At 67.6% G+C, this 56,805-nt stretch carries 51 protein-coding genes and 1 other RNA gene (1 of these 52 only partly in view); 18 read left to right on the top strand and 34 right to left on the bottom strand.

Annotated features, from left to right (window positions below; translation table 11 throughout):
• The 11 genes in view from murC to mraZ are tightly spaced (at most 13 nt apart) and all read right to left on the bottom strand, a layout consistent with a single transcriptional unit that may run on beyond the window.
• A protein-coding gene (murC, locus tag U9J41_RS13170; RefSeq protein WP_322402651.1) for a UDP-N-acetylmuramate--L-alanine ligase crosses the window boundary here: on the bottom strand, window positions 1–1,151 show its 5' portion. 247 nt of this gene lie to the left of the window's left edge; the window shows 1,151 of its 1,398 coding nt (coding positions 1–1,151); its start codon is at window positions 1,149–1,151; its stop codon lies beyond the left edge, outside the window.
• Window positions 1,148–2,248 carry an undecaprenyldiphospho-muramoylpentapeptide beta-N-acetylglucosaminyltransferase gene (gene murG / locus U9J41_RS13165; protein WP_322402650.1) on the bottom strand — a complete coding sequence of 367 codons (1,101 nt, stop codon included), beginning with the start codon at window positions 2,246–2,248 and terminating at the stop codon, window positions 1,148–1,150. Before murG ends, murC begins: the two co-directional genes overlap by 4 nt.
• Complete coding sequence (ftsW, locus tag U9J41_RS13160) at window positions 2,245–3,462, bottom strand: putative lipid II flippase FtsW (RefSeq protein WP_322402649.1); 1,218 nt, start codon at window positions 3,460–3,462, stop codon at window positions 2,245–2,247. The genes murG and ftsW overlap by 4 nt, the downstream gene beginning before the upstream one ends.
• Complete coding sequence (murD, locus tag U9J41_RS13155) at window positions 3,462–4,958, bottom strand: UDP-N-acetylmuramoyl-L-alanine--D-glutamate ligase (RefSeq protein ID WP_322402766.1); 1,497 nt, start codon at window positions 4,956–4,958, stop codon at window positions 3,462–3,464. The genes ftsW and murD overlap by 1 nt, the downstream gene beginning before the upstream one ends.
• Window positions 4,959–4,971: 13 nt before the next feature.
• Window positions 4,972–6,141 (bottom strand): phospho-N-acetylmuramoyl-pentapeptide-transferase, encoded by a 1,170-nt coding sequence (gene mraY / locus U9J41_RS13150; protein WP_322402648.1) that lies wholly within the window; start codon window positions 6,139–6,141, stop codon window positions 4,972–4,974.
• 4 nt (window positions 6,142–6,145) lie between these two features.
• Window positions 6,146–7,618, bottom strand: a complete 1,473-nt coding sequence (locus U9J41_RS13145; RefSeq protein WP_322402765.1) for a UDP-N-acetylmuramoyl-tripeptide--D-alanyl-D-alanine ligase — start codon at window positions 7,616–7,618, stop codon at window positions 6,146–6,148.
• Window positions 7,619–7,620: 2 nt separating this feature from the next.
• On the bottom strand, window positions 7,621–9,153 hold the full coding sequence (locus U9J41_RS13140; RefSeq protein WP_322402647.1) for a UDP-N-acetylmuramoyl-L-alanyl-D-glutamate--2,6-diaminopimelate ligase: 1,533 nt from the start codon (window positions 9,151–9,153) through the stop codon (window positions 7,621–7,623).
• The gene (locus tag U9J41_RS13135) at window positions 9,153–10,922 is read right to left on the bottom strand and encodes a peptidoglycan D,D-transpeptidase FtsI family protein (RefSeq protein ID WP_322402646.1); all 1,770 of its coding nucleotides are present in this window, start codon (window positions 10,920–10,922) and stop codon (window positions 9,153–9,155) included. Before U9J41_RS13135 ends, U9J41_RS13140 begins: the two co-directional genes overlap by 1 nt.
• Window positions 10,919–11,191: a cell division protein FtsL gene (gene ftsL, locus U9J41_RS13130; protein WP_322402645.1), complete on the bottom strand. Its 273-nt coding sequence runs from the start codon at window positions 11,189–11,191 to the stop codon at window positions 10,919–10,921. Before ftsL ends, U9J41_RS13135 begins: the two co-directional genes overlap by 4 nt.
• Window positions 11,188–12,147, bottom strand: coding sequence for a 16S rRNA (cytosine(1402)-N(4))-methyltransferase RsmH (gene rsmH, locus U9J41_RS13125; RefSeq protein WP_322402644.1), 960 nt, complete (start codon window positions 12,145–12,147; stop codon window positions 11,188–11,190). Before rsmH ends, ftsL begins: the two co-directional genes overlap by 4 nt.
• Window positions 12,148–12,155: 8 nt before the next feature.
• Window positions 12,156–12,584, bottom strand: coding sequence for a division/cell wall cluster transcriptional repressor MraZ (gene mraZ / locus U9J41_RS13120; RefSeq protein WP_322402643.1), 429 nt, complete (start codon window positions 12,582–12,584; stop codon window positions 12,156–12,158).
• Window positions 12,585–13,055: 471 nt separating this feature from the next.
• Between mraZ and U9J41_RS13115 the strand changes: the two genes are divergently transcribed.
• On the top strand, window positions 13,056–14,006 hold the full coding sequence (locus tag U9J41_RS13115) for an AAA family ATPase (protein WP_322402642.1): 951 nt from the start codon (window positions 13,056–13,058) through the stop codon (window positions 14,004–14,006).
• Window positions 14,007–14,024: 18 nt separating this feature from the next.
• On the opposite strand, the gene U9J41_RS13110 is transcribed toward U9J41_RS13115, so the two are convergent.
• The 5 genes from U9J41_RS13110 to rnpB form a co-directional block, all read right to left on the bottom strand.
• Entirely contained in the window at window positions 14,025–15,722 is a 1,698-nt protein-coding gene (locus tag U9J41_RS13110) for a methyl-accepting chemotaxis protein (protein WP_322402641.1), read from the bottom strand.
• Between the two features lie 204 nt (window positions 15,723–15,926).
• Window positions 15,927–16,397: a hypothetical protein gene (locus U9J41_RS13105; RefSeq protein WP_322402640.1), complete on the bottom strand. Its 471-nt coding sequence runs from the start codon at window positions 16,395–16,397 to the stop codon at window positions 15,927–15,929.
• 126 nt (window positions 16,398–16,523) lie between these two features.
• Window positions 16,524–17,027: a hypothetical protein gene (locus tag U9J41_RS13100; RefSeq protein ID WP_322402639.1), complete on the bottom strand. Its 504-nt coding sequence runs from the start codon at window positions 17,025–17,027 to the stop codon at window positions 16,524–16,526.
• A gap of 79 nt (window positions 17,028–17,106) precedes the next feature.
• Window positions 17,107–18,600, bottom strand: coding sequence for a glycerol kinase GlpK (glpK, locus tag U9J41_RS13095; RefSeq protein WP_322402638.1), 1,494 nt, complete (start codon window positions 18,598–18,600; stop codon window positions 17,107–17,109).
• 30 nt (window positions 18,601–18,630) lie between these two features.
• Window positions 18,631–18,970: RNase P RNA component class A (gene rnpB, locus U9J41_RS13090), an RNA gene on the bottom strand.
• A gap of 124 nt (window positions 18,971–19,094) precedes the next feature.
• Here rnpB and U9J41_RS13085 point away from each other — a divergent pair.
• Window positions 19,095–20,792, top strand: coding sequence for a thiamine pyrophosphate-binding protein (locus U9J41_RS13085; protein ID WP_322402637.1), 1,698 nt, complete (start codon window positions 19,095–19,097; stop codon window positions 20,790–20,792).
• Window positions 20,793–20,798: 6 nt separating this feature from the next.
• Here the strand turns inward: U9J41_RS13085 and U9J41_RS13080 are convergent, their stop codons facing one another.
• Complete coding sequence (locus tag U9J41_RS13080) at window positions 20,799–21,500, bottom strand: YjjG family noncanonical pyrimidine nucleotidase (RefSeq protein ID WP_322402636.1); 702 nt, start codon at window positions 21,498–21,500, stop codon at window positions 20,799–20,801.
• 68 nt (window positions 21,501–21,568) lie between these two features.
• On the bottom strand, window positions 21,569–21,775 hold the full coding sequence (locus U9J41_RS13075; protein ID WP_322402635.1) for a hypothetical protein: 207 nt from the start codon (window positions 21,773–21,775) through the stop codon (window positions 21,569–21,571).
• A gap of 256 nt (window positions 21,776–22,031) precedes the next feature.
• Between U9J41_RS13075 and ftsY the strand changes: the two genes are divergently transcribed.
• From ftsY to rpoH, 5 genes are all read left to right on the top strand, one after another.
• A complete protein-coding gene (gene ftsY / locus U9J41_RS13070; RefSeq protein ID WP_322402634.1) occupies window positions 22,032–23,207 on the top strand; it encodes a signal recognition particle-docking protein FtsY in 1,176 nt (391 codons plus the stop codon).
• Window positions 23,208–23,214: 7 nt separating this feature from the next.
• Window positions 23,215–23,880, top strand: coding sequence for a cell division ATP-binding protein FtsE (locus U9J41_RS13065; RefSeq protein WP_322402633.1), 666 nt, complete (start codon window positions 23,215–23,217; stop codon window positions 23,878–23,880).
• A complete protein-coding gene (gene ftsX, locus U9J41_RS13060; protein ID WP_056449578.1) occupies window positions 23,877–24,797 on the top strand; it encodes a permease-like cell division protein FtsX in 921 nt (306 codons plus the stop codon). Before U9J41_RS13065 ends, ftsX begins: the two co-directional genes overlap by 4 nt.
• A gap of 191 nt (window positions 24,798–24,988) precedes the next feature.
• Window positions 24,989–25,633, top strand: a complete 645-nt coding sequence (locus tag U9J41_RS13055) for a hypothetical protein (RefSeq protein WP_322402632.1) — start codon at window positions 24,989–24,991, stop codon at window positions 25,631–25,633.
• Between the two features lie 446 nt (window positions 25,634–26,079).
• Window positions 26,080–26,970, top strand: coding sequence for an RNA polymerase sigma factor RpoH (gene rpoH, locus U9J41_RS13050; RefSeq protein ID WP_322402631.1), 891 nt, complete (start codon window positions 26,080–26,082; stop codon window positions 26,968–26,970).
• Window positions 26,971–26,977: 7 nt separating this feature from the next.
• Here the strand turns inward: rpoH and U9J41_RS13045 are convergent, their stop codons facing one another.
• Window positions 26,978–27,892 (bottom strand): LysR family transcriptional regulator, encoded by a 915-nt coding sequence (locus U9J41_RS13045; RefSeq protein WP_322402630.1) that lies wholly within the window; start codon window positions 27,890–27,892, stop codon window positions 26,978–26,980.
• 132 nt (window positions 27,893–28,024) lie between these two features.
• Between U9J41_RS13045 and U9J41_RS13040 the strand changes: the two genes are divergently transcribed.
• Complete coding sequence (locus tag U9J41_RS13040; RefSeq protein WP_322402629.1) at window positions 28,025–29,227, top strand: YbfB/YjiJ family MFS transporter; 1,203 nt, start codon at window positions 28,025–28,027, stop codon at window positions 29,225–29,227.
• Here the strand turns inward: U9J41_RS13040 and U9J41_RS13035 are convergent.
• Genes U9J41_RS13035 through U9J41_RS13025 form a run of 3 tightly spaced genes read right to left on the bottom strand, consistent with a single transcriptional unit; the run spans window position 29,140 to window position 31,909 of the window.
• Entirely contained in the window at window positions 29,140–29,751 is a 612-nt protein-coding gene (locus U9J41_RS13035) for a nucleotidyltransferase family protein (protein ID WP_322402628.1), read from the bottom strand. The genes U9J41_RS13040 and U9J41_RS13035 overlap by 88 nt on opposite strands.
• Window positions 29,751–30,635: a dienelactone hydrolase family protein gene (locus tag U9J41_RS13030; protein WP_322402627.1), complete on the bottom strand. Its 885-nt coding sequence runs from the start codon at window positions 30,633–30,635 to the stop codon at window positions 29,751–29,753. Before U9J41_RS13030 ends, U9J41_RS13035 begins: the two co-directional genes overlap by 1 nt.
• A 47-nt stretch (window positions 30,636–30,682) precedes the next feature.
• Window positions 30,683–31,909 (bottom strand): acyltransferase family protein, encoded by a 1,227-nt coding sequence (locus tag U9J41_RS13025; protein WP_322402626.1) that lies wholly within the window; start codon window positions 31,907–31,909, stop codon window positions 30,683–30,685.
• A gap of 148 nt (window positions 31,910–32,057) precedes the next feature.
• Here U9J41_RS13025 and U9J41_RS13020 point away from each other — a divergent pair, with 148 nt between their 5' ends.
• From U9J41_RS13020 to ggt, 3 genes are all read left to right on the top strand, one after another.
• On the top strand, window positions 32,058–32,654 hold the full coding sequence (locus U9J41_RS13020; protein ID WP_322402624.1) for a glutathione S-transferase: 597 nt from the start codon (window positions 32,058–32,060) through the stop codon (window positions 32,652–32,654).
• Window positions 32,655–32,752: 98 nt separating this feature from the next.
• Entirely contained in the window at window positions 32,753–33,148 is a 396-nt protein-coding gene (locus U9J41_RS13015) for a hypothetical protein (protein ID WP_322402622.1), read from the top strand.
• 34 nt (window positions 33,149–33,182) lie between these two features.
• On the top strand, window positions 33,183–34,937 hold the full coding sequence (gene ggt / locus U9J41_RS13010; protein WP_322402620.1) for a gamma-glutamyltransferase: 1,755 nt from the start codon (window positions 33,183–33,185) through the stop codon (window positions 34,935–34,937).
• Here the strand turns inward: ggt and U9J41_RS13005 are convergent, their stop codons facing one another.
• From U9J41_RS13005 to U9J41_RS12970, 8 genes are all read right to left on the bottom strand, one after another.
• Window positions 34,938–36,365 carry a hypothetical protein gene (locus U9J41_RS13005; RefSeq protein ID WP_322402618.1) on the bottom strand — a complete coding sequence of 476 codons (1,428 nt, stop codon included), beginning with the start codon at window positions 36,363–36,365 and terminating at the stop codon, window positions 34,938–34,940.
• Window positions 36,362–37,234, bottom strand: a complete 873-nt coding sequence (locus U9J41_RS13000) for an ABC transporter ATP-binding protein (RefSeq protein ID WP_322402617.1) — start codon at window positions 37,232–37,234, stop codon at window positions 36,362–36,364. The genes U9J41_RS13005 and U9J41_RS13000 overlap by 4 nt, the downstream gene beginning before the upstream one ends.
• Window positions 37,231–37,626 carry a GntR family transcriptional regulator gene (locus U9J41_RS12995; RefSeq protein WP_322402615.1) on the bottom strand — a complete coding sequence of 132 codons (396 nt, stop codon included), beginning with the start codon at window positions 37,624–37,626 and terminating at the stop codon, window positions 37,231–37,233. The genes U9J41_RS13000 and U9J41_RS12995 overlap by 4 nt, the downstream gene beginning before the upstream one ends.
• Before the next feature lie 62 nt (window positions 37,627–37,688).
• Window positions 37,689–37,991, bottom strand: coding sequence for a PAAR domain-containing protein (locus U9J41_RS12990; RefSeq protein WP_322402613.1), 303 nt, complete (start codon window positions 37,989–37,991; stop codon window positions 37,689–37,691).
• 184 nt (window positions 37,992–38,175) lie between these two features.
• Complete coding sequence (locus U9J41_RS12985; RefSeq protein ID WP_322402610.1) at window positions 38,176–38,757, bottom strand: TerD family protein; 582 nt, start codon at window positions 38,755–38,757, stop codon at window positions 38,176–38,178.
• Between the two features lie 21 nt (window positions 38,758–38,778).
• Complete coding sequence (locus tag U9J41_RS12980; protein ID WP_322402608.1) at window positions 38,779–39,474, bottom strand: TIGR00266 family protein; 696 nt, start codon at window positions 39,472–39,474, stop codon at window positions 38,779–38,781.
• Between the two features lie 69 nt (window positions 39,475–39,543).
• Window positions 39,544–40,119 (bottom strand): TerD family protein, encoded by a 576-nt coding sequence (locus U9J41_RS12975; protein ID WP_322402606.1) that lies wholly within the window; start codon window positions 40,117–40,119, stop codon window positions 39,544–39,546.
• Between the two features lie 181 nt (window positions 40,120–40,300).
• A complete protein-coding gene (locus U9J41_RS12970; RefSeq protein ID WP_322402604.1) occupies window positions 40,301–41,371 on the bottom strand; it encodes a DUF475 domain-containing protein in 1,071 nt (356 codons plus the stop codon).
• Between the two features lie 121 nt (window positions 41,372–41,492).
• Here U9J41_RS12970 and U9J41_RS12965 point away from each other — a divergent pair, with 121 nt between their 5' ends.
• The 3 genes from U9J41_RS12965 (at window position 41,493) to U9J41_RS12955 (ending at window position 46,309) form a co-directional block, all read left to right on the top strand.
• Entirely contained in the window at window positions 41,493–42,404 is a 912-nt protein-coding gene (locus tag U9J41_RS12965; RefSeq protein ID WP_322402603.1) for a LysR family transcriptional regulator, read from the top strand.
• Between the two features lie 48 nt (window positions 42,405–42,452).
• Window positions 42,453–43,799, top strand: a complete 1,347-nt coding sequence (locus tag U9J41_RS12960; protein WP_322402601.1) for a hemolysin family protein — start codon at window positions 42,453–42,455, stop codon at window positions 43,797–43,799.
• A 158-nt stretch (window positions 43,800–43,957) separates the two neighbouring features.
• Window positions 43,958–46,309: an NHL domain-containing protein gene (locus U9J41_RS12955; RefSeq protein WP_322402600.1), complete on the top strand. Its 2,352-nt coding sequence runs from the start codon at window positions 43,958–43,960 to the stop codon at window positions 46,307–46,309.
• 80 nt (window positions 46,310–46,389) lie between these two features.
• Here the strand turns inward: U9J41_RS12955 and U9J41_RS12950 are convergent, their stop codons facing one another.
• Window positions 46,390–47,214 (bottom strand): helix-turn-helix domain-containing protein, encoded by an 825-nt coding sequence (locus U9J41_RS12950; RefSeq protein WP_322402599.1) that lies wholly within the window; start codon window positions 47,212–47,214, stop codon window positions 46,390–46,392.
• Window positions 47,215–47,297: 83 nt separating this feature from the next.
• Between U9J41_RS12950 and U9J41_RS12945 the strand changes: the two genes are divergently transcribed.
• A complete protein-coding gene (locus tag U9J41_RS12945) occupies window positions 47,298–47,915 on the top strand; it encodes a glutathione S-transferase family protein (protein ID WP_322402598.1) in 618 nt (205 codons plus the stop codon).
• Here the strand turns inward: U9J41_RS12945 and U9J41_RS12940 are convergent.
• Genes U9J41_RS12940 through U9J41_RS12930 form a run of 3 tightly spaced genes read right to left on the bottom strand, consistent with a single transcriptional unit; the run spans window position 47,848 to window position 51,499 of the window.
• Window positions 47,848–48,774 (bottom strand): DMT family transporter, encoded by a 927-nt coding sequence (locus U9J41_RS12940; protein WP_322402597.1) that lies wholly within the window; start codon window positions 48,772–48,774, stop codon window positions 47,848–47,850. The genes U9J41_RS12945 and U9J41_RS12940 overlap by 68 nt on opposite strands.
• Complete coding sequence (gene dsbD / locus U9J41_RS12935) at window positions 48,771–50,471, bottom strand: protein-disulfide reductase DsbD (RefSeq protein WP_322402596.1); 1,701 nt, start codon at window positions 50,469–50,471, stop codon at window positions 48,771–48,773. Before dsbD ends, U9J41_RS12940 begins: the two co-directional genes overlap by 4 nt.
• Entirely contained in the window at window positions 50,468–51,499 is a 1,032-nt protein-coding gene (locus U9J41_RS12930) for a TlpA family protein disulfide reductase (protein WP_322402595.1), read from the bottom strand. The genes dsbD and U9J41_RS12930 overlap by 4 nt, the downstream gene beginning before the upstream one ends.
• Window positions 51,500–51,600: 101 nt before the next feature.
• On the opposite strand from U9J41_RS12930, the gene pdxR reads away from it, so the two are divergent.
• The 3 genes from pdxR to U9J41_RS12915 form a co-directional block, all read left to right on the top strand.
• Window positions 51,601–53,022: a MocR-like pyridoxine biosynthesis transcription factor PdxR gene (gene pdxR, locus U9J41_RS12925; RefSeq protein WP_322402594.1), complete on the top strand. Its 1,422-nt coding sequence runs from the start codon at window positions 51,601–51,603 to the stop codon at window positions 53,020–53,022.
• 42 nt (window positions 53,023–53,064) lie between these two features.
• A complete protein-coding gene (locus U9J41_RS12920) occupies window positions 53,065–54,195 on the top strand; it encodes an acyltransferase family protein (RefSeq protein ID WP_322402593.1) in 1,131 nt (376 codons plus the stop codon).
• Window positions 54,196–54,465: 270 nt separating this feature from the next.
• Window positions 54,466–56,805 (top strand): DUF4347 domain-containing protein (locus U9J41_RS12915; RefSeq protein WP_322402592.1); only part of this gene is annotated, 2,340 nt, incomplete at its 3' end.

Below are 56,805 nucleotides of genomic sequence, written 5' to 3'. Positions count from 1 at the left end.
TCCGGCGCGGCCAGCACCTTCACGAAGTCCTCGAACAGGTCGCGGGTACGCGAATAGCGGTGCGGCTGGAACGCCAGCACGAGGCGGCGGCCCGGGTAGGCGGCGCGCGCGGCGGCGAGCGTCACCTGGGCTTCCACCGGGTGGTGGCCGTAGTCGTCGACGAGCGTGAAGCTGCCGCCCTGCGGCAGTTCCACTTCGCCCCAGCGCGTGAAGCGCCGGCCGACGCCGTTGAATTCGCGCAGGCCCTGCGCCGTCGCTTCGTCGGGCACGCCGATCTCGCGCGCGATGGCGATCGCCGAGCACGCGTTCAGCACGTTGTGCATGCCCGGCTGGTTCAGCACGAATTCCGTGTCCGGATAACCCTGCTGGCGCACGGTGAAATGCATCTGGATGCCCTCGGCGCGCGCGTCCAGGGCACGCACTTCGGCGTCTTCCGCAAAGCCGTACGTCGTCACCGGCTTGGTCACCTGCGGCAGGATGGCGCGCACGTTCGCATCGTCGATGCACATCATGGCGCGGCCGTAGAACGGCAGGCGGTGCGTGAAGTTGACGAACGCGCCCTTCAGCTTTTCGAAGTCGTGCTCGTACGTGTCCATGTGGTCGGCGTCGATGTTGGTGATCACCTCGATCATCGGCGACAGGTTCAGGAACGACGCGTCCGACTCGTCCGCCTCGGCCACGATGTATTCGCCGGTGCCCAGCTTGGCGTTGGCGCCGGCGCTGTTCAGGCGTCCGCCGATGACGAACGTCGGATCGAGGCCGCCCTGCGCGAGCACGGACGCGACGATGCTCGTCGTCGTCGTCTTGCCGTGCGTGCCGGCGATGGCGATGCCGCGCTTCAGGCGCATCAGCTCACCGAGCATGATGGCGCGCGGGACGATCGGCACTTTCGCGGCGCGCGCGGCGACGACTTCCGGATTCGCTTCGTTGACGGCGGTGGACGTCACGACGGCGTCGGCGCCGAGGATGTTCGACGCGGCGTGGCCGATGCGCACGTTCGCGCCCAGTTCCTCCAGGCGCTGGCTGGCCGCGTTCGACGCGAGGTCCGAGCCCGACACCTTGTAGCCGAGGTTCAGCAGCACCTCCGCGATGCCGCTCATGCCGCTGCCGCCGATGCCGACGAAGTGAATGTGTTTGATCTTGTGTTTCATTGTCCGCCGTTCGCCAGTGTTTCAAGTACTTGCGCGATCGCCGCGTTGGCGTCGCGCCGCCCCACCGCCTGCGCCGCCTCGGCCATCGCCAGGCAGTCGTCGCGGGTGGTCGTTTGCAGCAGCTTCGCCAGCTGCTGCGGATTCAGTTCGCCCTGCGGCAGGTGCACCGCCGCCTTCTGCCCCGCCATCCACGTCGCGTTGTCGCGCTGGTGGCTCGTCGTGCTGGCGACGAACGGCACGAGCACGCTCGCGACGCCGGCCGCCGTCAGTTCCGAGACGGTGATGGCGCCCGCGCGGCAGATCACGAGGTCGGCGTTCGCGTATTCCGCCGCCATGTCGTCGATGAAGTCGACCACGTTGGCCTTCACGCCCGCCTGCGCGTACGCGGCGCGCAGCGCGTCGATGTTCTTCTTGCCCGACTGGTGCGTGACCACCGGACGCAATCCCTCTGGAATCAGCGCCAGCGCGGCCGGCACGCTGTCGTTGAGGACCTTCGCCCCGAGGCTGCCGCCGACGACGAGCAGGTTGAGGGGACCGCCGCGGCCGGCGAAGCGGTGGCCCGGCGCCGGCATGTCGAGGATCTCCTTGCGCACCGGATTGCCCGTGACGACGGCCTTGCCCGCGAATTTGCCATTGAGTTTGCCGAAATCGGCCGACAGGCCGAACAGCACGCGTTGCGCGATCGGCATCAGCGTCTTGTTCGACAGGAGCAGCGCGGCGTCCGCGTTCACCAGCGCCAGCGGAATGCCGCGCGCGCGCGCCATCATCCCGCCCGGCACCGTCACGTAGCCGCCCATGCCCAGCACGACGTCGGGCTTGCGCAATGCCAGGTACTTGCGGCACGACGCGAAGCTGGCCAGCAGCTTGAACGCGCCGGACACCGTGTGCGCGATGCCCTTGCCGCGCATGCCGGCGAAGTCGATGCTGTCCATGGCGATGCCGTGCTTCGGCACGATGTCGCGCTCCATGCCGTGCATCGTGCCGAGCCACGAGACTTCCCAGCCGCGCTCGCGCATCGACTGCGCGATGGCGATGCCGGGGAAGATGTGGCCGCCGGTGCCGGCCGCCATGATCATCAGTCTTTTCGGCGTGCTCATTGACGGCCTCCCCGCATCTTGACGCGGTTTTCGTAATCGATACGCAGCAGGATCGCGAGGCCCACGCAGTTGAACAGGATGCCCGAGCCGCCGTAACTCATCAGCGGCAGGGTCAGGCCCTTGGTGGGCAGCAGGCCCAGGTTCACGCCCATATTGATGAAGACCTGCACGCCGAGCCAAATGCCGATGCCTTTCGCGGTGAGACCGGCGAAGTGCTGTTCCAGTGCGATGGCCTGGCGGCCGATGTCGAAGGCGCGCTTGACGAGCCAGTAGAACAGGCCGATCACGACGAGCACGCCGACCAGGCCGAGCTCCTCGCCGATGACGGCCATGATGAAGTCGGTGTGCGCTTCCGGCAGGTAGTGCAGCTTTTCCACGCTGCCGCCCAGGCCCACGCCGAAGATCTCGCCACGGCCGAACGCGATCAGCGAGTGCGTCAGCTGGTACGCCTTGTCCAGCGCATTGCCCTCTTCCCACGGGTTCATGTACGCGAACATGCGCGCGCGCCGGAACGGCGACAGCGCGATGATGGTCGAGAACACGAGCACGAGGACGGCGCCGATGCCGCCGAACCAGATCATGTTGAAGCCGCCCAGGAACAGGATGCCCATCGAAATGCAGACGACGACGCCGAACGCGCCGAGGTCGGGCTCCAGCATCAGCAGCGCACCGACCAGCGCCATCGCGGCGGCCATCGGCATGAAACCCTTCGTCAGCTTGTGCATGTACTGCTGCTTGCGCACCGTGAAATCCGCCGCGTACAGCACGGCGACGACCTTCATGATCTCGGACGGCTGCAGCTGCATGATCTTGAGGGGCAGCCAGCGGCGCGCGCCGTTGACCGAGTGGCCCAGGCCCGGCACCAGCACGAGCGCCAGCAGCACGAGCGTGCCGACGAACATCAGCGGCGCGAACCGCTGCCAGGCCGCGACCGGGATGCGGAACACGAACAGGCCGACCACCACCGACACGACGATGAACGCGGCCTGGCGCATCAGGAAGTAGTTGTTCTTGCCCTGCAGGTAGGCGAACTTGGGTGAATCCGGCAACGCGATCGACGCCGAATACACCATCACCATCCCGAACAGCATCATGAGCAGCACGACCCAGACGAGCGGCTGGTCGTACTCCATCATGCGCGACGGCCGTGCGCGCGTCGCGATCGTCACGTCGCTCGCCGAACCGCCGAACTTGAATGGCATCTGGAACGGCATCAGATCTCCTGCCCGTTTTCGAGTGCGATGTCGCGCACGGCGTCGATGAAGACCTGGGCGCGGTGCGCGTAGTTCGCGAACATGTCCAGGCTCGCGCAGGCGGGCGACAGCAGCACGACGTCGCCGGACTTCGCCAGGCCGCTCGCGCGGCGCACGGCTTCCGGCAGGCCCGGGAGGTCGAAGCACGGCACGCCAGAGGGTTCCAGCGCGGCGCGGATGGCGGGCGCGTCGCGGCCGATCAGGAGCACGGCGCGCACGTAGCGCGAGCACGGGCCCGCGAGCGGGCTGAAATCCTGGCCCTTGCCGTCGCCGCCGGCGATCAGGAGGATCTGGCGTCCGGTCTCGCCGAACGTCTTGCCCAGGCCTTCCAGCGCGGCGACGGTGGCGCCGACGTTGGTGCCCTTGGAGTCGTCGTAGTACTCGACGTTGGCGATGCTCGTGATGAGTTCCACGCGGTGCGGCTCGCCCTGGTATTCGCGCAGGCCGTGCAGCAGCGGCGCGAGGGGCAGGCCGACGGACCGGCACAGCGCCAGCGCGGCCAGCGCGTTGGCGGCGTTGTGCAGGCCGCGGATGTGCAGCGCGTCGGCGGGCATCAGGCGGTTGAGCGTGATCTCGGCCGGCTCGACCGGCTCGTTCTTCTTGCGCTTCCTGTCGGGCTCCTCGCCCGGATTCGCATTCGCCAGCCACAGCACGCCGCGTTCGTTCACGAGGCCGAAGCTGTCCGGCGCATCCGGCTCGCCGGTGCCGAACGTCGTCACCGCCGCACCCGGCGCCGTCATGCCCATCACCACGGCGTCGTCGCGGTTCAGCACGCGGATCGTGTCGGCGCCGAAGATGCGGGCCTTGTCCCCGGCATACGCGGCCATGCCGCCGTGCCAGTCGAGGTGGTCCTGGGTGATGTTCAGGACGGTGGCGGCGTCGGGATTCAGGCTGTACGTCGTGTGCAGCTGGAAGCTGGAGAGTTCCAGCACCCAGGCCTGCGGCAGGTCGCCGGCGTCGATGACTTCGCGCAGCACGTCCAGCGCGGCCGGGCTGATGTTGCCCGCGACCTTCGCCGTGAGGCCGGCGCGGCGGCACAGCAAACCGGTCAGGCTCGTGACCGTCGTCTTGCCGTTCGTGCCGGTGATGGCGATGACCTTCGGGGCATACCCCTGCTGCGCCTTCAGCGCGGCGAGCGCCTGCGCGAACAGCTCGATCTCTCCCCACAACGGCACGTGGCGCGCGGCGGCCGCCGGCGCGATCGCGGCCAGTTCGCGGTCCGGCGCGAGGCCGGGGCTGACGGCGACGAAGTCGACGCCGTCCAGCAGGCCCGCCGCGAACGGTCCGGCAACGAAGTCCGCATCCGGCACGGCCGCGCGCAATGCGCGCAGGCGCGCAGGCTCGGCGCGCGTGTCGGCCACGCGCACGCGGGCGCCCGAGCGCGCGAGCCACAGCGCGATCGCCAGGCCCGATTCGCCGAGTCCCAGTACCAGTGCGGTTTTGCCTTCGTAGTTCATCATGGGTTCGTCGTCAACGCAGCTTGAGGGTGGAGAAGCCGACCAGCACCAGGATCATCGTCACGATCCAGAACCGCACGACGACCTTGGTCTCTTTCCAGCCCTTCTGTTCGAAATGGTGGTGCAACGGCGCCATCAGGAACACGCGGCGTCCCGTGCCATATCGCTTCTTCGTGTACTTGAACCAGCTGACCTGGATGATGACGGACAGCGTCTCGGCCACGAACACGCCGCCCATGATGAACAGGACGATTTCCTGGCGCACGATGACGGCGATGGTGCCGAGCGCGCCGCCCAGCGCCAGCGCGCCGACGTCGCCCATGAACATCTGCGCGGGGTGCGCGTTATACCAGAGGAAGGCCAGGCCCGCGCCCGCCATCGCGCCGCAGAAGATCAGCAGCTCGCCGGCGCCCGGGATGTGCGGGATGAACAGGTATTTCGAATAGGTCGCGTTGCCGGTGAGGTAGGCGAACAGGCCCAGCGCGCCGCCCACCATCACGGTCGGCATGATGGCGAGGCCGTCGAGGCCATCGGTGAAGTTGACCGCGTTGGACGCGCCCACGATCACGCAATAGGTCAGCGCGATGAAGCCCCACACGCCGAGCGGATAGCTGATGGTCTTGAAGAACGGGACGATCAGGTCGGCCTTGGGCGGCAGGTCCATCGAGAAGCCGGACTGCACCCAGGCGAAGAACAGCTGCCACACTTCCCACGGCGTCGCGGCCGAGACGGAGAACGCCAGGTACAGCGACGACGTGATGCCGATCAGCGACATCCAGAAATACTTCTCGCCCGAGCGCATGCCTTCCGGGTCCTTGTAGACGACCTTGCGGTAGTCGTCGACCCAGCCGACGGCGCCGAAGCCGAGCGTCACGACGAGCACCGGCCAGATCAGGCGGTTCGACAGGTCGCACCACAACAGCGTGGACACGCCGATGGCGATCAGCACGAGGACGCCGCCCATGGTCGGGGTGCCGTGCTTGGACAGGTGGGTCTGCGGACCGTACGTGCGCACGGCCTGGCCGACCTTCATCTCCGTGAGCTTGCGGATCACGGCCGGGCCGCACAGCATGCCGATGCTGATCGCGGTAATGGTCGCGAACACGGCCCGGAACGTGATGTAGTTAAAAACGCGCAGCGGACCGAGATAGTCCTGGAAATATTGTGCGAGCCAAAGCAGCATAAGTCTAGTGGGCTTCCTTGCCGGTGTTGGTTGATGCGATCAGGTGTTGGACCACGCGTTCCATCTTCATGAAGCGCGAGCCCTTCACCAACACAGTTGCGTCAGATTTGCTGCCCAGTTTTTGATCCAGTGCTGCCAATAATTCGTCGAACTGCTCGTAGTGTTGCGCTCCCGATCCGACCAGATGGCGCGCCAGGTCGCCGGTCGCGAGCACGGTGTCGATGCCGCGACTTGCGGCGTAGGCACCGATTTCCTGGTGAAACTCAGGTCCTTGCGTGCCAACCTCGCCCATGTCGCCCAGCACGAGGATGCGCGGGGAGGCATATTGCGCGAGCACGTCGATGGCCGCGCGCACGGAGTCGGGGTTGGCGTTGTAGCTGTCGTCGATGACGGTGGCGCCGCTCACGGCCTGCTTGCGCTGCAGGCGGCCGCTGACGGGCACGAACGCTTCCAGACCGCGCACGATGGCGTCGACGGGGATGCCGGCCGCGCGCGCGCAGGCGATGGCGGCGAGCGCGTTGCGGACGTTGTGGACGCCGGCGGCGGCAAGATTGATCGTGAACCGCAATGGCTCGGTTGCGCCCTGCGCCTCCAGAACGTCGTCCCCGCGAAGGCGGGGATCCAATGTTACGTGAGCGGCCGCGCCGGCAATCTTGGGTTCCCGCCTGCGCGGGAACGACGTAACACTGAGTTCGCTGCCGAACTCAGTCACCGTGTACGTCGCCCGCACGTCGCATGCATCCGTCAGGCCAAACGTCAGCACGTCGCGATCTCCGGCCAGTTCGCGCCACAGCGCCGTGTACTCATCATCGCCCGGAAACACGGCCACGCCGTCCGCCGCCAGCGCCTGCAGCACGGCGCCGTTCTCGCGCGCCACCGCTTCCACGGTGTGCATGAATTCCTGGTGCTCGCGCTGCGCGTTGTTGACCAGGGCGACGGTGGGCTCGGCGATGGCGGCCAGGCGCGCGATCTCGCCCGGGTGGTTCATGCCCAGTTCGACGACGGCGGCCTTGTGCGCGTCCGTCAGGCGCGTCACGGTCAGCGGCACGCCGATCTCGTTGTTCAAATTGCCCTGCGTGGCCAGGCGGCCATCGGCACCAAAGGCGGCCAGCAGGATCGATGCGATCATTTCCTTGACCGTCGTCTTGCCGTTGCTGCCGGTGACGCCGATGACGGGAATCGCGAAGCGCCGGCGCCAGAACAAACCGATACGGCCCAGCGCGGCCAAGGTGTCCGGCACGACGATGGCCGGCAACGGATAGTGTTCGGGCAGCTTCTCCACGACGACGGCCGCCAGCGGCTTATCGATCAACTGGCCGAGGAAGTCGTGGGCATCGAAGCGTTCGCCGCGCAGGGCGACGAACAGCGACCCCGGCACCGGTTGCCGGCTGTCGGTCGAGATGCCCTGGAAATAAGCATCGCGCGTGACGTGCGCGCCCTCGATCGACGCCGCGATTTGTTCAAGCGAACCACGAATCATCAAACAGTCCTCATCATCGTGAGCCGCGCTGTCAGCGCCAGCGCGGCGTGGTCGGCATCGGAAAACGGAATCTTCCGGCCCTTGATTTCCTGGTAAGGCTCGTGGCCCTTCCCCGCCAGCAGGATCACGTCCGGCTTGGCGGCATGCTTCACGGCCGACAGGATCGCGGCCGCGCGGTCCTCGATGGCCTGGTACGTCGACGCCGGGTGCTGCGGGTCCATGCCGGCCACGATCTGGTCGATGATGGCGCGCGGGTCCTCGCTGCGCGGGTTGTCGCTCGTGACGAGCACGTGTCCGGCCATCTGCGCGATGCGGCCCATCTGCGGGCGCTTGCCCGGATCGCGGTCGCCGCCGCAGCCGAACACGCACCAGAGCGCCCCGCCGCGCTCCTGCGCGACCTGGCGCAGCGCTTCCAGTGTCTTTTCCAGCGCGTCCGGCGTGTGTGCGTAGTCGATCACGACCATCGGCACGTCCTGGCCGCCGATCTGCTGCATGCGGCCCGGGGCCGGCACGAGCGCCTCGATGGCGTCGAGCGCGGCGCGGAGCTCCACGCCCTTCGCCAGCAGCGCGCCCAGCACGGCCAGCGCATTGCTCGCGTTGAAGTGCCCGACCATGTGCGTGCGTGCGACGGCGCTGCCATACGGCGACTCGATATGGAATTCGCTGCCGTTCGGGCGGCTGCGCAGGTTCGATGCGCGCAGCACGGCGAGGCCGTCCAACGCCGGCTGTTCGTGGACGGCACGCAGCGTGTAGCCGATCACGGCCACCTCCGGCCGGGTGGCGCGCAGGTGCCGCACGATGCGCACGCCGGCGTCGTCGTCCAGGTTGACGACGGCGGTCTTCAGGCCGGGCCAGTCGAACAGGCGGCGCTTGGCGGTCTCGTAGGCGTCCATGTCGCCGTGATAGTCGAGATGGTCGCGCGTGAGGTTCGTGAACACGGCCACGTCGAAGTGCATGCCGGCCGTGCGGTTTTCGACGAGGCCGATCGACGACACTTCGATCGCGAGCGCCGTCGCGCCGGCGTCGCGCAGGCGCGCCAGTTCCGTCGCCAGCAGCACGGCGTCCGGCGTCGTGTAGCCGGTCGCGTCGAATTCAGGCTCGGCGCGGCCGCGCACGAGGCCCACGCCGAGCGTGCCGATGACGGCGCCCGTTTCGCCGAGCGCGGCCAGCGCCTGCGCCGTCCACAGCGCGCACGACGTCTTGCCGTTGGTGCCCGTGACGCCGACGGTGAACATGGCCGCATCCGGCGCGCCGTGGTACGCATGCGCGATCGGGCCGGCGTTCTGCTTCAGGTCCGGCACGGCCAGGTGCGGCACGGCGAGCGCCTCGTCGAACGTGAAATCGCGGCCGTCGTACACGACCGCCGCGGCGCCGTTGTCGATGGCGGCGCGGATGAAACGGCGGCCATCAAAGGCTTCGCCCGGATAGGCAAAGAACACGTCGCCGCGGCGCACGCGGCGCGAGTCGGAAACGAGACGGCCGCCTGGTGCGGCGGCCCGGATCCAAGTGACGGTGCTCGTCGTCTCGGTCATCAATTGCTCTCCTCGAGAGGATGTTCCGGAATGATGATGTCGGTGACCGATGAATCGGGCGGTATGTTCTCGGCCCGCAGCGCGTTGGCGGCGAGTGTCGCGAACGTCGGCGCCGCGACCGCGCCGCCGGTGTGGAACGGTCCGGACGGATCGTCGATCATCACGGCGATGACGAAGCGCGGATTCGACATCGGCACGATGCCGGCGAAGTCGCCGACGTAGTGCGTCTGCGAATAGTGGCCGTTCATGAACTTCTGCGAGGTGCCGGTCTTGCCGCCCACGCGGTAGCCGGCCACCTGGGCCTGCGGCGCCGTGCCTTCCGGGCTCACCACCGATTCGACCATGGCGCGCATCTGGGCAGCGGCCTTGGGCGAGATGATCTGCTGGCCGGCCGGCGGCACGGTGACCTTCTGGAACGACAGCGGGATGATGTCGCCGTCACGCGCGAAGATCAGCCAGGCGCGCGCCAGCTGCAGCAGCGACATCGAGATGCCCTGGCCGAACGACATGTTCGCCTGCTCGATCGCGCGCCAGGATTTGTACGGCCGCACGCGGCCGGCGGCGGCGCCCGGGAAGCCGAAGCGCGGCGCCTGGCCGAAGCCGACCTTGGTGAACATCTCCCACATGTCCTGCGCCGACATCAGCTGCGAGATCTTGGTGGTGCCGATGTTCGACGACTTCTGGATGATGGTGCTGACGTCGATGACGCCGTGCGGGTGCGTGTCGTGGATCGTGCGGTCGCCCACGACCAGACGGCCGTTGCCGGTGTCGAACAGCGTGGTCGGCTTGATCAGGCCCTTGTCCAGCGCCAGCGAGACCGTGAACGGCTTGAGCGTGGACCCCGGCTCGAACGTGTCGGTGATGACGCGGTTGCGCAGCTGCTCGCCGGTCAGGTGCGAGCGGTCGTTCGGGTTGTACGTCGGCCAGTTGGCCAGCGCCAGCACCTCGCCCGTGTGCACGTCCAGCACGACGGCGGCGCCGGCCTTGGCGTGGAACTTCTCCACCGCCTCCTTGACGCTGTTGTAGGCGATGTACTGCAGCTTGGAATCCACCGACAACGTCAGGTCGCGGCCGTCGTGCGGCTCGCGCGACAGGCCCACGTCCTCGACGATGCGGCCGAGGCGGTCCTTGATCACGCGCCGGCTGCCGGTCTGGCCGACGAGGTTCTTCTGCTGCGCGAGTTCGATGCCTTCCTGGCCCACGTCCTCGACGTTCGTGAAGCCGACGATGTGCGCCATCACTTCGCCCAGCGGGTAGTAGCGCTTGTATTCCTTGCGGGTGTCGATGCCGTCGATGCCGAGCTTTTCGATCTTGGCGATCACGTCCATCTCGACCTGGCGCTTCAGGTAGACGAAGGTGCGGTCGGAATCGAGCTTCTTGAGCAGGTCGGCCTGCGGCATGTCGAGCAGCTGCGCCAGTGCGCGCAGCTTGTCGGGCGGCGACTGCTTGACGTCTTCGGGAATCGCCCACACCGCCTTCACGGGCAGCGACGACGCGAGCACGATGCCGTTGCGGTCGAAGATCTTGCCGCGCGTGGCCGGCAGTTCGAGCGTGCGCTCGTAGCGGCTCGCGCCCTGCTTCTGCAGGAACTGGTTGGACACGCCCTGCAGCCACAGCGCGCGTCCGGCCAGCGCGAGGAACGCGGCGAACAGCACGAACAGGACCGCGCGCGAACGCCAGTCCGGCAGGCGCACGGCCAGCACGGGGCTCTTGGAGAACGCCACGCCCTTGGCGGCGGCGACGCGGGAACCGTTGGCGCCGGCCTTCATTTGCCGCCTTCCGTCAGGTATTGGGTACGCGCCGGGCTCAGGGGCGCCATGTCCAGCTCGGCGCGCGCGATCTGTTCGATGCGCTCGTTCTTGCCGAGGGTGGACTGGTCGAGCTGGAGCTGGGCCCAGTCGACCTCGAGCTGGCGCTGCTGAGTCGCCAGCTTCTCGATGTCGTTGATCAGGTGATTGCGCTGGTAGCGCGCATTCACGACCGACAGCGCGCATCCGACCAGGAGCGCGGTCAGCACGACGTTGATCTTGCCCGTCATGCGCGCACTCCCAGGCGTTCGGCCACGCGCAGCACCGCCGAGCGGGCACGCGGATTGGCCTCGACCTCGAGGTCGGAGGGTTTGGTTTTGCAGATCAACTTCATCAAGGGCTGGGGCAGATCGACGGCGCGGATCGGCAACCGGCGATCCGGTTGCTCGACCTTGGCCTTGGACGCCAGGAACTGCTTGACCATGCGGTCTTCCAGCGAGTGGAAGCTGATCACGGACAGGCGCCCGCCGGGCGCCAGCAGTTCGAAGGCGGCCTTCAAACCTGCTTCAAGGTCCTCAAGCTCTTGATTGATGAAAATCCGGATAGCCTGAAAGGTGCGGGTTGCCGGATCCTTGCCTTTCTCCCGGGTTTTGACCGCGTTTGCCACGATTGCGGCAAGCTGTCGTGTGCTTGAAATTGGTTCGACTGCCCGGCGAGCAGCAATCGCCTTTGCAATCTGAAAAGCAAACCGTTCTTCCCCATAATCGCGAATCACCTTTTCCAGTTGTTTCTCCGGCACCTCGGCCAGCCATGCGGCGGCGGAGATGCCCCGTGTCGTATCCATCCGCATGTCCAGGGGACCGTCGTTGCGGAAGCTGAAGCCCCGGCTCGCGTCGTCCACCTGGGGCGAGGAAATGCCCAGGTCCAGCAGGATGCCGTCGACCTGGTGCACGCCCCGTGCCGCCATCGCCTCGACCATCGTCGCAAAGCTGTCGTGCACGATCGAAAAGCGCGGGTCGTTCATCTGCCCGGCCGTCGCGATCGCCTGGAGATCCTTGTCGAAGCCGACCAGGCGCCCCTCGGGCGCCAGTTTCGACAGGATCAGCCGGCTATGACCGCCGCGGCCGAACGTGCCATCTATATAAATACCGGCAGCGCGCGCGCCCTCGAGGGCCAGCGCATCGACTGCTTCATCCAGCAGCACCGTACGATGCTGCAAACCGGGCACCGGCTGAGTCACATTCATGCGGCGCCTTAGAAGGAGAAATTGGAAAGGACATCGGGCATGCCGCCCGCGACGGCTTCGGCCTCGTTTTCCGCCAGCTTGGCGGCGTCCCAGATCTCGAAATGGGTTCCCATCCCGAGCATCATCACTTCTTTCTCCAAACCAACTGCATTGCGCAGCTCGGGCGAAATAAGCACCCGACCCGCGCCGTCCATCTCGACATCGCAGGCGTTCCCCAGGAAAATGCGTTGCCACGCCCGCGCCGACATCGGCCAGGCGGCGATCTGTTCGCGATGCTCTTCCCACACCGGGCGCGGGAAGAACAACAGGCAACCATGCGGGTGTTTCGTGAGCGTCATACGGCCTTCACATTGCTGCATCAAGGCGTCACGATGCTTGGCCGGTATTGACAGCCGTCCTTTTGCATCGAGATTGATCGCTGACGCGCCCTGAAACACGTTGTACCTAGTTTTGGAGAGTTATCAGTCTGATTATTTTGGGCGCCAGGAGATCCACCGATCTCCCACAAAACTGCACTTTTTGCCACCGTTTCCCACTTTAGAGGAAGCGTTGTCTGTGGTCAAGCGAATTCACGTTTAGAAAACGGCGAAATTGCCAATGAAACCAATGACTTAGCGAACTTACTTGACGCAACCTCAAGTAAAAATATCGAGCAAAATTAGACACTTAGGTAAAACAATGCATGTGCTACCTCATCTGCACACATGTGTTTTACCTTTGATAAAGGGCAAGTCTTGACTGCCGGTAGGTTGCCGTATTGCAACGCCTCTAGCACGACAGGAAATTGCGATTCGATGCAGGGAGGATTAGGATAGGGCGAAGGCGATCACCCAGCCGTTTCGGCTCACTTGGCGGTTTTGGGGAGCCGGCATTATAAGTGAGTCCGCACTATCGCGCAGGAGAACGCCATGAGCATCACATTGGCCCGGAGCCGCACCGTGTACGACCTCAACGAGGTTCAAGGCGCCCTCGACCGCAGCCGCGGACGTTCGCCCGAACTCGAAGCCTTCTACGAACGCATGCTCGAGACCGGTCCCGAACGTTTCGTCACCACGCCCTCTTCCATCGACGCCCTCGACCCGCTGTTCGAGGAATGTCCGAATTTCGACGACGTGCTGGACGACCTGGCGCGCTACCTGCGCCTGGCCCATGCCGGCGATAAAGGGTTCAACGTCATGCCGATCCTGTTGCTGGGCGGCCCGGGCGTGGGCAAGACCCATTTCGCCAAGCGCCTCGCGAAGGTCATGCAGACGGACTGCGAACTGATCAGCATGAACGCCCTGTCGGCCGGCTTCGTCATCACGGGCAGCTCGGCCAGCTGGCGCGGCGCCAAGTGCGGCAAGGTGGCCGAGCGCCTCGTGCGCGGCCAGTTCGCGAACCCCGTGATCGTGCTGGACGAGGTGGAAAAGGCGACGGGCTCTTCGCAATCCGACCCGCTCGCGGCCTTGTACCAGCTGCTGGAACCGGAAACGGCCAGCGCGTTCCGCGACGAATTCATCGACGTCGACATCGACGCGTCGCAGATCTTCTGGGTGCTGACCGCGAACTCCACCGAAGGCATCCCGCATCCGCTGCTGAACCGGATGGCCGTCTACGAGGTGCCGGCCCCGACACCCGAGCAGGCGGCCGGCATCGCCCAGCGCATGTATGCCGGGCTGCTGCGCGAGCTGAACCTGGCGTCCTTCGATCCGCTGCTCGGGGACGTGGTGCTGGACAAGCTCGCGGGCGTATCGCCGCGCGACCTGCGCAAGACTTTATTGGATGGGCTCGGCTACGCGGTGGCGGACGGGCGGGCGCATGTGATGGCTGGCGATATCCGGCTCAAACCCACGCCAGGCAAGGGCCGGATCGGGTTTTGAACCGGTTTATGACTCTCGTCAGAACTCTTCCCAGTCATCGCCCCTGCCGGCACTCGCCAGACGCTTGACGCGCGACGGCGCGGCCGGCGTCGGTGCCGCCGCGGCAGGTTTTTTCTTCAACGGCGCGACGTCGGTCCTGGGTAGCGCCGCTGGTGCGCCCCGGCCCCGCCCACCGTCGAGCCGGAACACGGCCACCGTCTGCGACAGCTTGGCCGCCTGCTCCCGCAGCGATTCGGACGCCGCGGCCGCTTCTTCCACCAGCGCGGCGTTCTGCTGCGTGGTCTGGTCCATCTGCGAAATCGCCAGCTGCACCTGGCCGATGCCGTCGTTCTGCTCCTGGCTGGCCGCGCTGATCTCGCCCATGATGTCGGTCACCCGTTTGATGCTTTCGACGACTTCGCGCATCGTCGTGCCGGCCTGATCAACGAGCCTGCTGCCCGCGTCCGCCTTCTCCACCGAGTTGTCGATCAACACCTTGATTTCCTTCGCGGCCGCCGCGCTGCGTTGCGCCAGGCTGCGCACCTCGGACGCGACCACGGCAAAGCCCCGCCCCTGCTCGCCCGCGCGCGCCGCTTCCACGGCCGCGTTCAGCGCCAGGATATTGGTCTGGAATGCGATGCCGTCGATGACCGCAATGATGTCGACGATCTTGCGCGCCGATTCGTTGATCGCGCCCATGGTGTCGACCACTTCCGCCATCACCGCCCCGCCTTTCCCCGCCACTTCCGATGCCGACACGGCGAACTGGTTCGCCTGGCGCGCATTGTCCGCGTTCTGTTTCACGGTCGACGTCAATTCTTCCATCGACGACGCCGTTTCTTCCAGCGAGGACGCCTGCTCCTCCGTGCGCGAGGACAGGTCGGCGTTGCCGGACGCGATCTGTTGCGAGGCGGAGGCAATCGTTTCGGTGCCGCTGCGCACTTCGCCGACGATCGTCACCAGCGCGTCGTTCATGTCGCGCAGGGCTTGCAGCAGCTGGCCGGTTTCATCCGCCGAATGCACGTCGATCGTGGCGCCGAGGTCGCCGGTGGCCACGGTGCGCGCCACATCGACCGCTTGCCGCAGCGGCCGCGTGATCGACCGCGTGATCCAGATGGCCACGATCGTGCCGAGCACGAGCGCCAGGGCCGCCAATCCCAGCAGCCAGGTAATCGTCGACCGGTAGGTCTCCGCGGCCTGGCGGCCGCTGTCGAGCACGCGTGCGTCCTGCAGCTTGATCAATGCCCGGACGGCGTCGAAATAGGTGCGCTGGTCGTTGCGGACCTGCGTCAGCAGCAAGGTGGCGGCTTCCGGTTTTTTGCCCGCATCGATCAGGTCGAGAAAGGCCTGTTGCGACGCGCGATACACCGTCTTGGCGTCCAGCACGGCTTTCAGCCTGGCCTTGCCCTCGTCCGATTTGATCATTGCCGCCAATTTGTCGAGATTGGCGGTGTTTTCCTGCCTGTTCTGCAGGATGGTCTGCCGTTCCCGCGTCACTTCCTCGGGTTTATCCCACAGCAGCATATTGCGCATGGCGCGGGCATTGCGGTTCACGATATCGAGGCTTTCGTAGGCCAATATGGTCTTCGGATAATCCTCGCCGACGATTCGCGACGTACCCTCATTCAATAGCCGCAGGCTGGCAATGCCGAACCAGATGCACGCCGCCAACAGGATGAGCAACAGCGCAAATGCCCCGCCCAATCGAGTTCCAATCTTCCAGTTTTTGATATTCATTCCGTTTCCATTGTTCGAGACCGAGATTGACGAATGTGTTCCGCAACAGGGCAAGCAAGAGCAGCTTACGTGATTGCATCCGTGCATTGTTTGATGTCAGTCGATGACACCTGCGCTGGCGCCATCGGTTGATATCGATGTCATTCGGAAACGAATTTTACATGAAACACAATTTGAATTTCATGAATGGCAACTACGTCCCAATTACTGGCTGAGCACCGCCATGTCCTCGACCCGCAAATAATTCACGAGTTCGTCGCGCTCGAACGATCCATCCCATTGTTTCTCGCCGAGCAGTTGTGGCAATGCGATATTCGTCAGCAATGCGTGGAATCTGTCCTTGATGAGTTGCGGCCGGATATCCTTGACGCGCACCCGGGATACCTTGCGCGATAGATCGACGACGATCCCGAACAGGACCCAGTCGAGCTGCACCAGCAGCATGCTGGCCGACTGGATCGCGCGCGGCGCGATGCTCGCTTCGTAATGGCGGACGACCGACGATTGCCGTGCGCCGGCGTCGGCGTCGCCGGCCAGTTCGTCAGGCCACCAGGCCATGACCTGCGCCAGCAGGCATTCGAAATCGGCATCTTCAGGAAGGTTGATTTGCCCAGCAAACATAAAACTCTCGATAAACCGGGGCCATGCGGCATGGTGCAGGGATACGGCGGGCATCGCGCTCGATACCCTTTGATGATTAGAAGTCAAAAACCTTACCCGGCAGTATATCGATCGAAGTGAACGAAAAGCTCTCACAATTTCACATTGATCGAAATAGCGTTATTCACCGATGGCGCAGGATCACTCGTCCACCTTCGCATCCTCGCTCTTGGCCGCCTTCATCGCCTCCGGCTCGAGCTCCTCGGCCGCCTTGTTCATGCGGATGAACACGCCCCAGCCGGACAGCAGCACGCCGGCCGCGATCAGCACCGACGCCGCATGCGGCAGCAGTTCAGGCTCCTCGTGCAAGGCCTTGAAGGTGGCGACGAGGCCCTCGATCGACAGCGCGACGACCACCACGACCATGAAGCGCGACAGATAGCGGCGCACGCGCGTGGGCGCGCTGATGTGGGCGTCGCGCACGACTTCTTCCTCGGTGATGGTTTGCGCGATCTGCAGCGAGACGACGGCGATGGCCAGCAGGCCGATCGCCTCGATGGCCATCTCGGCGCTCGCGTCGGTATCGGCGCCGACGGCGCGCCAGCCGGTTTGCACGGCCAGCACCGTGATCAGCACGGAGACGAGCACGAACAGGATCCCCAGCAGCGCGTGCGCGGCCGAAAAGAAAACCTTCAGGAATTTCAAGGCGCCTCCGGGTCCGACGAATCGATGTCGAACCGATTGTGCCCCATCCGCACGGGCGCGGCCGCACGGCAGATCAGCGTCAGTGCGGATCCGGCGCCGCCCACGCGCGCGCATGCGCGACCGCGCGCGACCAGCGCGCCATCATCTCGGCGCGGCGCGCGGCCGGCAGCTGCGGCTCGAACCGGCGCTCGCTCTTCCACTGCGCCGCGATCTCTTCGCACGACGACCAGAAGCCGACCGCCAGGCCGGCCAGGCAGGCGGCGCCGAGGGCCGTCGTCTCCGTCACCCGCGGGCGCACGACGGGCACGCCCAGCAGGTCGGCCTGGAACTGCATCAGGAGGTCGTTGCGTGCGGCGCCGCCGTCCGCGCGCACCTCGTGCACGGCGCAGTCGGCGTCCTTCTGCATGGCGGCCAGCAGTTCCGCGCTCTGGTAGGCGATGGCTTCGACGGCGGCGCGCGCGATGTGGGCGGCCGTGGTCCCGCGCGTCATGCCGACGATCGTGCCGCGCGCATAGGCGTCCCAATGCGGCGCGCCGAGGCCGACGAAGGCCGGCACGAGCATCACGCCGCCGCTGTCCGGCACGGACAGTGCGAGCGCCTCGACGTCGGACGATTGCCTGATGATGCCAAGGCCGTCGCGCAGCCATTGCACGGTGGCGCCGCCCATGAACACGCTGCCTTCGAGCAGATAGTCGGTGTGGCCGCCGATGGTCCAGCCGACGGTCGCCAGCAGGCGGTTGTGCGATTGCGGCGGCGTGGCGCCCGCGTGCATCAGCATGAAACAGCCGGTGCCATACGTGTTCTTGACCATGCCGCGCCGGTGGCAGGCCTGGCCGAACGTGGCCGCCTGCTGGTCGCCCGCGATGCCCGCAATCGGGATCGCGCGCCCGAACCATGCCGGGTCGGCCGCGGCGACGATGCCGGAACTGGGCACGACTTCCGGCAGCATAGCCGCCGGAACGCCGAACAGGGACAACAGTTCCGGGTCCCAGCGCAGGCTGTTGATATTGAAGAGCATCGTGCGCGAGGCGTTGCTCGGGTCCGTGACGTGGCGCCCCGTGAGCTTGTACGTGAGCCAGCTGTCGACGGTGCCGAACGCCAGTTCTCCCCGCTCCGCGCGTGCGCGTGCGCCCGGCACGTGCGTGAGCAGCCATTGCAGCTTGGTCGCGGAAAAATAGGCATCCAGTTCGAGCCCGGTCTTGCGCTGGATGAGTGGAGCCTTGCCGGCCGCGCGCAGCTCGTCGCAGAGTTCGGCCGTGCGCCGGTCCTGCCAGACGATGGCGTGGCACAGCGGTTCGCCCGTCTGGCGGTCCCACACGACGGTCGTCTCGCGCTGGTTGGTGATGCCGATGGCCGCGATGTCGGCGGCATCGACGCCGGCGTCAAGCAGCACCCGGCGCGCGCAGGCGAGCTGGCTCGTCCAGATGTCGAGCGGATCGTGCTCGACCCAGCCGGGCCGCGGAAAATGCTGGGGATATTCCTGCTGGGCGATGCGCACGGCCTGGCCCTGGCGGTCGAACAGGATGGCGCGCGAACTGGTGGTGCCCTGGTCGAGGGCGAGGATGTAACGCATCGTCGTCGAGCTCCCCGGGCCGTGAATCATGTGTAAAGCAGGCCGATAGGCCGGATTCTGTGTAACGCCCTTGCGGACGCTATGACAGCCATTCCTCTAGGCGCCGAATTACTCCGGCGCTCAAGCTTCCTACCCGCACGCTCCGCGAGCAACATCAACGCGTGCCTATTTGGAATTGCTCCGAGTGGAGGTTACCGCGTTTCACCGTAACTGAATACGCTCGTCTCTGTGGCCCTATTCCTCGCCTTATACCCGGCTTGCGCCCGGCTTTCGGCGGACGGCCGTTAACCGTCACCCCGCTCTGTGGAGTCCGGACCTTCCTCCCGTCCACGACCTTGCGGCGTGGACCAGCGGCTGCCTGGCCTGCTTCACGGCCGCCATTGTACTCCATGCGCCGCTGCCTTTTGTGAAAGGTCGTGTCGCTATTTGAAAAGCCAGCTCAGGGCGAGTTGCATAGAATGCCCGGATTCCATCGTGATAAGGATGACCTCACCATGACGCACCCCTCCCGCAGCGGCGGCCAGATCCTGGTCGATGCGCTCCAGGTCCACGGCGTGGACACCGCCTTCGGCGTGCCCGGCGAAAGCTATCTCGACGTGCTGGACGCGCTGCACGATTCGGACATCCGCTTCGTCATCAACCGCCAGGAAGGCGGCGCCGCGTTCATGGCAGAGGCCTACGGCAAACTCACCGGCAAGCCCGGCATCTGCTTCGTCACGCGCGGCCCCGGCGCGACCAATGCCTCCATCGGCGTGCACACGGCGTACCAGGATTCCACGCCGATGATCCTGTTCATTGGCCAGGTCGGCACCGACTTCATGGACCGCGAAGCGTTCCAGGAAATCGACTACCGCCGCATGTACGGCCAGATGGCCAAGTGGGTCGCGCAGATCGACCGCGCCGAGCGCATCCCCGAATACATGGCGCGCGCGTTCCAGGTCGCGACCAGCGGCCGCCCGGGCCCCGTCGTCCTCGCGCTGCCGGAAGACATGCTCGTGGCGCGCGCGGAAGTGGCGGACACGCGCCGCTACCAACCCACGCAAGGCGCGCCGTCCGCCGGCCAGATCGCGGCGTTGCGCACGATGCTGGCCGGCGCGAAAAAGCCGCTGCTGCTGCTGGGCGGCGGCACGTGGACCGACGAGGCGTGTGCCGACGTACAAAAATTCGCCGAGGCGAACGCGCTGCCCGTCGCCTGCGCGTTCCGCTTCCAGGACCTGCTGGACAACGAGCATCCGCACTACGTGGGCGACGTCGGCATCGGCATCAATCCGAAGCTCGCGGCGCGCGTCAAAGAGGCCGACGTGCTGATCGCGTTCGGTCCGCGCCTGGGCGAAATGACGACGAGCGGCTACTCGCTGCTGGAATCACCCGTGCCGCGCCAGCGCCTCGTGCACATCCATCCGGACCCGGAGGAACTGGGCAGCGTGTACCAGGCCGAGCTGATGATCGCCGCCGGTGCCCCGCAGGCGGCCGGCATGCTAGCCGCGATGGAGCCGGTCGACGCCGCCTGGCGCCACACGGTCGAGGAAGCGAAGGCCGAGCTGCGCGCGTGGCAGGAACGCCCCGCCATCTTCAAGGACGGTAGCGCGCCGCTGGACCTGTGGCAGATGGTGCAGGACCTGCAGGCGGCCCTGCCCCGCGACACGATCATCACGAACGGCGCCGGCAACTACGCGACGTGGGCGCACCGCTTCTGGCGCTACGGCGCGATGCGCACCCAGTTGGCGCCGACGAGCGGCGCGATGGGTTATGCGGTGCCGTCCGGCGTCGCGGCCAAGATCGTGCGGCCGGAACGCACGGTCGTCACGTTCGCGGGCGACGGCGAGTTCATGATGACGGGCCAGGAACTGGCGACGGCCGTGCAGTACGGCGCCGGCGTCATCTTCCTCGTGTTCAACAATAATATGTTCGGCACCATCCGCATGCACCAGGAACGCGAGTATCCGGGCCGCGTGTCGGGCACGCAGCTGCACAATCCGGATTTCGCGGCGCTGGCCAACGCGTACGGCGGCCACGGCGAAGCGGTGGCGACGACGGCGGAATTCGGGCCTGCCCTGGCGCGCGCGATCGCATTCACGCAGACCCGCAAGCTGCCGGCGCTGATCGAGCTGCGCTACGACGGCAACCTGATTACGCCGGGCGCCACGCTGGAGACGATCCGCCGCAACGCGCAGGCCGCCAAGGCCGGCTGACCTTTCTCAGGCGATCGCCAGCCCGCGCAGGGCCGGGACGACGTCGTGCAGGCGCGCCACCTCGAAGGTGGGCAGCGCCTGCGTGTCGTTGGCGAGGCCGCCGGGATTGAACCAGCAGCTTTCGATGCCGAAGCGGTTGGCGCCGAGGATGTCGGCATCGAGGCGGTCGCCGACGATCACCGTCTCCGCATGCGCGAACGCGCGCGCCATCCTGACCGTGTAGTCGAAGAAGCGGCTGTCCGGCTTGGCGTGGCCGCACGCTTCCGACGTGGCCACGAACGACACGTGTTCGCGCAATCCCGAGCTGGCGATGCGGCGGTGCTGGATGTGCTCGACGCCGTTCGTGATGATGCCCACCTCGCCGATGCCGGCCAGGGTCGCGCACAGTTCGCGCGCGCCGTCGATGAGCACGACGGTGTCCGACAGCGATTCCAGGTACCGGCCGCTGGCCGCTTCCGGGTCGAGGTCGAGGCCGGTTTCCTGGAACGTCTTGCGGAACCGTTCGACCTTCAGGAAATCCTTGGCGACGGCGCCCGTCTCGAAACTTTTCCAGAGCGCCATATTGATGGCCTGGTAGCGGGCGAACAGCCCGTCCGGGAGGGCGTGCAGGCCCAGCGCGCGCAGCGTGCGGTCGAACGACAGTTGTTCGGACGCCTTGAAATCGAGCAGCGTGTCGTCGAGGTCGAAAAGAAATAGTCTGTGTTTCATCGTGCGGGACGGTGCGCGGCGGGCGCCGGCGCCACCGGAACGGCAAAGGTAGGACGACAGGATACCAGTTACATGCCGAGGCTGCCGTCGAGGCCCAGCTCGGCGGGCCACGGCACGGGCGCGTCGAACGCGCTGGCCGGACTGGAAGGATGGGTGAGGAACAGGGCGACGAGGGCGATGAAGAGCCAGACGACGACATTGCGCAGCGACGCCGCCGAGCTGCCGACCACGTGATCGCCGGCGATGAGCCTCTTGAGAAACCTGGAAACGTTCACGATCGTCCCTTGGTGACGCGTGTTTTCATGGATGTTCACAATCTACACCGCTTGCGCACGCATTTCCAGCATGGTGATTAGATTGACATCGTTAAGCGGTATTCTAGCCACAATATGGTAGAGCTGATGCACATCAAACAATCGTGGAGCGGACGGCAAGGATTGCTTTCCGGTTACCCAGCAGGGAGAACCGGGTCCGCTCTGGTAGAATACGCGCGACCCGTTCCGGCAACTCCGCCGCCCTCCCGAATACACAATGTTTAGTTTCTTCAAAAAGAAAAAACCTGAAGCCGAGACGCCGGCTGCGGTCGAACCCGCGGTGCCCGCTTCTCCGGTCGCCGACGCGCAACCCGAAGCGCCGGCCGAGCAGCCGGGCTTCCTGCGCCGCCTGTTCGGTGGCGACGACATGCCGGCCGCGCCCGACGTGGCCGCGCCCGACATCGCTGCGCCCGCCCCGCTGGAAACCGCCCCGTCCGCCTACGAAGGCCAGTTGTTCCCCGAAACGGCCGAGCGCCCGGTCAGCGAAGCGGAAGCCAGGCGTTCCTGGATGTCGCGCCTGAAAGCCGGCCTGGCCAAGACGTCGACCAATCTGTCGCTGCTGTTCGTCGGCGCGCGCATCGACGAAGACCTGTACGAGGAACTCGAATCCGCGCTGCTGATGTCGGACGCCGGCATGGACGCCACGCAATTCTTGCTGGACAACCTCCGGCGTAAGGTCAAGGAAGAGAAATTGCTGGACGCGGCCGCCGTCAAGGTGGCGCTGAAGGCGTTGCTGGTCGACCTGCTGCGTCCGCTGGAAAAGCCGCTCGAACTGGGCCGTCACGAGCCGCTCGTGATGATGATCGCGGGCGTCAACGGCGCCGGCAAGACGACGACCATCGGCAAGCTGGCCAAGCACATGCAGCACCACGAACAATCCGTCCTGCTGGCCGCCGGCGACACGTTCCGCGCCGCCGCGCGCGAGCAGTTGATGGTCTGGGGCCAGAGAAACAACGTCACCGTGATCTCGCAGCAGTCGGGCGACCCGGCGGCCGTCGCGTTCGACGCCGTCCAGTCGGGCAAGGCGCGCGGCGTGGACGTCGTCATGGTCGACACGGCCGGCCGCCTGCCCACCCAGCTGCACCTGATGGAAGAGCTCAAGAAGATCAAGCGCGTGATCGGCAAGGGAATGGAAGACGCACCGCACGAGATCCTGCTCGTCATCGACGGCAACACTGGCCAGAACGCGCTCGCGCAGGTCAAGGCGTTCGACGACGCGCTGCAGCTGACCGGCCTCGTGATCACGAAGCTGGACGGCACGGCCAAGGGCGGCATCCTGGCCGCCATCGCACGCACCCGTCCGGTGCCGGTGTACTTCATCGGCGTGGGCGAGAAGCTGGAGGACCTGCAACCCTTCAGCGCCGACGAATTCGCCGAGGCGCTGCTGGGATAAACGCACGATGATCGAATTCCAGTCCGTCTCCAAGAAATACTCGGATTCCGCCAACACGCTCGCCCTAGCGGACGTGTCGCTGAACATCGCCAAGGGCGAGCTGGTGTACCTGGCCGGTCCGTCCGGCGCCGGCAAATCGACCCTGATGAAAATGGTGGCCGCCATCGAGCGCCCGTCGTCCGGCCGCGTGATCGTGAACGGGCAGGACGTCGGCCGCATCCGCCGGGCCGGCATCCCCTTCCTGCGCCGCAACCTCGGCCTGATCTTCCAGAACCAGCGCCTGCTGAACGACCGCCACCTGCTGGCCAACGTGATGCTGCCGCTGATCGTCACCGGCGCGACCCGCGGCCAGGCCGAGCAGCGCGCCCGCGCGGCGCTGGACAAGGTCGGCCTGCTCGAACGCGCGCTGGCGCTGCCGCTGGAATTGTCGGGCGGCGAACAGCAACGCGTGGCGATCGCGCGCGCCATCGTCAACCGTCCGCAGATCATCCTGGCCGACGAACCGACGGCCAATCTGGACCGCGCCGCGGCCGACAAGGTCATCGGCGCGCTGCATGCCTTCCACTCGGTCGGCGTGACCTGCGTCATCTCCACCCATGACGACGACATCCTGGACAGCGCGGCGCGCGTGATCCGCCTCGAACACGGCCATGTGACGGGAGGTGGCGCATGAACATCTGGTTCCGCCAGCACCGCTTCGCCCTCGGCGCCGCGCTGTCCCACGTGCGCAAGGCGCCGGGCAGCTTCCTGTTCAACGTGCTCGTCGTCGCCGTCGCGCTCGCGCTGCCCTTCGCCGGCGTGACCCTGCTCGACAACGTCCGGCCCCTGTCGGAAGAACTGTCCGTCGATCCGGAAGTCAGCCTGTTCCTCAAGGCCGACACGCCGCGCGACCAGGCCCAGGCACTGGCGCCGCAACTGCAGCAGATCCTGCGCGGCACGCACGCGAAGGTCAGCTTCGTGCCGCGCGAGCAGGCGCTGGCCAGCCTCAAGGACAAGAGCGGACTCACCGACGTCATCGAGACACTGGGCGACAACCCCCTGCCCGACAGCTACGTGATGCGCCTCGAAGGCTTTACCAGCCGCGCCGACGCCGCGCGCGTGGACGGCCTGGCCGACCAGATGCGCGCCCTGCCGGGCGTCGATGCCGTGCAGGTCGACTCGGCCTGGGTCAAGCGCCTGGCCGCGCTGCTGGGCGTGCTGCGCCTGGCGCTGCTGCTGCTCGCGATCACGCTGGGCGTCGTCGTGATCGCCGTCGTGTTCAACACGATCCGCCTGCAGGTGCTGACCCAGCGCGAAGAAATCGCCGTGTCGAAACTGCTGGGCGCGACCGACAACTTCATCCACCGCCCGTTCTACTACACGGGCGCCCTGCTGGGCCTGTGCGCGGGCGCCGTGGCGCTGGGGGCGGTGGCGCTGGCGCTGCGTCCGCTGAACACGGCCATCGCCGAGTTCGCCCGACTGTACGCGTCGGAATTCCAGCTGTCCCCGCTGCCGCCGCTGGCCATGGCGGCGCTGCTGGCGATCAGTGCCGGGCTCGGGCTCGTGGGCGCCATGTTGTCGGTGCAGAGGCATCTGGCGCGGTTGCGCTGACCTCGCCAGGAGACCCTGCAAAAAACAAACCCGCCACGAGGGCGGGTTTGTTTCGAATCCGGGGTGGTCCCGCAGAACGGGACCAAAAACTGACCTGGCGTCATCACCGGTATGGAGGCTGGGAGAGGACAAATTCAGGGCTGCATCCACAGTATATCATCGTGAGCATGCACGATCAAAAATGATGCGCGATGGACTGGATCGACCTCGAAAAACACTTCTCTGCGGCGCGGCTGCGACGTTATCGTGCGTCATGCAATGGCGACGAAGCCAGGGCAGCAACAGCATATATCAACAACATATTGCTGGCAGAGGCGATGATGCCGATGCTGAGCGTGCTTGAGATCGCGCTGAAAAATGGGGCGCACCAGCGCCTGACGACCCTGTACCAGCGGACCGACTGGTGGGAAGCCTGGGCAAACGATCCATTATTTTCCTGGCAAGTTCGCGAGGTCGCCAACGCGAAAGTAAAACTGCAACGCCGGGCCGAAGAGCTTACACCCGATAAAATCATTGCGGAACTGCCCTTGGGTTTCTGGAGTTCTCTGTTCAACGTCCAGTTCCAGACTATCCTATGGAAAGACCTGTGCCTGGTTTTTCCACGCTGCCCGAAGCCACAACGCCAGCGCCACGTTGTTTCATCTTCACTCAATCAGATCCGGGCGTTGAGAAACCGCGTTTTCCATCACGAGCAATTACTTTGGTTGACGCCACCCCTCATCGATCTACACGATAAGGGTATCGAGGTTATCGGCTGGCTAGACCCAACACTTCCTCCATGGCTTGGCAGGCACGACCGTCTTCCCGCCACTTGGGCCGCCGCCCAGCCAATTTAATGCCCTGGTATCGCCGTCGTCCCGTGAACCCGTCCGCCGCCGGCCAGTCTAATCCGGCAGCGGACGCGAGGCATCGACCTACAGCACAACGTGCGCCAACCAACAGAAGGCGCATCACGGGTCGCCTAACCTGTCTTCTACCGATTTCAATCGAAATGAGCGCGGTGCTTGACGTGCATCATTTAAAACGCTCGTACCCTGCTCTACAGTTGAGTCGACCGAGTTTTTCGATTCCTGCGGGCAATACTTTAATGAAACTTAAACACATCTTGAGGGATATGGTGGCGCCTAGCACTCACCTCAAGAGAGTGCTAATATAACGTCAGACTATCGCGGGAAATGGTTTTGATAGCACCGTCAGCATCCCGACGCAAGCCAGCCAGTGGTGCCTCCGGGGCCCTGGAGATGGCGAGACGATGCAGCAGCTTAAATCAGAGGGAGTGACTATGTCCGCACAATCCGCATTGGTTCCGGCCGGCAGTCGTACTCTGGGACTGGGTTTCAGTGGCAATCTCGGTAATATCGACGCCTATATCTCGGCAGTGAACCGCCTGCCGATGCTGACCCACGAGGAAGAAGTTTCGCTGGCAACACGGCTGCAGGAAAAGAATGACCTGGACGCCGCACAAAAACTGGTGATGTCGCACCTGCGCCTGGTCGTGTCGATCGCGCGCGGCTACCTGGGCTATGGCCTGCCGCACGCCGACCTGATCCAGGAAGGCAATATCGGCCTGATGAAGGCCGTCAAACGTTTCGACCCGAACCAGGGCGTGCGCCTCGTGTCCTATGCGATGCACTGGATCAAGGCCGAGATGCACGAATACATCCTGAAGAACTGGCGTCTGGTCAAGGTTGCGACGACCAAGGCACAGCGCAAGCTGTTCTTCAACCTGCGCAGCAACAAGCAAGGTCTCGACGCCATGTCGCCGCAGCAAGTCGACGACCTGGCGAAGCTGCTCGACGTCAAGCGCGAAGAAGTGATCGAGATGGAAACGCGCCTGTCCGGCCGCGACATCGCGCTGGAAGCGCCGACCGACGACGAAGACGACAAGTTCTCGCCGATCGCCTACCTGTCCTCGGACCAGCAGGAACCGACCAAGGTCCTGGAAGGCGCGGAAAAAGTGCGCCTGCAATCGGAAGGCCTGGAAACGGCCCTCGGCAAGCTGGACCCGCGTTCGCGCCGCATCGTGGAAGCGCGCTGGCTGGCCAACGACGACGGCTCGGGCGCCACGCTGCACACGCTGGCCGAGGAATTCGGCGTGTCGGCCGAGCGCATCCGCCAGATCGAATCGGCCGCGCTGAAAAAGATGAAAACGGCGCTGGCGGCTTACGTGTAAGCCATCCTCAGCCGACAACAAGGGCACCTTCGGGTGCCTTTTGTTTTTCCGGCAACGCATGCGCCGCGCGCGCCCGCGCGAGGAAGACCGTCAGCGCGCTCGACACGTAGGCGTCGCGGCGGCGGACGAACAGGGTTTCCACGTCGGCCAGCCCGGGCGCCAGCGGATGCAGGATGACGTCGCCGTTGTCTGCCGCAAGCGCCGCCACGGCGCGCGGCAGCAGGGTGATGCCGACGTCGGCCGCGACGCAGGCCAGGATCGCGTCGAGCGAGCCGAATTCCAGCGGCCGGGCCGCGACGATGCCCAGCGACGCGAGCAGCGTGTCCAGACGCTGGCGGTACGAGCAGCCGCTGCGGAACACGATCGTGCGCAGGTCCGGCCGCCGGGCCAGCGCCTGCGGCGAGGCGACGGCCGGGCTCGTCACAAGGACCAGTTCCTCGCTGAACACGGGTTCCGCCAGCAGGTCGGGATGGTCCGCCGGCCCGGCCACGAACGCGCCGTCGAGGCGGCCGGCAAGCACGTCGTCGATCAGCGCCGCGCTCGTGCCGCCGTGCACCGCCAGGCGCACTTGCGGATGGGCGCGCGCAAAGCCGGCCAGGACGGGCGCCAGGCGCAGGGCCATCGTCGTTTCCAGCGCCCCGAGTTCCAGGCTGCCGGCCGGTTCGCCGTCGTCGCGCGCCGCCATTTTGACGTCCGCCATCAGCTTGGCGACGCGGCCGACGAGTGGCAGCATGCGCTGTCCGGCCGGCGTCGTCGACACGCCGCGCGCATGGCGCCGGAACAGCGCGACGCCCAGCTCGTGCTCCAGTGCGCGGATGCGTGCCGTCACGTTCGACTGCACGGTGTTCAGCTCGGCTGCGGCCCGGTTCATGCTGCCGTGGCGGGCGACGGTCTCGAAGGTTTTCAGGTCGGCCAGTTCCATATCGGTTCCTCTCAAGCGATGATCGAGCCTAGCACATATCTCCATTTCAGATAACGGCTATCCCAAACATTCGCTTCTGCAAATAGCTGGTATGACCTAAGCTGAATCGTTTCCTCGATCAACGCGCCCATCATGAACACGATCCCGCTCCCTGCCCGGCCCGGCGACCATGCCCGTCCCGTCCGCGCCTGGCACGCCGCGCTGGCCGGCTTTTCCGCCAGCCTCGTCGGCATCGGCCTCGCCCGCTTCGCGTACACGCCGCTGCTGCCGGCGCTGGTCTCCGCGCACTGGTTTTCGCCGGCGCTGGCCGCCTACCTGGGCGCCGCCAACCTGGCCGGCTATCTTGCGGGCGCCCTGCTGGGCCGGCCGATCGCGGCCCGGCTCTCGCCCGCGACGACGCTGCGCTCGATGATGCTGCTGACCGGTCTCTCGCTGCTCGCGTGCGCCTGGCCGGCGGGCGCGCCGTGGTTCTTCGTGTGGCGCTTCCTGTCCGGCCTGGCCGGCGGCGCGCTGATGGTGTTGGCGGCCCCGACCGTGCTGCCGCATGTGCCGGCGCAGCGGCGCGGCATGGTCGGCGGCATCGTCTTCATGGGTATCGGCCTCGGCATCGTCGCATCGGGCACGCTGCTGCCGATGCTCCTGCAACTGGGCCTGCGCGCCGCCTGGCTCGGGCTCGGCGTGCTGGCCCTGCTGCTGACGGCCCTCGCCTGGGGCGGCTGGCCGCACGGCTCCTCCGCCGCGCCCGCGACCGCAACCATGGCCCGCGCACCGAACCGTCGCCTGCGCGCGCTGTACGCGAGCTATGCGCTGAACGCCGTCGGCTGGGTACCGCACATGCTGTTCCTCGTCGACTTCATCGCACGCGGCCTCGGCCTGGGCCTGCGCACGGGCGCCGCGTACTGGGTGGTGTTCGGCATCGGCGCCAGCGTGGGGCCGATCGCCGCCGGCCACGTCGCCGACCGCATCGGCTTCGGCCGCACGCTGCGTCTCGCATTGGTACTGCAGGCCGCCGGCGTCGTGCTGCCCGCGCTCGCGACGACGACCGCGGCCCTGGTCGCATCGAGCCTGATCGTGGGCGCCTTCGTCACCGGCGCCGTGCCGCTCGTGCTGGGTCGCCTCCACGAACTGCTGCCCGGCCAGCCGCAGCGGCAGGGCCAGGCGTGGCGCACGGCCACGGCCGCCTTCGCCGTCTGCCAGGCGCTGGCCGCGTGGGGCTTTTCGTTCCTGTTCGGGCGCAACGGCGGCGACTACGGCCCGTTGTTCCTCATCGGGACCGGCGCCATCGGGCTGTCGCTCGCCATCGATGTGATGTCGATCCGCAAGCGCGGCCAGTGACGTTCCCAGTCCTTGGCGCGGACGCGCTCCAGGTACACGCCATGCTTCTCCGCGGCGAACCGCCGGGTCGGCCGGACGACGAGTCCGAACAGATCGTCCAGCCCGTACGGCGCCGCCACGTCGATATCGCCCCGTGGCCCCAGCCGGACACCGACGGCCGTCGCGGTCTCCGGCCAGAAACGCATCGCGTCGAGGGCGGAGCGATACGGCGCATCGCCGTTACGCACGTGCATGCGCGCCTGGTTCTTGACGGACCACGCGAGCGTGCCGTCCCGCGCCAGCAACGCCGCCTCCAGACCGGCATCGCGCCGCGCCTCGCACGCGTCGGGCGCGAACCAGATCACGTCGATATCCCGCGGCAGCGGCGCCGGCGCGCGCCGGTGCAGATGATCCCACACGCGGTTGCGCACGAACCCGGCGGCGACCCAGCAATCGGGCAGGCCGAGGTCGCGCACGGCGTGCAGCACCCGCATGCGCCGCTCGTCGGACGCGATCAGCGCCCGCAGTTCGGCCCACCGGTCCATTACCCCAGCTTCGCCTTGAAGAACGCCATCGTGCGGCCCCACGCCAGGCTGGCCGCCGCCGCGTCGTAGCGCGGCGTCGTATCGTTGTTGAAGCCGTGCTCCACGCCCGGGTACACGAAGTGCTGGTAATCGACGTGGTTCGCCTTCAGTGCGGCCTCGTAGGCGGGCCAGCCAGCCAGGATGCGTTCGTCCTTGCCCGCGTCGTGGATCAGCAGCGGCGCGCGGATGCGGGCCACGTCGCCAGCCGGCGGCTGCATGCCGTAGAACGGCACCACGGCGGCCAGGTCCGGCAGCTGGGTGGCGAGATAGTTGGCGACGCCGCCGCCGTAGCAAAAGCCCACCACGCCGACCTTGCCGGTCCCCTGCGGCAGCGCCGCCAGCGCGCGGGCGGCGGCGACGAAGTCGGCGCGCGTCTTCGCCTGGTCCAGCCTGGGGAACAGTTCGCGCGCCTTGTCCTCGTCGCCCGGATAGCCGCCCAGCGGGTACAGCGCGTCCGGCGCGTAGGCGATGTATCCCTCGAGCGCGACGCGGCGCGCGATGTCCTCGATGTGCGGATTCAGGCCGCGGTTCTCGTGCACGACGAGGACCGTCGGCAGCTTGCCCTTGATGTGCGCGGGCGCGGCGAGATAGCCGTGCACCTTGCCGTAGCCCTGCGGCGACGAGAAGTCCAGGTAGCTGGTCTTCAGGCGCGCATCGAGGGGCGCGACGAGCGGCGCCGCGAACGACGGCGACAGCTGCGCCAGCAACGTGGCGGCCGTCGTGCCGCCGGCGGCATAGCGGCCCGCGCGCGACAGAAAATCGCGGCGCGACACGCGGCCGTGCACATAGCCATCGAACAGCTGCAGTACCTCGGGGTCGAAATCCGCTGCGGTCAAACGTGTCATCACCTGTCTCCGGTCCGGTTGAATGACCGCCAGCATACGCCGGTTTTTCAGATCCGGATGACGATGCGCCGCTTGTACAGCTGCCACAGCCCCGCGCCCAGCACGAGCAACAGCAAGGCCGAATAGGCGGCCGACGCGACCCGCGCCTGCGGGATCGCGCGCGCCAGCAACCCCGCCAGCAGATCGTGCCCGCTGCCCGCGCCGCCCAGCGGCAGTTGCAGCAGCGTGTCGAGCAAGGTGATGCCGACGAAGGCCAGCGTCGCATTGGTGCCGAATGCCAGCACCGGCCGCGTCCACGCGGGTGCTTCCCGCCCGGGCGGCACGAGGCGCATCAGGGCGAGCAAGGCCAGCAGCGTGAAGCCGCCGGACAGCAGGGCAAAGCTGGGTGTCCACAGCTTCTTGACGACGGGGACGAGCGGATCGAGCACGAAGCCGGCCAGCAGGCAGGCCACGCCGGCGACGGCGAGGCCCGTCAGCGTGGCGCGCCTGTGCGAGCGCATGAGCAGCACGGACGCCGTCGCGCCGAACAGCACGTTGACGAGCGCGCCCAGGGTGGCCACGAGCCCTTCCGGATCGTACGTGACGATATCGCCCGTCCGGCCCCACGGCCACAGGTGCGGCACGCCGAACACGGCGCGGTCGACGACGGCCGGCAGCGCATGCATCGAATCGAAGCAGGCACGGCCGCAGCCGGGCGCATCCCACGCGAGCAGCAGCCCCGCATAGCCCACCAGCAGCGCGACGATCGCTGCGACCAGCGCGGCCACGGAGATGCCGTCGCGGCGCAGCGCCAGCGCGCACCCCGTGCCCACGATGGCATAGCACAGGCCGATGCGCTGCAGGATGCCGGGCAGGCGGACGTGGGCGACGTCGAAGCCGGGCAGCAGGTTCAGGACGACGCCGAGCGCGACCAGCGCGCCAGCGCGGCGCAGCACGTGGCCCACGAGGGCGGTTCTGCCCTGGTCCGCGCGCCGCCGCAGCGCGTACGGCAGCGCGGCGCCCGCGCAGAACAGGAAGGCCGGGAAGATCATGTCGGCGATCGCGAAGCCGCGCCAGTCGGCGTGCGTCAGGAACGTGAAGCGGTGCTCCCAGCCGCCCGCGTACGCGACCATCACCATGCCCATCACAGCCAGGCCGCGCAGCAGGTCGATGGCAAGCACGCGCGGCGCGCGCGTGCCGGCATCCTCGTCCGGCCGCGCCGCGCCAGCCTCGACCCCGGCCTGCCGTGGCAGGCCCGCCGCGACGCCGGCATCGAAACGTATCGGGTCGCGCATCGCTTCCCCCTTTATTTATGAAACCGATTTCAAATATCCACCGGCGATGGCGCCGCCGTCAAGTCATGTTGCATAACCAGCAGCATTAGCCCAAAGGCAATAGAATGAAAGACCACCGCAACCGCAACTGCAACCCTCAGGAGATCCCATGCAACTCATCGGCATGCTCGATTCGCCGTTTGTCCGCCGCGTCGCCATTTCGTTCGACCTGCTCGACGTCCCGTTCGAACACAAGTCGCTGTCCGTGTTCCGCAACTTCGACGAATTCGCCGCGATCAATCCGACGGTCAAGGCGCCGACGCTCGTCCTGGACGACGGTTCGTTCCTGATCGATTCCACCTTGATGCTCGAGTACGCCGAAGCACTGACGGGCCGCTCCCTGCTGCCGCCCGCCCCGGCCGCGCGCGCGCAAGCCCTGCGCGCCATCGGCCCGGCGCTGGCCGCGTGCGAAAAGACGGCGCAGGTCGTCTACGAACACACGTTGCGCCCGGCGGAAAAGCTGCACCAGCCCTGGCTCGACCGCGTGCAGGAACAATTGCTCGCCGCATTGAGGCTGCTGGAGGCCGATGCGGACGCGTTCGACGTCGCCGCCCTCGACCAGGCCGCCATCACGGCCGCCGTCACGTGGTCGTTCGTCCGGTTGATGGTGCCGCAGATCGTCGCGCGCGACGACTTCCCGCGCCTGGCCGCCTGGGCCGCGCGCGCGGAAGCGCTGCCCGTGTTCCAACGCTATCCGATCGACTGAACGGCGCGTGGCGGGACCGTCCGCCCGTCGAGGCCGAGCCGCGCCGGCCCCGACGGGCGATTTTGCTATGATTGTCTAAACGCACACAAGGACGCTCCATGACGCTGCCGCGCCCGTTCGCCATGTTGCTGATGACTATCCTGGCCGGCTGCGCCGCCGCGCCGCTGCACGAGGGCGTGTATCCGCTCCGGCCCGAGCAGCGCGTCGAGCTGGCGCGCGGCCTCGTCCTCACCTACGACAGCTACAGCGACAGCCGCTGTCCCGCGAACACCCGCTGCATCTGGGCCGGGCGGCTGATCTTCCGTTTCCTCATTTCCGGCCCGGACGGCGCCGAAGAATTCACGCTCGGTCCCGACCAGCCGACGGCCGCGCCGGCCTCGCTGCACGGCGCCCGCATCGCGCTCGACACCTCCGCGATCCCGCCCGCGCGCGCGGCCGGCACGATGCGCCCGGGCGACGTCATTCCCGTCACGCTCAAGGTCAGCACGAAATGAGCCCAGCCACGATCACCCACTCCCTGCGCCAGCCATGACCCACTCAGTCAAAACCCTCGCCTGCGGGCTGATCCTCTCCATCGTCCTGGCACCGCCGCTCGCGCTGGCCAAGACCCCGGTCGCCACCGGCACCGGCGGCGCCGTCGCCACCATCAGCGAAAAGGCGTCGGCGGCGGCGCTCGCCATCCTCAACCAGGGCGGCAATGCCGTCGACGCGGCCGTCGCGGCGGCCGCCACGCTCGGCGTCACCGATCCGTTCAGCTGCGGCATCGGCGGCGGCGGCTTCATGGTCGTGTACCTCGCCAAGGACAAGCGCGTGATCACGATCGACCACCGCGAAACGGCGCCCGCGTCGTTCAGCCCCGCCGTCTTCCAGGACAACGGCAAGCCGATCGATTTCGACACGGCCGTCGCCAGCGGCGCGTCCGTCGGCGTGCCGGGCACCGTGCGCGGCTGGCACGAGGCGCTGGAGCGCTACGGCACGATGTCGTTCAAGCAGGTGCTGGCGCCCGCGATCCAGGTCGCGACAAAAGGCTTCCCCGTCAACGACACGCTGCACGGGCTGATGGTCGAAAACGAAAAAAAATTCGGCATGTTCGAGACGACCAGCCGGCTGTACCTGAAAGACGGCAAGGCGCTGCCGACCGGGGCGATCATCAAGAATCCCGACCTCGCCAAGGCGTATCGGGAACTGGCCGCGAAAGGGTATAAAACGTTTTACGAAGGCCCGCTGGCGCGCGCCGTCGCCGCCGCCGTCAACCGCCCGCCCGTCACGGCCGGCAGCCAGGTCCGGCCCGGCACGATGAGCCTCGCGGACCTCGCGAACTACGAGGTCCGCATCCGCCAGCCGATCCGCTCCACCTACCGCGGCTACGATATCTATGGCATGCCGCCGCCCAGCAGCGGCGGCGTGACGGTGGCCGAGGCGCTGAACATCCTCGAAGGCTTCGACCTGAAATCCATGCCGCGCGCGAACGCGCTGCACCTGTACCTGGAGGCGAGCCGCCTCGCGTTCGCCGACCGCAACGCCTACGTCGCCGATCCGGAATACGTCGACGCGCCCATCGAAGGCATGCTGTCGAAGCAGTTCGCGGCGCAGCGCCGCTCGCTGATCCGGGCCGACCGCGCGGCCGGCGTCGTCCCGGCCGGCGACGCCTTCCTGTACGAGAACGACAAGAGCTTCCCGCTGCGTCCGCAGCAGAACATGATCATGCGCGAGGGCACGCACACGACGCACCTGACGGTGTCCGACAAATGGGGCAACGTCGTCGCCTACACGTTCACGATCGAATCGTGGGGCGGCAGCGGCATCGTCGTGCCGGGCTACGGCTTCCTGCTGAATAACGAGCTGACGGACTTCGATTTTACCGGTCCGGCACCGAACATTCCCGAAGCCGGCAAGCGCCCGCGCAGCAGCATGGCGCCGACGATCGCCTTCAAGGACGGCAAGCCCGCCTTCACCATCGGCAGCCCGGGCGGCGCCACGATCATCACGACGGTGCTGCAGACGATCGTCAACTACGTCGACCTCGGCATGTCCATGGACCAGGCCATCGACGCGCCGCGCCTATCGCAACGGAACAACAAGGAGACCTCGGTTGAACCGGGCTTCCCGGGCACGCCGCAGGCCGAGGCGCTGGAAAAATTCGGCCACAAGTGGGAAGCGAAGCCGGAAGAAATCGGCGCGGCCAACGCCATCGTGTTCAATCCGGACGGCACCGTGACGGCCGTCAGCGAAGGCCACCGCCACGGCACCGGGACGGCGCTCGTGCAGAAGCGCGGGCACTGATCACGCCATGCGCCCCGCGGGGAACGCGGGCGGGGCGGCCAGCATGCGGCGCCAGTCGTGCCGCAGCTGGACGACGCAGACGGCCAGCGGGAGCGCGACCAGCCATGGCCAGGCCGTCGTACCGGTGAGCCGGCCCAGGCCCATCGCCACGAGCGCCTGGACGAGCACATAGGCGCCGGCACGCAACGCCAGCGCCGTGCTCCAGCCGCCACACTCGCTCGCATAATCGCCCAGCAGGCCCATCATCGCCGCCTGGCCGGCCAGGCAGCACAGGCCGAGCTGGCGCAGCAGCGCGTCCGGACCGGATGCGAACGGCAGCACCACAGCCAGCACGGCCACGGTCAGCAAGACCCAGATCGAGAGCGCCTGGCGCAGCAGGCGCGTGGCGAGGCGCCGGTTCAGCTGAACGGTGTCGCCGGCCAGTGGGGTCAAGCGCAGTAAGGCCTGCTCGCCCCGCGTGCGGCGCAGCTGCTGACCGTATTGGGCGGTGCTGAACAAGACGAGCAGCGCCAGCAGGCCTGGACCGACGATGATCATCTGGCCGACGAACGTTTGCACGGCAGCGCCGCGCGACCAGCCCAGGACGATGCCCGCACCGCCGGCGATGAGCAACATGACCGCGATGGCGCCGATCCAGGCAGTCCAGTGCGCCGTCGGTCCCAGCGCGTGCATCAGCATGGCGGCCGGATCGGCGCGGCGCCGGTCGCAGCCGAGCGCGATGCGATAGAACGACAGATTGCCCTCCCGGACCATGCCGTCGGGCAGGGGGTCCTTGTTCCCGGTGCGGAATGCGAAGTGGCTCACGCGCTTGAGCTGGTCCGCACGTCGTGCGAGGTACGCGTCCCCGCCGGCCGGATAGAGCCAGCACAGGCCCCACGCCGTGGCGGGCAGGATCAGGATGTCCAGCGCCCGGATGGCGGCGCTCCCGGTCATCCACCCCGCCCACGCCGGCGGCAGCACGGTCTGCACCAGCCAGGGCGCGTTACCGGCCGCCATGAGCAGGTAAGGCACATATTTATTCCCCGCCATCAGCAACGCCATGCCCAGCGTGCCGAGTGCGACGATCGGCAGCACGTTCCAGTCGCCGAGGCCGTACGCGATGCCGAGCGTGGCGACCAACAAGTATGCCGCCGTCATCTGCAGCAGGCGGCGGCGCTGGCGCGGCAGCAGCCAGGCATTGATGGGCGAATTCATGCGGATGGAACCGGGCACGAACAGGAATGTCCAGATGAACGCCAGCGCCATGAAGGCGACGGCGATGATGAAGCGCAGCGCCTGCACGGCGTTCAGGTCGCCCAGGACGGCCACGATGACGCCGCAGGCGCCCACGGCGCCCGCGGTCACGTACAGCGCGCGCACCACACCCGGCTCGCGCTGCGCCGCGGCCGCGCGCCAGATGATGCGATAGTCCTCCAGCGCGGCGTTCATTGCGTCACCTCGATGAAGAGGTCTTCGAGGCTCAACGCTTCCACGCGCACGCCCGGCGCGCGCGCGAGACGCGCGACGTCGTCACCGGGCGCCTGCACGATCACGCTCGTCATGCCGCCCTCCTGGCGCCGGCGCACTTCCCCCGCCAGCGGCGCGCCCGGCAACGCGGCGGCCGGGACGACGACGCGGCGCGCACCTTCCAGCAGCGCGTCCGTCTGGCCCTGCAGCGCGATACGGCCATCCTTCAGGAAGGCGAGGTCGAACGCGACGCGTTCCAGGTCGGACAGGATGTGCGTGGAGAACACGACCGTCGTGCCGCGCTCGATCACCTGGTCGACCAGCTCGCGCAGGAATTCGCGCCGCCCGACGGGGTCGAGCGCGGACACGGGTTCGTCGAGGATCAGCAATTCGGGATCGTGCGCCAGCGCGCGGATGATGGCGAGGCGCTGCTGCTCGCCGCCGGACAGCCGCTTGATCGGCTTGTTGCGCAGCAGCGGCCCGAAGCCCCAGCGCGACAGCAGGCCCTCGACCTTGGCCTGGTTCCAGCGCGGGTACATGGCCTTGAAATAATCGAACATCTGCACGGGCGTGAGCCACTCGAACAGGTCGGTGCGCTGCGGGACGTAGCCGATGCGTCCGCGTGCGTCGTCCGACAGCGCGGCCACGCGCTCGCCGAACAGCGCGACCTCGCCGCCGTCGGCCTCGCGCAGCCCGAGCATGCATTCGAGCAGCGTGGACTTGCCGGCGCCGTTGCGGCCCAGCAGGCCGATCACCTGGCCCGGCGCGATTTGCCAGTCGAGTCCTTCGAGCACCCGCTGGCTGCCGAAATGCTTGCTGACCGAAGACATGCGAACGATGGGGGCACTCATTTTGTTTCCTTCAGAATGGTTGCGAACAGGGACAGGACGGTGTCGGTGTCGAGCTCGAGCTGGCGCGCCTCCACGGCGGCGCGTTCGAGCGTGGGGCGGAGCAGGCCGAGGATATCGGCCTTCGCGGCCGGCGCGGCGGAATCGGCCACCACCATGCCAAGCCCGCGCCGGCGCGCGAGCACGCCGTCCATCTCGAGCAGGCCGTACGCCTTCGAGACGGTCATCGGGTTCAGCGCCAGCGCCTGGGCGATCTCGCGCACGGACGGCATCTCGTCGCCGGGCCGGAGCTGGCCGCTGGCCGCCAGGCGGCGCACCTGCTCGACGAGCTGGCGGTAGATCGGTTCCGGCGAACCGGTCGCGATCGAAAACAGGGTGGCGGGGTGTGTGGGCATGGTATCTACTGTATTAATTGAGTAATACAGTAGGATGAAAAACGGGCGAAGTCAAGGACTTTTCAGCTGTCCGCTTCCGCCTGCACATGCTGGCACTTCAACGTCTGGATCGCCTGCAGGCGCGGCGCCGGAACACATTTGCACACGCACAGATCGTCCTGCAAGGCGAACCGCCTGCCGTTCCAGTGATCGGGAAGCCGGGGACCGTCGCAAACGATCACCCCGTCGCTGTGGCAGCGCGGACAGCTGATCGTATCCCCTTCCACTGCCGTGGGCACACCGTTGATCGACGACAGGCTCGACGCGGTGACGACGGTGCCTCCCGCCGTGGTCCCGGCGCCCAGCGTGATGTGGTAGCGCTTCATCGTTCCTCCATGAATGGATGTGACAGGAAGCCCAATCTACGCGTGCAGGTACGACCGGCGGCTGATCGCCGTCAATCTCAAAAAAGACGGCTCCGCGAGGGAGCCGTTGAAAGGCGTGGGCGCCAAGCCGCCCACGTTGGATCCGCGGACGGAGACTGGTCCGCGGGGACGACAAAAAACGTGGTTACAGGTGCGGCACGATCAGCGGCATGAGATCGTCGAACGTGCGGCCGGTGGCGTTGTCGCCGATCGCATGCATCTTCCACTCGCCGTTATGGCGGTACAGCTTGGCCATGATCTGGGCCGTGTGCGAGCCCTGCACGGACAGGTCGTAGCGCGCGATCTCCTTGCCGCTGTTCGTGTCGAACAGGCGGCAGAACGCGTTCTGCACGGTCGAAAAATTCTGGCCCGTGAAGCTGTTGACGGTGAAGACGAGCGCCTTCACGTCCACCGGGACCGTGCGCAGGTCGACGATGATCTGCTCGTCGTCGCCTTCGCCGGCGCCGGTGCGGTTGTCGCCCGTGTGCGTGATGCTGCCGTCCTTGCTCTTGAGCTGGCGGAACCAGACCACGTCGACCGGACGGTTCGCGTCGTCGAACATGACGACGGATGCATCGAGGTCGACCGCTTCGCTCTTCGCGCCGAAGCCGAAAAAGCCGCCCTTCTTCGCGACGTCCCAACCGAGGCCCATCGTCACGCGGGACAGGGCGCCGCCGGCTTCCTTCTCGAGCGAGATCTTCTGGCCCTTCTGCAAATTCACTGCCATGTCATTACTCCTCTTAAAACGTCAGCGCCCCGGCGCCTGCATCCAGGCTTTGAATGCGGTGCGGTTGCGCGAACAGACGTAGATCTTGCCGCGACCGGAGAAGCGCAGGACGATGCCTTCGCCGCTGGTCTGGCTGTTGATGAGATTGCCCAGGAAGCCGCCGCTGGTGCCGGTCGTGATCGATATCTCGTAATGCAGGGTGCTGTCCCAGGCGACGACGTGCGAGTTGTCGATGATCGCGTCCTTGCCCGGCTCGACGTCCAGCACGCTCATCGACCCGAAGCCCGACACGACGACCTGTCCGCTGCCCGAGGTCTCGGTCACGAAAAAGCCGCCGCTCTGGGCGAACAGCGCGTTGCCCAGGCTCTGGGTACGCACGCGCAGGTCCACGCCGGAGGCCGCCGCGACGAACGCGCCGTCACTGATGATGTACTGGTTCGGGCCGCAGTCGACCACCTGCATCGCACCCGGCAGCGTGGGGGACAGCAGGCAGTCGCCGTCGCCGCGGGCCGCTTCGATGTGCTGCTGGAAGAACGACTCGCCGTTGGCGAAGGTGCGCATCAGCGCGCTGCCAAGGCCGCCCTTCATCTTGCCCTTGAGGTCGAGCGTCGATTCCATCATGACCATCGCATCCGACTCGCAGTAGATGGTTTCGCCGCGCTTGAGCGACACATGCAGGAAGGGATCGACGTCCCCGGTCACGGTAAACACTGGCATTTTGCTGGCTTCCTTTAACAAGAGGGCCTGCATTGCCCCGGCATCGCTGCCCGGGCAATGCAAGTTCGTTCAAACGGCCACGCCGTAGTTCTTGGCGAGGGGGCCGAGGCCGCCGTTGAAGCCCTGGCCCACGGCGCGGAACTTCCAGTCCGCGCCGTTACGATACACCTCGCCGAAAATCATCGCCGATTCGGTCGAACCGTCCTCGGACAGGTCGTAGCGGGCGATCTCGCTGTTGTTCCCGCCGTTCACGCAGCGGATGAACGCCTTGCCGACCTGGCCGAAGTTCTGGCGGCGGACGTCGCCGTCGTGGATCGTCACGGCGAGGACGACGCGGTCGACGTCGGCCGGCACCCTGGTGAGATCGATGGACACGGTCTCGTCGTCGCCGTCGCCGGCGCCGGTGCGGTTGTCGCCCGAGTGCTCCACCGAACCGTCGCTCGACTTCAGGTTGTTGTAGAAGATGAAGTCGGCATCCGAACGCACCTTGCCGGCCTGGTTCAGCAGGAACACGACGCCGTCCAGGTCGAACGCCGCGCCGTCGGTGCTGCGCACGTCCCAGCCGAGACCCAGTTTCAGGTTCGCGAGGCCCGGTGCTTCCTTCGACAGGTTGACGTTGCCGCCTTTTTGCAGACTGATTGCCATGATGGTTCTCCTTCAGAGTTAAAAGATGCTTCTTCGTTCATTTACACACTGGCCGAACGCGTGGTCAGCCGAGCTGTCCACCCTACCGCCAACGCGGCCGTTTGCGTGTCGCCCGCTTCCGCGTCGGCGCGACGTTTGTGTACCGCCTGCTTCCGCGTGGGCTCGGGGAGCCCACCCTACGTCATTCCACCGTTACCAACTCTTTACGATCCAGTCCCAACGCTTCCTGCTTCCTGCGATACCGGATCGACGACCACACCGAGGCACCGATGAAGGCGACACCCGCGAGACCCGTCACCATCTCCGGCACGTGGAACTTCATACTGGCCAGCATGATGAACGCCAGGATGCCGATCGCGTAGTGGGCGCCGTGTTCCAGGTACACGAACTGGTCGAGCGTGCCCTTCTCCACCAGGTACACCGTCAGCGAACGCACGAACATCGCACCGATCGCGAGGCCCAGCATGATGATCACGACGTCGTTGGTGATCGCGAAGGCGCCGATCACGCCGTCGAAGCTGAACGACGCATCCAGCACTTCCAGGTACAGGAAGCCGCCGATACCGCCGCGCTTGACCATCTCGCCGACGTCGCCGCCGCCCTCTTCCGACTTCTCCAGCATGTTCGACAGCACGTCCACGCCGACGTAGATCAGGATGCCCCACAGGCCCGACATCAGCACGACCATCTTCTGCGCTTCGGTCACGAGCGACAGGCTGGCCATCAGCGCGCCGATCGCGATCATCACCGAGATCGACGACACCTTGCCGAGCGATCCGAGCTTCTCTTCGATGTGGCCGAGCCAGTGGTGCTCCTTCTCGTCATCGAACAGGAAGTTCAGGAAGACCAGCAGCAGGAACATGCCGCCGAACGCCGCCACTTCCGCGTGGTGGTTCGTCAGGTGCATCGAGTACTGCTTGGGATCCTGCAACGCCATGTTCCACACGTCCATCAGGCCCAGGTTGGCCGCCACCGCGACGATCACGAGCGGGAACAGCAAACGCATGCCGAAGACGGCGATGATGATGCCGACGCCCAGGAACAGCTTTTTCCAGAACGGGTCCCAGGTCTTCAGCACGGAGGCGTTGACCACCGCGTTGTCGAACGACAGCGAGACTTCCATGACGGCGAGAATCGCGGCGATACCCGTCGCGGTCACCGCGCCGGCGATGCCGGCGTGCGAATAGCCCCACCAGGCCGAGCCCAGCAGGCACAAGGCCGTGACGACGAATGACACTCGGAAATGCTTCATTTTCTTCTCCCCTCTGGGATGTATGTTGTTGACAAGGCGCAGTGTAGAGGCGATCATCGAATTGAAAAAGCGAAGATAACTTGAGAATTACTTCGTAAAAATCTGAGTTATTCACCTGATAATGAAAACCGACATCAATTTCCGTCACCTGTACTACTTCTGGGTCGTGGCCAACGAAGGGGGCATCACGCGCGCCGCCGAGCGCCTGGGGCTCGCCGTGCAGACGGTCAGCTCGCAACTGACCCTGCTCGAACAATCGCTGGGCAAGACGCTGTTCGCGCAGCAGGGCCGCCGCCTCGTGCTGACGGAGGCGGGCCGGCTGGCGCTGGGTTATGCCGACCAGATCTTCCTGCTGGGCGAGCAGATGCAGGAAGCGCTGAACGAATTCGACAGCGGCCGCACCCGCCTCACGGTGGGCATCTCAGACTCGCTGCCGAAGCTGTCCGCGTATCGCATGCTGGAAGCGGTCACGCGGATGGACCGGCCGGTGCGCATCGTCTGCTACGAAGACCAGTTCGAGGCCCTGCTGGCCGACCTCGCGCTGCACAAGCTGGACGTCGTGCTGACCGACCGCGAAGTGCGCGCCGGCGCGACGTTGAAGGTGTTCAGCCACCAGCTGTTCGACAGCGAGATGGTGGTCGTGGGCGCCTCCGCGCTCGCGCAGCGTTACGGCGGCGCGGGCGACGGTTTCCCGCAGAATCTGAACGGCGCGCCGTTCCTGCTGCCGGCACGTAATAATGCCCTGCGCGGCAAGATCGACGAATGGTTCGTGCAGCACCACGTGCGGCCGGACGTGGTCGGGGAGTTCGAGGACAACGCCCTCCTCAACACGTTCGGCCGGCGCGGCCTGGGCCTGTTCTTCGCGCCGGCCGCACTGGCGGACGACGTGGCCGAGCAGTTCGGCGCCGTGCGGGTGGGATCGGTGCCGAGCGTGCGCGAACAGTTCTACATGATCTCGAGCGACCGCAAGATCATGCATCCGGCGGTCGAGGCCATCCTCGCGGGGTCACAAAAGACCGGGGGCGGCACCTGACCGTTACAATGCAGCTCGACTTTTGCCTTTGGATCGAACATACCGTTTATGCAAAATGTATTACTCGTCGTTCTCGCGCTGCTGCTGGTGGCGCTGAACGGCTTCTTCGTGGCGGCCGAATTCGGCATCGTCACCCTGCGCAAGACCCGCGTACGCGCAATCGCCAAGACGGGCGGCCTGCGCGGACGCATCCTGTTCAAAGTGCACGGCCAGCTGGACGCCTATCTCTCCGCCTGCCAGCTGGGCATCACGCTCGCGTCGCTGGGCCTGGGCTGGGTCGGCGAACCCGCTTTCGCGAACCTGCTCGAACCCGTGTTCGCGCTGATCGGCGTGACGAGTCCCAAGATCATCCACGGCGTCTCGTTCGCCGTCGCGTTCAGCGTGATCTCGTTCCTGCACATCGTCGTGGGCGAACTGGCGCCGAAATCGCTGGCGATCCGCGTGCCGGAAGCGGTGGGCCTGTGGAGCGCCGTGCCGCTGTACGGCTTTTACTGGGCCATGTACCCGGCCATCTGGCTGCTCAACGAAAGCGCCAACCTGGTGCTGCGCGTCGCCGGCCTGTCCGGCGTGGGCAGCCACGAGACGCATTATTCGAACGATGAACTGAAGCTGATCCTGCGCACCAACACGGGCACGCCGGGCGAGCGCTTCACGCACGACGAGCGCCACATCCTCGCGCAGTCGCTGGAATTTTCGCAGCACACGGTGGCCGACCTGATGCGGCCGATTAACGAGGTGAGCGCGCTGTACGCGAGCCGCACGCTGGAGCAGAACCTCGACACGGTGCGCCGCAACCGCTTCTCGCGCTACCCGTATTTCGACGAGGACGGCGAAGAAGTGCTGGGCGTGATCCACCTGAAGGATCTGTTTTTCGCCGAGCAGTCCGGCAAGCACGTCGACGACCTGACGGAATACCTGCGCCCCGTCGACCTGATCTCGGCGCGCACGCCGGCGATCGAACTATTCCGCCGGTTCCGCGGCGGCGCCCCGCACTTCGCGCTGATCGGCGAAAAGGGCAAGCGTCCCGTCGGCTTCATCACGCTGGACAACCTGCTGGGCGCCATCGTCGGCGAGATCCGCGACGAATTCCGCCTCAACGAGAACGACTGGCTGCCGCAGGGCGACGGCACCTACATCGGCAAGGCGAGCCTGCCCATCGTGTCGCTCGAACGCGTGCTCGGCATCGACATCGACAACGAGGCGATGGGCCTGGACGAAGTCGAATCCGTCGGCGGCCTCCTGATGGCCAAGCTGGGGGACATCCCCAAGCAGGGCCAGCGCATCGAATTCCCGAAGTTCGACGTCGTCGTCAAGAAGACCAACGGGCCGCGCATCCTGCTCGTGAAAGTCATTCCGCAACTGGAGCGCGGCGCGGACGAGGACGATCTCGACTGACGGCGCGCGGGCCGCGAGCGCCGCGCCGACAATCTCCCGCAGCCGCCAGGTTCGGCGGGTCGCGTGGAAAATTGTGAATTTTCCACACCCTTCTTTTTGCTATTCTGCTTGCCAATCGCTCACCCACCCATTGGCAGACTCCGCATAAAGGAGAGGTTTTGGACAAGATCCCTGGAAAGAACACCCGCCCCTATCCCCGCGCCCGCGACACCGTGGCCGTGGTCACCGCGCTGCTGCTGTCGGCCTGCGGCGGTGGCGGCGGCGGCACACCGGCCGGAGGCGGCTCGCCCCCGACCGCGCCCGTCACACAGGCGCCCGCGATCACGTCGCAGCCGGTTGCGCAGGCCGTAACCGCCGGCCAGTCCGCCACCTTCACCGTGAAGGCCAGCGGCGACACGCTGTCTTACCAGTGGCAGCGCGACGGCAAGGATATCGCCGGGGCGACGTCGGACACCTACACGCTGGCCGCCGCCCAGGCGAGCGATAACGGCGCCGCGTTCACCGTCGTCGTCAAGAACGCCGGCGGCAGCGTGACGAGCAGCCAGGCGACCCTGAGCGTGACCGCGGCGGCGCCGCCGGCGCAGGGACTGTCCGTGCTGGCCGGCACGCTCGGCGGCCCGGGCAATGTGGACGGCATCGGCGGGCGCCTGGCGTATCCGCTGCGGATCGCCATGAGTCCGTCCGGGACGCTGTACGTTGCCGACAACACGGGCACGCTGGCGTGGGACGGCTATCGGCCCGCGGTCTCGGGCAACCTCGCGTTGCGGACAGTGAACGTCGCCACCGGCGACATCGGCACCGTCAAGGCGGCGCCGCTGACGAGCACCGTTGCCGTCGCCTTCGACAAGAGCGGCTACCTGTACGAGTCGGATGGGTCGGCGGTCTACAGGACGGCACCCGGCGGCCAGCGCAGCCTGTTCGTCGGTTCCGCCACGGAGATCGGGGAAGTCGACGCCACGGGCGGCGCGGCGCGTTTCACGCAAATCAGGGCGCTCGTCGCCGATGCCGGCGGCAATGTCTACGTGGGCGAATCGAGCTTCCTGCGCAAGATCTCGCCGCAAGGCATCGTCACGACCGTCGCGGGCGGCGCCGGCACCGATGCAGCGGGCAATCCCAGGGACGGCGTCGGCGGCAACGCCAGCTTCAGCGGCATCGCCGCCCTGGCGATCGACGGCAACGGCAACCTGCAGGTGCTCGACAACTCGCGCGTGCGCGTGGTCACGCCCGCCGGCGCGGTGACGAGCCGTACGCTCAAGGGCGACGCCACCATCGCCGCGTCCTATGCGGGCAACGACGGCATCGCGGTCGACCAGGCCGGCAACCTCTACGTCACCTACACGCAGGCCGGATGCCGGATCCTCAAGGTCGCGCCCGACGGGCAGGTGACCACCCTCGCCGGCCAGCCGGACCACCGCGGCAGCAACGACGGCGCCGGCACGGCGGCCACCTTCTGCAAGGACACGAGCGCGGATCCGCTGGCGAGCCCGAACGGCAGGATGAGCAACCTGACGGTCGACGCGGCCGGCAATCTCTACGTCGCGGACACCGACAACGTGACGATCCGCCGCATCGCGCCCGACGGCACCGTGAGCACGGTCGCCGGCCGCGCACCCTCCGTCGCGAACGTGGACGGCACCGGCGCCGGCGCGCAGTTCGTCGTCAGCACCTACGATCCGCACGCGGGCACGCACCCGTTTGCGGCGGTGGCGGCCTACGATCTGGCGGCCGACGCGCAGGGCAATTTCTACGTGCGCGAGAACGACCGCATCCGCCGGATCACGACGGCCGGCAACGTCACCACCCTGGCGCCGCAAACGACGGGCCTCGCCGACGCGCGGCTGTACCTCGGCGGCCTGGCGTTCGGCGGCAGCCCGGCGGTCGTGTCGCAGCGCATCGTCAGCCGCGTCAACGCGGACGGCAGCCTGGCGTTCCTGGCCGGCGGGGGCGCCCAGGCCCCGATCGGCGATGGTACCGGGGCGCAGGCAAGCTTCTATTCGATCTCGGCCCTCGTCGGCGATGCGCCCGGCAACCTGTATCTGCTGGATGCCGTGCCGGGCGGCGTCGGGTCGGGCGACACCGGCTACGTCCGCAAGATCACCCCGGCCGGCGCCGTCACGACGCTGCCGGCCGGGCAGCGATTGCCGGGCCTCGCCGCCGCCGACGGCAGCAACTGGTACGTGTCGTACCTCGGCGAGGTGACGAAGGTGCAGGCCGACGGCACGTCGACCGTGGTGCGCCAGCTGTCCGCCACGGCCGGCGCACGCGTCGTCGCGAGCGCGCTGGACCGGACCGGCAACCTCTACGTGGCCTGGCACGAAACGCCGAACTGGTATGCCGTGCACAAGATCACGCCGGCCGGCATCGACACGATCGTCGCCGGTACGCCGAGCCAGTACGGCGTGCGCCCGGGCGCGCCGGGCAGCCTTGGCCCGGTCGATGCGATGACGCTCGGCGCCGACGGTTACGTCTACGTCATGAGCGAGAACACCGTGCTGCGTATCGTGCCGTAGGCATCGGCGCGGACCGGCCCGCGCGGCGATTCAAGCCGGGCGGCCCGGCCGCGCACGTCGCCGCCACGGCCGGCGTGCCGTCACATCGCGCCCGCCTGCCTGGCTTCGTCGCGATACCGCCCCGGCGACTTGCCCACGAGCCGGCGGAAATCCGACGTGAAGTGGGCCTGGTCGAAATAACCGAGACCGTGCGCGAGCGCGGCCAGGTCGACGTCGGCACCGGTCGCCAGGCGGTCCGCCGCCTCGTGCAGGCGGAAGCGCCGGATCACCCACTTCGGGCTCACGCCCACGTACTCGCTGAACAGCTGCTGCAGGCTGCGCACGCTCATGTGCGCCGACGCCGCCAGTTCTTCCACCTGCGTCAGCCCGGGCGTAGATTCCACGGCGCGCAGGATGCCGGCGATCCGGTCGACCTGCGGGTCGGGCGCGGGCAGGTCCGTGCGCAGCAGCGCGCCCGCCGCCTCGATCATCGCGGTGTCGTCCAGCGTGTCCAGCACGGCGTCCTGCGCCGCCGCCTCGTCCCACGGGAACACGGCGGACAGCGGCAGCACCTGGTCCGTGATCGTGTGCAGCGGCCGGCCGAGGAAGGCGCGGAAGGCGCCGGGCCGGAAGCGCAGGCCGCACACCTTGCCCGCGTCCTTCAACTCGTAATCGAAGGAGCCCGTCGTCAGCCCCCAGATGCCCGTGCGGGCACGGTCGAACACGACGTGCACGCACGGATAAGGCAGGGTGCGTTGCGTGTGCGGCGGGCATCCCTGCAAGTCCCATTCGACGACCCAGTAATGGTCGAGAAAAGGCGCCAGGTCGGGTGGCGGCAGGTAGCGCCCGAGGCGGAACATCTTGCCGGCGAGCGCAGGTGCGACCACGCCCTTGGCGCGGTCCGTGACGGTGGGTGGTGTGTTCATTGCGCCATTCTAGCGCGCGTTTTTCCAAGACGGCGGCAGCAAGCCCGCCTATGCTGTCGGTTCACCGCCATCACGAGGATCCCATGAACCTGACCCTGTTCCACGCGCCGAACTCCCGCTCCGGCGCCGCTCGCATCCTGCTCGAAGAACTCGGCGCCACGTACGACCTGCACGTGCTGAGCCTCAAGAAGAACGAGCAGCGCGCACCCGGCTACCTGGCCGTCAACCCGATGGGCAAGGTGCCCGCCATCCGGCACGGCGACGCCCTCGTCACCGAACAGCCGGCCATCTTCATCTACCTGGCCGACCTGTTCCCGCAAGCCGGTCTCGCGCCGGCGCTGGCCGATCCGCTGCGCGGGCCGTACCTGCGCTGGCTCGCGTTCTACGGTTCGTCGTTCGAGCCGGCGATCACCGACCTGGCCATGAAACGCGAGCCGACGCCGCCGACGATGTGTCCCTACGGCGACTACGACACGATGCTGTCCACGCTGACGGCCCAGCTGCGCGCCGGCCCCTGGCTGCTGGGCGAGCGCTTTTCCGCGGCCGACGTCCTGTGGGGCACGGCCCTCGGGTGGGCCACGATGTTCAAGCTCGTGCCGGAACTGCCCGAGGTCATGGCCTACATCGACCGCGTCAGTTCGCGTCCGGCCGCGCGCCGGGCCGCGGAAGCGGATGCGCTGCTCGCCGCCGCGCAGGGTTGATCACGCCGGTCGCCAGCGCCGTCCCCAGCACGATCAGGGCGCCGCCGGCGGCCATCGCCTTCGTAAATGTCTCGCCGAGGAACAGCACGCCCCACAGCACGCCGAACGCGGGCACGAGGAACGGCACGGCCATTGTCTTCGCCGCGCCCACGCGGGCGATCAGGCGGAAGAACAGCACGTATGCGAGCGCCGTGCAGCCCACGCCCAGGCACAGCAGCGCGACCCAGGACCGGGCCGACGGCGACGCGTGCGGATGCAGGGCCAGCGCGGCCGGCGCCAGCACGAGCGCCGCGGCCAGCTGGCTGCCGGCGGCGGCGGCCAGCGGCGGCACGGCGGCCAGGTAGCGCTTGCTGAAATGGGCGGAAAACGCATACAGCATCGTGGCCGCCACGCAGGCCAGCACGGCCCATCCCGTCGTGACGGCGCTGGCCCCCGGCTTGAAGCTGGCGCCTTCCGCCACCAGCCACAGCACGCCGCAAAACCCGAGCGCGAGCCCGGCGGCGCGCACGCGGCCGATGGCTTCGCCCAGCCACACGCGCCCGATGACGGCGGCGTACAGCGGCGTGGCCGCGTTGAAGATCGCGGACAGGCTGGCATTGATGCCCAGCGCCGCCAGCGCAAACAGCACGAACGGCAGCGCGGAATTCGTCACGCCCACGAGCAGCACCGGTTTCCAGTGCCGGCGCAGCGCGCCCGCGTCTCCGGCGAGCAGCGGCAGCAATAACACGGCAGCGATCGCGGCGCGCGCGCCGGCCAGCGTCAACGCGCCGAATTCGCCGGCGCACATGCGCATGAACAGATACGATGCACCCCACAGCGCGGCCAGCGCCGTCAGGCAGGCCAGGTCGGATTTCTTCATGGTGTCGTCCCCGTTGGTGGTGCGGTAGCGGCGAGCCGGTCGAGCGTGCGCAGGAAGGCCGGCGCGTCCTGGAAGCCGATGACGCGCGCATCGGCGATCTCGCGTCCGCGGCCGTCGAACAGCAGCACCGCGGGCGGCCCGAACAGGCCGTAGCGCTTCAGCAGCGCGCGCGCGGCCGGACCGGCGGTCGTGACGTCGGCACGCAGCAGGCGCACGCCGGCGAGCCGCGCCCGCACGGCGGGCACGTTGAACGTCCGCGCTTCCATCTCGCGGCAGGCGACGCACCAGTCGGCATAAAAGTCGAGCAGCACCGGCTGGCCGTCCGCCAGCGCGGCGTCCAGCGCGGCCGTCGTGGCAACGGGCGCGAAGCGCGGGCCGTCCGCGCCGGGCGTCCGGAACGCCGACGTCAACGGCCACGCCGCCGCCAGCGCGAGGGCCAGCGCCGCATGGCGCGCCCAGCGGCCGCCGCGCAGCAAATAAAGCGCATACGCGATGCCCAGCACGGCCCAGCCGACCGCCGCGACGCGCGCCGGCAGCAGCGGCGCCACGATCCACCAGCCCGTCGCCAGCAGCACGACGCCGAACAGGATTTTGACTGCGCCCATCCATGCGCCGGCCCGCGGCAGCAGGCGTCCCGCCGACGTCCCGAACACGAGCAGCGGCACGCTCATGCCCGCCGCCAGCGCGAACAGCGCCACGCCGCCCAGCAGCGCGTCGCGCGTGCGGCCGATCCACACCAGCACCCCGGCCAGCGGCGGCGCGACGCAAGGGCCGAGGATCAGCGCGGACACCGCGCCGGCCGCGAACGTGCCCGCGAGCCTGCCGCCCGGATGACGATTGGCGGCGCCGGCCAGCCACGCCTGCAGCGCCGGCGGCAGTTGCAGGTCGTACAGCCCGAACATCGACGACGCGAGCAGCGCCAGCACCGCGCCGAACGCGCCCAGCACCCACGGGGTCTGCAGCGCGCCGGCGATGGATTCGCCGGCCAGGCCGGCCGCCACGCCCAGCGCCGTGTACGTCACCGCCATGCCGAGCGCGTACGCCGCCGACAGCGCCAGGCCGCGCCGGCGCGGTCCGCCACTGCGGCCGCCATCGCCGACGACGAGCGCCGACAGGATCGGCACCATCGGCAGCATGCACGGCGTGAACGCCAGGCCCAGGCCGAGCGCGAGGAACAGCGGGACGATCACGATGAGGCGCGCGCCGTCCAGCGCGCGGCCGATGCGGTCCGGCGCCGTCTGCCGCTGCGGCGGCGCGGCGGTGACGGAGGCCGGGGCAGAGGCGGCGCGCAGCGTGAACGTCGCATCCTGCGGCAGGTAGCACAGGCCGGCGTCCGCACAGCCCTGCGAACGGACCGCGAGCGTGAACGGACCGGCCGCCCGTACCGGCACGCGGATCGTCACGCGGTCGTGGTACACCTCGACGTCGCGGTGCTGGATCGGATCGTACTTGCGCAGTCCCGGCGGGAACTGCGGCGCACCGAGCGTCGCGCCGGTGGCGTCGAAGGCGAAGCGTTCGCGGTACAGCGCATGGCCCGGTGCGATGCGGGCGGTCACCGCGACGGTGTGGTCGTCGGCCAGCGCGGCCGTGATGCGGAAGGCGTCCTCGGGATCGAGGAATCCAGGCGCGGCGAACGCGGGCACCGCCAGCGCGGCCAGCAGCGCAAGGCGCGCGAGCCAGGACCAGAGGCGCATCATGGCGCGCCCCGTTTGGCGATGGCGCGCAACGCTTGCTCGATGCCCCGTTCGTCGGGTCCCAGCACGCGCGCCACGCGGCCCTGCGCGTCGAGCAGCACGATGCTGGGAATGGCGCGGATGCCGAAGGCGGCGAACGCCGCGCCGTCGCGGTCGAGCGCGAGCGGCGGCGTGCCGGGATGCGCGCGGCCGTAGTCGGCCAGTTCGGCGGGCGACGTCCACAGCGGCGCGGCGACGGCCAGCCAGTCCACGTCGCCCTTCTGCGCGAGGCGCGTGGCGTCCTCGCGCACGCGGCGGCAGGCCTGCGCGGTGGCCGGGCGGCTCGCGCTCAGGTAGGTTTCGCACCACGGCGAAAAGAACACGAGCGCCCGCGGCTTGCCGGCCGTGCCGACGCCGGCCGGCAAGCCGCCGAGCGTCGCCAGCGCAATGCCGTCGACCTTGTCGCCGACCCGGAACACGCGCGGCGCGGCCGCCTGCGGCGCCAGCGCGACCGGCTGCGCCCCGGCCGGCCGCGCGGCGGCGGCCTTGTCCAGCGCGGCGTGCAGGGCCGCGTCGTCGAGGTGGCCGACCCAGGCGATTCGGCCGTCCGCGCCGATCAGCACGTGCTGCGGCGTCACGCGCAGGTTCAGCCGGCGTCCGAGGCTGCCGTCGTCGAGCGCGATCGGCATCGTGAGGCCGTGGTGGGCGCGGTAGGCGCGCACGTCGGCCTCGGTGTCGCTGAAGCCGACATTGACGGCGATGACGTCGATGCGCTTGCCGTACTGGCGGTAGATGCGTTCGAAGCCCGGCATCTGTTCGCGGCACGGCACGCACCACGTGGCCCAGAACTTCAGGTAGACGGGCTTGCGGCCGTAGCGGGCCGCGAGGTCGATGGTGCCGCCGCCGAGCGTGCGCAGGACGGCGGCGGGCGCGGGTTGGCCGATCAGGGGTTGTCCCGCGCGCGCGGCGCGCGCGGCGCCGTCGTCCGCGGCCGCGTTGGCCGCACAGGCCAGCAGCGTGGCGACGATGGCGATGAGGCGTGGGAGGATCATACGGTCCTTCATGGGTGACGGTGGATGAGGCTTTCATCGTAGCCACCGCTTGGATCAGGCAAAAGACGCAAGAACTGCATGAATCGCTGTACCATTTACGGATGGACCACGACCTCGCCATCCGCATCGACCGCAGCGCGCGCACGCCGGTCACGAGCCAGATCGCCGCCGCGATCGGCGCCGCCATCCACGACGGCCGCCTCGCGCCGGGCGCGCGCCTGCCGTCCTGGCACGACCTGGCCGCGCAGCTGGGCGTGGCACGCGGCACGGTGCGCGCCGCCTACGACAGCCTGCGCGACCAGCAGCTCGTCGTCACGGCCGGCGCGGCCGGCACGCGCGTGGCTCGCCAACCCGTGCCCGCGCGCACCGCGCCCGCCGGCGAGCGCCCGGCCGCGGCGCCGGCGCGGCGCGTGGCGCCGGTGCCGTTCCAGGTCGGCGTGCCCGGCCAGGACGTGTTCCCCTTTAAAACGTGGTCGCGCATCATGGGGCGGGCGGCGCGCACGGCGGCCGCGCTGCCGCTGGGGTATCCGGATCCGCGCGGCGAACCCGTGCTGCGCGCCGCCATCGCCGCCTACCTCGGCATCGCGCGCGGGATCGCCTGCCACCCGTCCCAGGTGTTCGTCGCGAACGGCTACGCCGCGGCCCTCGGCCTTGCGCTGCGCGCCCTGCGGCTGGAGGGACGCAGCGCCTGGGTCGAGGACCCGGGCTACACCTCGGCGCGCGACGTGCTGATGCAATACGGCGTGACGCCGGCGCCGGTGCCGGTCGATGCCGAAGGCCTCGACGTGGCGGCCGGCATGGCGCGGACGCGCGGCGCGGCGCTGGCCGTCGTCACGCCGGGACAGCAGGCGCCGCTCGGCATGACCATGTCGCTGGCGCGTCGGCACGCGCTGCTCGACTGGGCCGCGGCGCACGACGCCTGGATCGTCGAGGACGACTACCTCGGCGAACTGCAGTTGCAGGGACGCGCGACGCCGGCACTGGCGGCGCGCGACCACTCGGGCCGGGTGCTGCACGTCGGGACCTTCAGCAAGACCATCAGCCCGGCCTTGCGCGTGGCCTTCCTCGTCGTCCCGCCCGCGCTGGCGCCACTTGTCGCCGACGTGGCCGATGCCTGCGCGGCGGCGCCGGCGCCCGCGATCCAGTTCGCCATCGAGGAATTCCTGCGCGACGGCCACTACCTGCGCCACCTGCGCCACATGAAACGCGTGTACGGCGAACGCCGCGCCGCGCTGTGCGCCTGCCTGCGCGGCCTGGGCCTGCCCCATGCGGAGGCCGGCCTGTCCGTGCTTCTGCCGCTGCCGGACGGCGTGGACGATGCCGCGCTGGCCGCGCGGGCGCGCACGGCCGGCCTGGCGCCGTCGCCGCTGTCGTGGTGGCGCGCGCAGCGGGATGCCGGGCCCGGCGGCCTGCTGCTGGGTGTGACCAACGTGCCGCCAGCGCAGGCACAGGCCGCGTGCACCCTGCTCGCCGGCTTGCTGCGCGACGCGATGCCTGTTCCACCGGCCGCCGCCGGCCGCTAGAATGGCGGGCCGTCCACCGCCCTTCGACCTGCCCGACCACTCATGACCGAACCGACTTCCGGCGCGCGCCTGCGCGGCCTCGACCTGCTGCGCGCCGCCGCCATCCTGCTCGTCCTCATGACCCACTACTCGGGCTTCGTGAGCCAGAGCGCCACGTTCGGCGTGATCGGCAAGGTCGGCTGGGCCGGCGTCGACCTGTTCTTCGTGTTGAGCGGCTATTTGATCGGCAACCAGCTGCTGGCACCCGCCGCGCGCGGCGCAGCCTTGTCGCTGAAGACGTTCTTCGTGCGCCGCCTGCTGCGCACGCTGCCCAATTACTACGTCGTGCTGGCCCTGTACTGGATGTTCCCGGGTCCCCCTCTCGGCGGTTCCGGCATGGCGCCGCCGTGGCGCTTCCTCACGTTCACGCAGAACTTCGGACTCGCCTACGGCCAGACGTTCACGCATTCCTGGTCGCTGTGCATCGAGGAGCAGTTCTACCTGCTGCTGCCCCTCGCCGTGCTGGCGCTCGCCCGCATCCGCTTCCCCGTGCGCCTTGCGTGGGGCTTGCTGATCGGCGCCATCGCGGCGGGCGTGGCCACGCGCGCCGCCGCGTACGCCCTGCACGGGCACGATGCGTTCACGGCCGAGGTCTATTATTCGAGCTTCTGCCGTGCCGACGAACTGCTGCCCGGCGTCGCCATCGCGCTGCTGCGCAACTTCCACCCCCACGCGTTCGCACGGCTGCTGCGCCACGCGAACGCACTGTGCGCCGCCGGTCTCGCCATGAGCGCCGGCGTGCTGGCCTGCATCCACCTCGACTGGCCGGCGACGCTCGTCACGTCCGCCTTCGGCTACTCGCTGCTCGCGATCGGCTTCGGCCTGCTGACCTGCGCGGCCCTCGCGCCGCACTGCGTGTTGAACCGCGTGCGCATTCCGGGCGCGTCGGCGCTGGCGCTGTGGTCGTACGCCGTCTACCTCGTGCACAAGCCCGTGTTCATGGCCCTGCGGCCGCAGTTGGAGCGGCTGCACGTCGATGCCGGCGCGCCGGCGACCGTCGTCGCCGTGATGGCCGCGGGCGTCGCCGGCGGCTGGGTGCTGTACCGCTGCGTGGAGACGCCGTTCATGCGCCTGCGGGCGCGCTGGACGGCCGGCGCGCGGCCGGCCCGGCTGGTTCCCCAGTCCGCGGAATAAGCGGTATGCCCGCCCGGCGGCTACTGCGCGCCGCTCTCCGGCATGGGCGGTGCGAACGGCAGCGAATGAAACGGCGACACTTCGATACAAAATATCTTTGTTCTTTCATCTGTTAAATCACAAAAGTCGGCAATTTACCTTTATTATTTGAACACGATGTTCAATTACTGTCAGGCGATTTCCGAACAAAAGTGATGCATGTCTTCATGGGCTACGTCGCCTGAAGACAAGCCATTCATACTCACCATTCGACATCTGGAGGTCTTCCACATGGCGGCTGATACCACCTCGTTTCCTCAAACGCAAATCGCGCAACGAGACATCGCATTTATCGATACCTCCGTTTCCGGCTATCAGACCATCGTGGACGGCATCCGGCCGGGCGTCGACATCTGTCTGATCGACGGCGCCCACGACGGTTTGGCGCAAATCGCCGCCGCCCTGGAAGGACGCCATGACATCGCGGCCGTGCATATCTTTTCCCACGGCGAATCGGGCGCCCTGCAATTGGGCAGCACCCGTCTATCGCTGGACAATATGGGCGATTACGCCGCCGATCTGGCCGTCGTGCGCGCGGCGATGGCGCCCGGCGGCGACCTGATGGTCTATGGCTGCGATGTCGCTGCCGGTGACGCCGGCCAGGCCTTCGTCAATGCGCTGGCCCATGCCACCGGCGCCGACCTGGCCGCTTCGGCCAATTTGACGGGCAGTGTGCTGCAGCATGGAGACTGGGTACTGGACACGCAGACCGGACCGATCGAAGCCGCCGTGGCGCTGGGCGCGGCCGGGCAGCAGGCGTTCGCCGGCGTGCTCGCCATCGGCAGCGAAAATTTCGATGCCCTGGGCCTGATTACCAACACGAACCCGAACGAAATGCTCGCCGGCAATTGGAAATTCACCACCGCCGTTGCGACCGACATGGCCGTCGCGAACTCCGATCCTGGCGAGTTTGCCGTTTATCTCAACGAAGATGGTCCCACCGGGGATCGTGCGGTCATCCTGAACTACAACTTTTCCCTGGGGGTGACCCAGTACACGATGGGTTCGGCCGATGGCAGCAACTTCCAGTTATCGTCCTTCGCCATCGGGCAAGTCGGCGGCGCCGCGTCGTCGGTCGTGACGATAACGGCCTATTCGAATGGCGTACAAGTCGCCGGGCCGCAATTGGTCGACCTGTCCACATCGAATACGTACGGCGATATTACGTACACCATGGTGCATGACGATGGCGGCGGCCGCGCCGGCTCGTTGTCCTTCGATTCCGCCTATGCCAACATCGACGAAATCGACTTCTCCTTCGCCAGTGATGCAAACTTGGACATCGACGATATCGTCGCCACTCCGGTATCTGCGGACACGACGGGCCCGGTCTTCTCGTCGGCGACGGTCAACGGCAGCACGCTGGTGATGACCTACACCGACGCGAGCGCGCTCGACGCCACCAACGTGCCGGGCACCGGCAATTTTGCGGTCACGGCAGGCGGCAATGCCGTCACCGTCGACACCGCCGTCGTGAACGCCAGCGCCAGGACGGTCACGCTGACGCTGCATGGCCCGGTGGCCAACAACCAGGCGGTGACGGTGGCCTACACGGATCCGAGCGCGGGCAATGATGCGTCCGCGATCCAGGATGCGCTCGGCAACGATGCGGCATCGCTCATCGCGACCAGCGTGACCAATCTCACGCCCGACACCACGCCGCCGGTGTTCGCCTCGGCGTCGCTGGACGGAACGACCCTGGTGCTGAGCTACACCGAAGCCAACACCCTCGACGCCGCGCACGGCCCGCTGCCCGGCGCCTTCACGGTGATGGCGGCCGGAACGCCGGTGCCGGTCAGCGCGGTGTCCGTGGACGCCGCCGGCAAGACCGTCACCCTCACGCTGTCCGCGGCTGTCCTGTACAGCCAGGCGGTGACCGTGGCCTATGGCGACCCCACCGGCGCCAACGACACGAATGCGATCCAGGACGCGGCAGGCAACGATGCCGCATCGCTCACCGCCACCAGCGTGACCAATAATACGGCCGATACCACGCCGCCGTCGGTAAGCGGCAATATCGCCGTCCCGGCGAACGGTACCTACGTCGCCGGCCAGGCGCTGAGCTTCACCGTCACCTTCGACGAGAACGTCGTGGTCACCGGCACCGACAGCACGCTCGGGTTGACCATCGGCGGCACGGGACGCAGCGCCACCTTCGCGTCCAGCACGGCCAATTCGATCACCTACACCTACACGGTGCAAGCAGGCGATGCCGATGCAGACGGCATCGCGGTCGGCGCCATTTCTTCGGGCACATCGACCATCCGCGACGCGGCCGGCAACAACGCCAGCCTGACGCTTTCCCGCCACGTGCCCGCCACCACCGGCATCCTGGTCGACACCATCGCGCCGGCGATCAGCGGCAACGTGAGCGTGCCTGCCAACGGCACCTACGTGGCCGGCCAGAATCTCGATTTCACCGTCACGTTCGATGAGAACATTGTCGTCGCCGGCAGCGACAGCACGCTCGGCGTGACTGTCGGCGCGACGGCGCACAATGCCAGTTTCCTGTCGAGCAGCGGCAACACGATCACCTACCGCTATACCGTGCAGGCCGGCGATACGGACGCC

This window comes from Massilia luteola (assembly GCF_034420155.1).
GTDB lineage: Bacteria > Pseudomonadota > Gammaproteobacteria > Burkholderiales > Burkholderiaceae_D > Telluria > Telluria luteola.
This window is presented reverse-complemented; position numbering and strand designations above follow the sequence as displayed.

Excerpts from the sequence above, each read along its gene's own strand:
- murG (WP_322402650.1), bottom strand. The coding sequence starts at position 2,248 with ATGAGCACGCCGAAAAGACTGATGATCATGGCGGCCGGCACCGGCGGC.
- ftsW (WP_322402649.1), bottom strand. The coding sequence starts at position 3,462 with ATGCCGTTCCAGATGCCATTCAAGTTCGGCGGTTCGGCGAGCGACGTG.
- murD (WP_322402766.1), bottom strand. The coding sequence starts at position 4,958 with ATGAACTACGAAGGCAAAACCGCACTGGTACTGGGACTCGGCGAATCG.
- mraY (WP_322402648.1), bottom strand. The coding sequence starts at position 6,141 with ATGCTGCTTTGGCTCGCACAATATTTCCAGGACTATCTCGGTCCGCTG.
- U9J41_RS13140 (WP_322402647.1), bottom strand. The coding sequence starts at position 9,153 with ATGACCGAGACGACGAGCACCGTCACTTGGATCCGGGCCGCCGCACCA.
- U9J41_RS13135 (WP_322402646.1), bottom strand. The coding sequence starts at position 10,922 with ATGAAGGCCGGCGCCAACGGTTCCCGCGTCGCCGCCGCCAAGGGCGTG.
- ftsL (WP_322402645.1), bottom strand. The coding sequence starts at position 11,191 with ATGACGGGCAAGATCAACGTCGTGCTGACCGCGCTCCTGGTCGGATGC.
- rsmH (WP_322402644.1), bottom strand. The coding sequence starts at position 12,147 with ATGAATGTGACTCAGCCGGTGCCCGGTTTGCAGCATCGTACGGTGCTG.
- U9J41_RS13115 (WP_322402642.1), top strand. The coding sequence starts at position 13,056 with ATGAGCATCACATTGGCCCGGAGCCGCACCGTGTACGACCTCAACGAG.
- U9J41_RS13110 (WP_322402641.1), bottom strand. The coding sequence starts at position 15,722 with ATGAATATCAAAAACTGGAAGATTGGAACTCGATTGGGCGGGGCATTT.
- U9J41_RS13105 (WP_322402640.1), bottom strand. The coding sequence starts at position 16,397 with ATGCCCGCCGTATCCCTGCACCATGCCGCATGGCCCCGGTTTATCGAG.
- glpK (WP_322402638.1), bottom strand. The coding sequence starts at position 18,600 with ATGCGTTACATCCTCGCCCTCGACCAGGGCACCACCAGTTCGCGCGCC.
- U9J41_RS13085 (WP_322402637.1), top strand. The coding sequence starts at position 19,095 with ATGACGCACCCCTCCCGCAGCGGCGGCCAGATCCTGGTCGATGCGCTC.
- U9J41_RS13080 (WP_322402636.1), bottom strand. The coding sequence starts at position 21,500 with ATGAAACACAGACTATTTCTTTTCGACCTCGACGACACGCTGCTCGAT.
- ftsY (WP_322402634.1), top strand. The coding sequence starts at position 22,032 with ATGTTTAGTTTCTTCAAAAAGAAAAAACCTGAAGCCGAGACGCCGGCT.
- U9J41_RS13065 (WP_322402633.1), top strand. The coding sequence starts at position 23,215 with ATGATCGAATTCCAGTCCGTCTCCAAGAAATACTCGGATTCCGCCAAC.
- ftsX (WP_056449578.1), top strand. The coding sequence starts at position 23,877 with ATGAACATCTGGTTCCGCCAGCACCGCTTCGCCCTCGGCGCCGCGCTG.
- U9J41_RS13055 (WP_322402632.1), top strand. The coding sequence starts at position 24,989 with ATGGACTGGATCGACCTCGAAAAACACTTCTCTGCGGCGCGGCTGCGA.
- rpoH (WP_322402631.1), top strand. The coding sequence starts at position 26,080 with ATGTCCGCACAATCCGCATTGGTTCCGGCCGGCAGTCGTACTCTGGGA.
- U9J41_RS13045 (WP_322402630.1), bottom strand. The coding sequence starts at position 27,892 with ATGGAACTGGCCGACCTGAAAACCTTCGAGACCGTCGCCCGCCACGGC.
- U9J41_RS13040 (WP_322402629.1), top strand. The coding sequence starts at position 28,025 with ATGAACACGATCCCGCTCCCTGCCCGGCCCGGCGACCATGCCCGTCCC.
- U9J41_RS13035 (WP_322402628.1), bottom strand. The coding sequence starts at position 29,751 with ATGGACCGGTGGGCCGAACTGCGGGCGCTGATCGCGTCCGACGAGCGG.
- U9J41_RS13030 (WP_322402627.1), bottom strand. The coding sequence starts at position 30,635 with ATGACACGTTTGACCGCAGCGGATTTCGACCCCGAGGTACTGCAGCTG.
- U9J41_RS13025 (WP_322402626.1), bottom strand. The coding sequence starts at position 31,909 with ATGCGCGACCCGATACGTTTCGATGCCGGCGTCGCGGCGGGCCTGCCA.
- U9J41_RS13020 (WP_322402624.1), top strand. The coding sequence starts at position 32,058 with ATGCAACTCATCGGCATGCTCGATTCGCCGTTTGTCCGCCGCGTCGCC.
- U9J41_RS13015 (WP_322402622.1), top strand. The coding sequence starts at position 32,753 with ATGACGCTGCCGCGCCCGTTCGCCATGTTGCTGATGACTATCCTGGCC.
- ggt (WP_322402620.1), top strand. The coding sequence starts at position 33,183 with ATGACCCACTCAGTCAAAACCCTCGCCTGCGGGCTGATCCTCTCCATC.
- U9J41_RS13005 (WP_322402618.1), bottom strand. The coding sequence starts at position 36,365 with ATGAACGCCGCGCTGGAGGACTATCGCATCATCTGGCGCGCGGCCGCG.
- U9J41_RS13000 (WP_322402617.1), bottom strand. The coding sequence starts at position 37,234 with ATGAGTGCCCCCATCGTTCGCATGTCTTCGGTCAGCAAGCATTTCGGC.
- U9J41_RS12995 (WP_322402615.1), bottom strand. The coding sequence starts at position 37,626 with ATGCCCACACACCCCGCCACCCTGTTTTCGATCGCGACCGGTTCGCCG.
- U9J41_RS12990 (WP_322402613.1), bottom strand. The coding sequence starts at position 37,991 with ATGAAGCGCTACCACATCACGCTGGGCGCCGGGACCACGGCGGGAGGC.
- U9J41_RS12985 (WP_322402610.1), bottom strand. The coding sequence starts at position 38,757 with ATGGCAGTGAATTTGCAGAAGGGCCAGAAGATCTCGCTCGAGAAGGAA.
- U9J41_RS12980 (WP_322402608.1), bottom strand. The coding sequence starts at position 39,474 with ATGCCAGTGTTTACCGTGACCGGGGACGTCGATCCCTTCCTGCATGTG.
- U9J41_RS12975 (WP_322402606.1), bottom strand. The coding sequence starts at position 40,119 with ATGGCAATCAGTCTGCAAAAAGGCGGCAACGTCAACCTGTCGAAGGAA.
- U9J41_RS12970 (WP_322402604.1), bottom strand. The coding sequence starts at position 41,371 with ATGAAGCATTTCCGAGTGTCATTCGTCGTCACGGCCTTGTGCCTGCTG.
- U9J41_RS12965 (WP_322402603.1), top strand. The coding sequence starts at position 41,493 with ATGAAAACCGACATCAATTTCCGTCACCTGTACTACTTCTGGGTCGTG.
- U9J41_RS12960 (WP_322402601.1), top strand. The coding sequence starts at position 42,453 with ATGCAAAATGTATTACTCGTCGTTCTCGCGCTGCTGCTGGTGGCGCTG.
- U9J41_RS12950 (WP_322402599.1), bottom strand. The coding sequence starts at position 47,214 with ATGAACACACCACCCACCGTCACGGACCGCGCCAAGGGCGTGGTCGCA.
- U9J41_RS12945 (WP_322402598.1), top strand. The coding sequence starts at position 47,298 with ATGAACCTGACCCTGTTCCACGCGCCGAACTCCCGCTCCGGCGCCGCT.
- U9J41_RS12940 (WP_322402597.1), bottom strand. The coding sequence starts at position 48,774 with ATGAAGAAATCCGACCTGGCCTGCCTGACGGCGCTGGCCGCGCTGTGG.
- dsbD (WP_322402596.1), bottom strand. The coding sequence starts at position 50,471 with ATGATGCGCCTCTGGTCCTGGCTCGCGCGCCTTGCGCTGCTGGCCGCG.
- U9J41_RS12930 (WP_322402595.1), bottom strand. The coding sequence starts at position 51,499 with ATGATCCTCCCACGCCTCATCGCCATCGTCGCCACGCTGCTGGCCTGT.
- pdxR (WP_322402594.1), top strand. The coding sequence starts at position 51,601 with ATGGACCACGACCTCGCCATCCGCATCGACCGCAGCGCGCGCACGCCG.
- U9J41_RS12920 (WP_322402593.1), top strand. The coding sequence starts at position 53,065 with ATGACCGAACCGACTTCCGGCGCGCGCCTGCGCGGCCTCGACCTGCTG.